This window comes from Povalibacter sp., from assembly GCF_036735925.1.
In the GTDB taxonomy this organism is placed as follows: domain Bacteria; phylum Pseudomonadota; class Gammaproteobacteria; order Steroidobacterales; family Steroidobacteraceae; genus Steroidobacter.
In genome coordinates this window covers 1-56,072 of record NZ_DAINNK010000015.1, presented here as the reverse complement: position 1 = coordinate 56,072, position 56,072 = coordinate 1, and the positions used below count along the sequence as shown (strand labels likewise).

General features: G+C 64.7%; 50 protein-coding genes. 17 read left to right on the top strand and 33 right to left on the bottom strand.

All coding sequences use genetic code 11. From position 1 onward, the window contains the following. Window positions 1-21 precede the first annotated feature (21 nt). Window positions 22-1,263 (top strand): CaiB/BaiF CoA transferase family protein, encoded by a 1,242-nt coding sequence (locus V7D81_RS07090; RefSeq protein WP_324315445.1) that lies wholly within the window; start codon window positions 22-24, stop codon window positions 1,261-1,263. Window positions 1,264-1,425: 162 nt separating this feature from the next. On the opposite strand, the gene V7D81_RS07085 is transcribed toward V7D81_RS07090, so the two are convergent. Both V7D81_RS07085 and V7D81_RS07080 read right to left on the bottom strand, forming a co-directional pair. Further along, window positions 1,426-1,671 carry a hypothetical protein gene (locus tag V7D81_RS07085; RefSeq protein WP_324315444.1) on the bottom strand — a complete coding sequence of 82 codons (246 nt, stop codon included), beginning with the start codon at window positions 1,669-1,671 and terminating at the stop codon, window positions 1,426-1,428. A gap of 96 nt (window positions 1,672-1,767) precedes the next feature. Further along, window positions 1,768-2,115, bottom strand: coding sequence for an energy transducer TonB (locus V7D81_RS07080; protein ID WP_324315443.1), 348 nt, complete (start codon window positions 2,113-2,115; stop codon window positions 1,768-1,770). Window positions 2,116-2,345: 230 nt separating this feature from the next. Between V7D81_RS07080 and V7D81_RS07075 the strand changes: the two genes are divergently transcribed. Continuing rightward, a complete protein-coding gene (locus tag V7D81_RS07075) occupies window positions 2,346-2,957 on the top strand; it encodes a TetR/AcrR family transcriptional regulator (protein ID WP_324315442.1) in 612 nt (203 codons plus the stop codon). Between the two features lie 24 nt (window positions 2,958-2,981). On the opposite strand, the gene V7D81_RS07070 is transcribed toward V7D81_RS07075, so the two are convergent. The 3 genes from V7D81_RS07070 to V7D81_RS07060 all read right to left on the bottom strand — a co-directional run bounded on the left by V7D81_RS07070 (window position 2,982) and on the right by V7D81_RS07060 (window position 9,378). Then, window positions 2,982-4,658 carry an MFS transporter gene (locus tag V7D81_RS07070; protein WP_324315441.1) on the bottom strand — a complete coding sequence of 559 codons (1,677 nt, stop codon included), beginning with the start codon at window positions 4,656-4,658 and terminating at the stop codon, window positions 2,982-2,984. A gap of 176 nt (window positions 4,659-4,834) precedes the next feature. Then, window positions 4,835-6,748, bottom strand: a complete 1,914-nt coding sequence (locus V7D81_RS07065; protein WP_324315440.1) for an ATP-binding cassette domain-containing protein — start codon at window positions 6,746-6,748, stop codon at window positions 4,835-4,837. 197 nt (window positions 6,749-6,945) lie between these two features. Beyond that, a complete protein-coding gene (locus V7D81_RS07060) occupies window positions 6,946-9,378 on the bottom strand; it encodes an EAL domain-containing protein (RefSeq protein ID WP_324315439.1) in 2,433 nt (810 codons plus the stop codon). Between the two features lie 349 nt (window positions 9,379-9,727). Here V7D81_RS07060 and V7D81_RS07055 point away from each other — a divergent pair, with 349 nt between their 5' ends. Then, the gene (locus V7D81_RS07055) at window positions 9,728-10,414 is read left to right on the top strand and encodes a M15 family metallopeptidase (protein WP_324315438.1); all 687 of its coding nucleotides are present in this window, start codon (window positions 9,728-9,730) and stop codon (window positions 10,412-10,414) included. A gap of 12 nt (window positions 10,415-10,426) precedes the next feature. On the opposite strand, the gene V7D81_RS07050 is transcribed toward V7D81_RS07055, so the two are convergent. From V7D81_RS07050 to V7D81_RS07030, 5 genes are all read right to left on the bottom strand, one after another. Beyond that, complete coding sequence (locus tag V7D81_RS07050; RefSeq protein WP_324315437.1) at window positions 10,427-11,269, bottom strand: SDR family NAD(P)-dependent oxidoreductase; 843 nt, start codon at window positions 11,267-11,269, stop codon at window positions 10,427-10,429. A 73-nt stretch (window positions 11,270-11,342) separates the two neighbouring features. Next, window positions 11,343-12,596, bottom strand: a complete 1,254-nt coding sequence (locus V7D81_RS07045) for an MgtC/SapB family protein (RefSeq protein WP_324315436.1) — start codon at window positions 12,594-12,596, stop codon at window positions 11,343-11,345. Between the two features lie 87 nt (window positions 12,597-12,683). Next, window positions 12,684-13,679 (bottom strand): hypothetical protein, encoded by a 996-nt coding sequence (locus V7D81_RS07040; protein WP_324315435.1) that lies wholly within the window; start codon window positions 13,677-13,679, stop codon window positions 12,684-12,686. Between the two features lie 317 nt (window positions 13,680-13,996). Next, window positions 13,997-15,403, bottom strand: a complete 1,407-nt coding sequence (locus V7D81_RS07035; RefSeq protein WP_324315434.1) for a M16 family metallopeptidase — start codon at window positions 15,401-15,403, stop codon at window positions 13,997-13,999. Beyond that, the gene (locus V7D81_RS07030) at window positions 15,400-16,734 is read right to left on the bottom strand and encodes a M16 family metallopeptidase (RefSeq protein WP_324315433.1); all 1,335 of its coding nucleotides are present in this window, start codon (window positions 16,732-16,734) and stop codon (window positions 15,400-15,402) included. Before V7D81_RS07030 ends, V7D81_RS07035 begins: the two co-directional genes overlap by 4 nt. A 349-nt stretch (window positions 16,735-17,083) precedes the next feature. On the opposite strand from V7D81_RS07030, the gene V7D81_RS07025 reads away from it, so the two are divergent. Then, the gene (locus V7D81_RS07025; protein WP_324315432.1) at window positions 17,084-17,479 is read left to right on the top strand and encodes a bactofilin family protein; all 396 of its coding nucleotides are present in this window, start codon (window positions 17,084-17,086) and stop codon (window positions 17,477-17,479) included. Window positions 17,480-17,625: 146 nt separating this feature from the next. Here the strand turns inward: V7D81_RS07025 and V7D81_RS07020 are convergent, their stop codons facing one another. Then, window positions 17,626-20,103: a PQQ-dependent sugar dehydrogenase gene (locus tag V7D81_RS07020; protein WP_324315431.1), complete on the bottom strand. Its 2,478-nt coding sequence runs from the start codon at window positions 20,101-20,103 to the stop codon at window positions 17,626-17,628. Between the two features lie 193 nt (window positions 20,104-20,296). On the opposite strand from V7D81_RS07020, the gene V7D81_RS07015 reads away from it, so the two are divergent. Continuing rightward, a complete protein-coding gene (locus V7D81_RS07015) occupies window positions 20,297-21,052 on the top strand; it encodes a glycerophosphodiester phosphodiesterase family protein (RefSeq protein ID WP_324315430.1) in 756 nt (251 codons plus the stop codon). Window positions 21,053-21,277: 225 nt separating this feature from the next. On the opposite strand, the gene V7D81_RS07010 is transcribed toward V7D81_RS07015, so the two are convergent. From V7D81_RS07010 to V7D81_RS07000, 3 genes are read right to left on the bottom strand one after another with little or no spacing between them, the layout of a single operon-like run. Further along, window positions 21,278-22,306: a YheT family hydrolase gene (locus V7D81_RS07010; protein ID WP_324315429.1), complete on the bottom strand. Its 1,029-nt coding sequence runs from the start codon at window positions 22,304-22,306 to the stop codon at window positions 21,278-21,280. Then, window positions 22,303-23,355, bottom strand: coding sequence for a saccharopine dehydrogenase family protein (locus V7D81_RS07005; protein ID WP_324315428.1), 1,053 nt, complete (start codon window positions 23,353-23,355; stop codon window positions 22,303-22,305). Before V7D81_RS07005 ends, V7D81_RS07010 begins: the two co-directional genes overlap by 4 nt. Next, entirely contained in the window at window positions 23,352-24,734 is a 1,383-nt protein-coding gene (locus tag V7D81_RS07000) for a response regulator (protein ID WP_324315427.1), read from the bottom strand. The genes V7D81_RS07005 and V7D81_RS07000 overlap by 4 nt, the downstream gene beginning before the upstream one ends. Window positions 24,735-24,965: 231 nt before the next feature. Here V7D81_RS07000 and fusA point away from each other — a divergent pair, with 231 nt between their 5' ends. Next, a complete protein-coding gene (gene fusA, locus V7D81_RS06995; protein WP_324315426.1) occupies window positions 24,966-27,011 on the top strand; it encodes an elongation factor G in 2,046 nt (681 codons plus the stop codon). Window positions 27,012-27,089: 78 nt separating this feature from the next. Here fusA and V7D81_RS06990 read toward each other — a convergent pair whose 3' ends face one another. The 3 genes from V7D81_RS06990 to V7D81_RS06980 form a co-directional block, all read right to left on the bottom strand. After that, a complete protein-coding gene (locus V7D81_RS06990) occupies window positions 27,090-27,911 on the bottom strand; it encodes a class I SAM-dependent methyltransferase (protein WP_324315425.1) in 822 nt (273 codons plus the stop codon). Then, window positions 27,908-28,762 carry a DUF6279 family lipoprotein gene (locus V7D81_RS06985; protein WP_324315424.1) on the bottom strand — a complete coding sequence of 285 codons (855 nt, stop codon included), beginning with the start codon at window positions 28,760-28,762 and terminating at the stop codon, window positions 27,908-27,910. Before V7D81_RS06985 ends, V7D81_RS06990 begins: the two co-directional genes overlap by 4 nt. 176 nt (window positions 28,763-28,938) lie before the next feature. Then, the gene (locus V7D81_RS06980) at window positions 28,939-31,524 is read right to left on the bottom strand and encodes a glycoside hydrolase family 3 protein (protein ID WP_324315423.1); all 2,586 of its coding nucleotides are present in this window, start codon (window positions 31,522-31,524) and stop codon (window positions 28,939-28,941) included. 112 nt (window positions 31,525-31,636) lie between these two features. Between V7D81_RS06980 and V7D81_RS06975 the strand changes: the two genes are divergently transcribed. Together V7D81_RS06975 and V7D81_RS06970 are read left to right on the top strand one after the other, a co-directional pair. Next, complete coding sequence (locus V7D81_RS06975; RefSeq protein WP_324315422.1) at window positions 31,637-33,871, top strand: hypothetical protein; 2,235 nt, start codon at window positions 31,637-31,639, stop codon at window positions 33,869-33,871. 54 nt (window positions 33,872-33,925) lie between these two features. Beyond that, window positions 33,926-34,528 (top strand): YdbL family protein, encoded by a 603-nt coding sequence (locus V7D81_RS06970; protein WP_324315421.1) that lies wholly within the window; start codon window positions 33,926-33,928, stop codon window positions 34,526-34,528. A 395-nt stretch (window positions 34,529-34,923) separates the two neighbouring features. Here V7D81_RS06970 and V7D81_RS06965 read toward each other — a convergent pair whose 3' ends face one another. Continuing rightward, window positions 34,924-36,975 (bottom strand): ATP-binding protein, encoded by a 2,052-nt coding sequence (locus V7D81_RS06965; RefSeq protein ID WP_324315420.1) that lies wholly within the window; start codon window positions 36,973-36,975, stop codon window positions 34,924-34,926. A 75-nt stretch (window positions 36,976-37,050) separates the two neighbouring features. Further along, window positions 37,051-37,740 carry a proteobacterial dedicated sortase system response regulator gene (gene pdsR / locus V7D81_RS06960; RefSeq protein WP_324315419.1) on the bottom strand — a complete coding sequence of 230 codons (690 nt, stop codon included), beginning with the start codon at window positions 37,738-37,740 and terminating at the stop codon, window positions 37,051-37,053. Window positions 37,741-37,908: 168 nt separating this feature from the next. On the opposite strand from pdsR, the gene V7D81_RS06955 reads away from it, so the two are divergent. Next, complete coding sequence (locus V7D81_RS06955) at window positions 37,909-38,106, top strand: hypothetical protein (RefSeq protein WP_324315418.1); 198 nt, start codon at window positions 37,909-37,911, stop codon at window positions 38,104-38,106. Here the strand turns inward: V7D81_RS06955 and V7D81_RS06950 are convergent. Beyond that, window positions 38,058-39,257: an acyl-CoA dehydrogenase family protein gene (locus V7D81_RS06950; RefSeq protein ID WP_349257623.1), complete on the bottom strand. Its 1,200-nt coding sequence runs from the start codon at window positions 39,255-39,257 to the stop codon at window positions 38,058-38,060. The two genes, V7D81_RS06955 and V7D81_RS06950, sit on opposite strands and share 49 nt — an antisense overlap. A 161-nt stretch (window positions 39,258-39,418) precedes the next feature. On the opposite strand from V7D81_RS06950, the gene V7D81_RS06945 reads away from it, so the two are divergent. Both V7D81_RS06945 and V7D81_RS06940 read left to right on the top strand, forming a co-directional pair. Then, window positions 39,419-39,886 carry an Mpo1 family 2-hydroxy fatty acid dioxygenase gene (locus V7D81_RS06945; RefSeq protein ID WP_324315417.1) on the top strand — a complete coding sequence of 156 codons (468 nt, stop codon included), beginning with the start codon at window positions 39,419-39,421 and terminating at the stop codon, window positions 39,884-39,886. Between the two features lie 89 nt (window positions 39,887-39,975). Continuing rightward, the gene (locus tag V7D81_RS06940) at window positions 39,976-40,662 is read left to right on the top strand and encodes an OmpA family protein (RefSeq protein WP_442958335.1); all 687 of its coding nucleotides are present in this window, start codon (window positions 39,976-39,978) and stop codon (window positions 40,660-40,662) included. 71 nt (window positions 40,663-40,733) lie between these two features. On the opposite strand, the gene rpoH is transcribed toward V7D81_RS06940, so the two are convergent. The 4 genes from rpoH to ftsY all read right to left on the bottom strand — a co-directional run bounded on the left by rpoH (window position 40,734) and on the right by ftsY (window position 44,392). Further along, window positions 40,734-41,612: an RNA polymerase sigma factor RpoH gene (gene rpoH, locus V7D81_RS06935; protein WP_324315415.1), complete on the bottom strand. Its 879-nt coding sequence runs from the start codon at window positions 41,610-41,612 to the stop codon at window positions 40,734-40,736. Between the two features lie 182 nt (window positions 41,613-41,794). Then, window positions 41,795-42,709, bottom strand: coding sequence for a permease-like cell division protein FtsX (gene ftsX, locus V7D81_RS06930; RefSeq protein WP_324315414.1), 915 nt, complete (start codon window positions 42,707-42,709; stop codon window positions 41,795-41,797). Between the two features lies 1 nt (window position 42,710). After that, the gene (ftsE, locus tag V7D81_RS06925; protein ID WP_324315413.1) at window positions 42,711-43,418 is read right to left on the bottom strand and encodes a cell division ATP-binding protein FtsE; all 708 of its coding nucleotides are present in this window, start codon (window positions 43,416-43,418) and stop codon (window positions 42,711-42,713) included. Beyond that, the gene (gene ftsY, locus V7D81_RS06920; protein ID WP_324315412.1) at window positions 43,415-44,392 is read right to left on the bottom strand and encodes a signal recognition particle-docking protein FtsY; all 978 of its coding nucleotides are present in this window, start codon (window positions 44,390-44,392) and stop codon (window positions 43,415-43,417) included. Before ftsY ends, ftsE begins: the two co-directional genes overlap by 4 nt. Before the next feature lie 90 nt (window positions 44,393-44,482). On the opposite strand from ftsY, the gene rsmD reads away from it, so the two are divergent. Together rsmD and coaD are read left to right on the top strand one after the other, a co-directional pair. Continuing rightward, window positions 44,483-45,100: a 16S rRNA (guanine(966)-N(2))-methyltransferase RsmD gene (gene rsmD, locus V7D81_RS06915; RefSeq protein WP_324315411.1), complete on the top strand. Its 618-nt coding sequence runs from the start codon at window positions 44,483-44,485 to the stop codon at window positions 45,098-45,100. After that, window positions 45,097-45,588, top strand: a complete 492-nt coding sequence (gene coaD, locus V7D81_RS06910) for a pantetheine-phosphate adenylyltransferase (protein ID WP_324315410.1) — start codon at window positions 45,097-45,099, stop codon at window positions 45,586-45,588. Before rsmD ends, coaD begins: the two co-directional genes overlap by 4 nt. A 24-nt stretch (window positions 45,589-45,612) precedes the next feature. Here coaD and mutM read toward each other — a convergent pair whose 3' ends face one another. Further along, complete coding sequence (gene mutM / locus V7D81_RS06905; RefSeq protein WP_324315409.1) at window positions 45,613-46,428, bottom strand: bifunctional DNA-formamidopyrimidine glycosylase/DNA-(apurinic or apyrimidinic site) lyase; 816 nt, start codon at window positions 46,426-46,428, stop codon at window positions 45,613-45,615. A 276-nt stretch (window positions 46,429-46,704) separates the two neighbouring features. Here mutM and V7D81_RS06900 point away from each other — a divergent pair, with 276 nt between their 5' ends. Continuing rightward, on the top strand, window positions 46,705-47,877 hold the full coding sequence (locus tag V7D81_RS06900; RefSeq protein WP_349257624.1) for a DesA family fatty acid desaturase: 1,173 nt from the start codon (window positions 46,705-46,707) through the stop codon (window positions 47,875-47,877). A gap of 203 nt (window positions 47,878-48,080) precedes the next feature. On the opposite strand, the gene rpmG is transcribed toward V7D81_RS06900, so the two are convergent. The 3 genes from rpmG to radC all read right to left on the bottom strand — a co-directional run bounded on the left by rpmG (window position 48,081) and on the right by radC (window position 49,302). Beyond that, window positions 48,081-48,236: a 50S ribosomal protein L33 gene (rpmG, locus tag V7D81_RS06895; protein ID WP_184330347.1), complete on the bottom strand. Its 156-nt coding sequence runs from the start codon at window positions 48,234-48,236 to the stop codon at window positions 48,081-48,083. A 15-nt stretch (window positions 48,237-48,251) separates the two neighbouring features. After that, entirely contained in the window at window positions 48,252-48,488 is a 237-nt protein-coding gene (rpmB, locus tag V7D81_RS06890; protein ID WP_324315407.1) for a 50S ribosomal protein L28, read from the bottom strand. Window positions 48,489-48,627: 139 nt separating this feature from the next. Beyond that, window positions 48,628-49,302, bottom strand: coding sequence for a RadC family protein (radC, locus tag V7D81_RS06885; protein ID WP_324315406.1), 675 nt, complete (start codon window positions 49,300-49,302; stop codon window positions 48,628-48,630). A gap of 185 nt (window positions 49,303-49,487) precedes the next feature. Here radC and coaBC point away from each other — a divergent pair, with 185 nt between their 5' ends. Next, the gene (gene coaBC, locus V7D81_RS06880) at window positions 49,488-50,735 is read left to right on the top strand and encodes a bifunctional phosphopantothenoylcysteine decarboxylase/phosphopantothenate--cysteine ligase CoaBC (RefSeq protein ID WP_324315405.1); all 1,248 of its coding nucleotides are present in this window, start codon (window positions 49,488-49,490) and stop codon (window positions 50,733-50,735) included. After that, window positions 50,722-51,219, top strand: coding sequence for a dUTP diphosphatase (dut, locus tag V7D81_RS06875; protein WP_324315404.1), 498 nt, complete (start codon window positions 50,722-50,724; stop codon window positions 51,217-51,219). Before coaBC ends, dut begins: the two co-directional genes overlap by 14 nt. 76 nt (window positions 51,220-51,295) lie before the next feature. On the opposite strand, the gene V7D81_RS06870 is transcribed toward dut, so the two are convergent. Together V7D81_RS06870 and pyrE are read right to left on the bottom strand one after the other, a co-directional pair. Then, complete coding sequence (locus V7D81_RS06870; RefSeq protein ID WP_324315403.1) at window positions 51,296-51,952, bottom strand: DUF4124 domain-containing protein; 657 nt, start codon at window positions 51,950-51,952, stop codon at window positions 51,296-51,298. 109 nt (window positions 51,953-52,061) lie between these two features. Beyond that, on the bottom strand, window positions 52,062-52,706 hold the full coding sequence (gene pyrE / locus V7D81_RS06865; protein WP_442958336.1) for an orotate phosphoribosyltransferase: 645 nt from the start codon (window positions 52,704-52,706) through the stop codon (window positions 52,062-52,064). Between the two features lie 93 nt (window positions 52,707-52,799). Here pyrE and V7D81_RS06860 point away from each other — a divergent pair, with 93 nt between their 5' ends. Further along, window positions 52,800-54,080 carry an AmpG family muropeptide MFS transporter gene (locus tag V7D81_RS06860; protein ID WP_324315401.1) on the top strand — a complete coding sequence of 427 codons (1,281 nt, stop codon included), beginning with the start codon at window positions 52,800-52,802 and terminating at the stop codon, window positions 54,078-54,080. 54 nt (window positions 54,081-54,134) lie between these two features. On the opposite strand, the gene V7D81_RS06855 is transcribed toward V7D81_RS06860, so the two are convergent. The 3 genes from V7D81_RS06855 to V7D81_RS06845 form a co-directional block, all read right to left on the bottom strand. Next, window positions 54,135-54,467, bottom strand: coding sequence for a DUF6763 family protein (locus V7D81_RS06855; protein ID WP_324315400.1), 333 nt, complete (start codon window positions 54,465-54,467; stop codon window positions 54,135-54,137). A 220-nt stretch (window positions 54,468-54,687) separates the two neighbouring features. Further along, window positions 54,688-55,401 carry a tRNA (guanosine(46)-N7)-methyltransferase TrmB gene (gene trmB / locus V7D81_RS06850; protein WP_324315399.1) on the bottom strand — a complete coding sequence of 238 codons (714 nt, stop codon included), beginning with the start codon at window positions 55,399-55,401 and terminating at the stop codon, window positions 54,688-54,690. A gap of 50 nt (window positions 55,402-55,451) precedes the next feature. After that, window positions 55,452-56,072 (bottom strand): LysR substrate-binding domain-containing protein (locus V7D81_RS06845; protein WP_324315398.1); only part of this gene is annotated, 621 nt, incomplete at its 5' end.

Here is a 56,072-nt window from a genome sequence, read left to right as displayed (position 1 = left end):
CGCTCCTCTACACTCGCCGGCATGAATGCATCGAACCAGCGCGGCGCGCTTTCGCATATCCGTGTCCTCGACATGAGCCGGGTGCTGGCCGGCCCGTGGGCGGGGCAGATCTTCGCCGACCTCGGCGCCGACGTGATCAAGATCGAACGGCCGGGCAGCGGCGACGACACCCGCGGCTGGGGTCCGCCCTATCTCAAGGACCGCGACGGAAACGATACGCACGAGGCCGCTTATTTCCTTGCGGCCAATCGCGGCAAGAAGTCGGTCGCGCTGGATATCGCGAAGCCCGAAGGCCAGCACCTGCTGCGCCAGCTCGCCGCGCAATCGGACGTGCTGCTCGAGAACTACAAGGCAGGCGATCTGGCGCGCTATGGCCTCGGCTATGAAGATCTCAAAGCCATCAATCCGGGGCTGATCTACTGCTCCATCACCGGCTTCGGCCAGACGGGACCGATGTGTTCGGTGGCCGGATACGACTTCATCATCCAGGGCATCGGCGGCCTGATGAGCATCACGGGCGAGCGCGACGACCTGCCGGGCGGCGGACCGCAGAAAGTCGGCGTCGCAGTCGCCGACATCACGACGGGCCTGTATTCGACGATCGCCGTGCTCGCCGCACTGGCGCATCGCACGCGCACGGGCGAGGGCCAGTACATCGACATGGCGCTGCTCGACGTGCAGGTCGCGACCATCGCCAACATGAACATGAACTACCTGATCTCGGGCAAGGTGCCGCAGCGGCAGGGCAATGCGCACGCCAACATCGTGCCGTACCAGGTCTTTGCGGCGTCCGACGGCGAACTCGTGCTGGCGGTCGGCAACGACAGTCAGTTCGCGAAATTCTGCGACGCGGCGGGCTGCCCGTTCTCGCTGGACGCGCGCTTCCGTCGCAATGCCGATCGCGTGCGCAATCGCGCCGAACTCGTGCCGCTGCTCGAAGACGTGCTGAAGCAGCGCACGGTGGCCGAATGGGTGGCGCTGCTCGAACCGCTGGGCGTGCCGGTCGGGCCGATCAACAACCTGGCACAGGTGTTCGAGCATCCGCAGGTGGTCAGTCGCGGGATGCGTATCGATCTGCCGCATCCGCTGTCGGGCTCGGTGCCGCAGGTGGCGAGTCCGATCAGGATGTCGGCAACGCCGCTGCAGTATTCGGCGGCGCCGCCGACGCTCGGTCAGCACACGCGTGAAGTGCTGCGCGAGCGGCTGGATCTGTCGGAGGAGGAGCTGGAGCGGCTGGCGGCGCGAGGAGTGGTTGGAAGCTAGCGATCTGTTTCTTCCTGTAGGTCAGGCTTCAGCCTGACTCCTTAGAGAGAGGCCGGCTGAAGCCGGCCCCACAGGCAGATCAGACAGATCAGACAGATCAGACAGATCAGACAGATCAGATCAGATCAGACAGATCAGATCAGACAGATCAGATCAGACAGATCAGATCCCCAGAATCGCCTTCGCCTTGCCCAGCGCCTCGACCGATTCCCCATGCTTGCCGGCCTTGTGCAGGGCCTCGCCTTCGGCACGGTATTTCTTGACCTCGGCCAGCTGCTCGGCCGTGAGATTGGGCTGCGCCGCCAGCGCCGCATCGATTTCCTTCATGTCCATCGGGCAGTGACCTGCCAGTGCGACGGACGTGAAGGTGGCGAGCGCGACGGCGAGGAAGACTTTCCGCAGGTTCATGGCGCTTCTCCGTGTGGTTGCCGGGATCGGCAGCGGCATCGTAGGCCGCGACGGAGCAGGAGGCGAGTGCGCCTCGCGACGCACTCGCCCTCCAGGTCAGTACTCCGGATTGCGGTAGTCGACGGCCACCCGGTGCGTCGCAGGCAGGTCCTTGCGGACGCAGTCGGAAATGTCGAAGACCCAGTCGTTCTTCACGCTCTGCTGGGCGGCACGGTCGAGCAGGCGATAGCCGCTGGAGCGTTGCAGTTCGGTGCTCGCGGCGCGGCCGCTGGCATCGATCCTGACGTCGATGTACACGATGCCTTCCTGGCCGCGGATCTGCGACCGGATGGGATAGTGGGTGGGGCTTTCGATCACATGCGGCTGGCAGGTCTCGGTCGCCGCGAAGGCGGGAAGGGACACAAGCGCGCCGGCAATGGCCAGAATTTTCAGCGGAGTGTTCATGGGGGTATCTCTCGGGAGAGGGAAAAAGGGATCCGTCGCAGGAACCGGTTGCGGGGGTCACTGCAATCCGGGCCTGCGACGGCCGACGGGGATGTTGCGTCGCGGCAACGATGCGCCTTGAACTGGCCGGGTTCAGACGCTACATTGAGAAACGCTACAGACCTGTCTGTTTTAAGAGTACGTACAGGTCTGTAGCGTTGTCAAGCCGACATTCCACAGAGAGGTAGACGATGGGCAGACCAGCCGCAGCCAAGCCGGGCGAAGAAGCGCCGGAAAGCGTCCGGGACCGCATCCTGAATACGGCCCGCGAGCTGTTCTATCGCGAAGGCGCCCGCGCCGTCGGGGTGGACATGGTCGTCGCGCAGTCCGGCGTGGCGAAGACCAGCCTCTACCGCTGGTTTCCCTCCAAGGACGCGCTGATTGCGGCGGTGCTGGAACAGGAAGCGCAGGACCGCTGGACCGGCTGGGACCGCAACATCGAACGTGCCGGCCCCACGCCGCGCGAAAAGCTGCGCGCGCAGTTTCAGGGCATCGCGCGCTTCGTGAGCAGCCCGAAATATCGCGGCTGTCCTTTCAGGAACATCACGGTCGAGTTTCCCGATTCCGAGCATCCGGCGCGCAAGATCGCCAGCGGCGTGCAGTTCGAGCTGCAGCGTCGCATCCGCGGACTGGTGGATCAGATGGAGGGTGTGCGCGATCCGGCGGAACTCACCGATCAGCTCGTGCTGCTGGTGGACGGCGCCTTCTCCGTGGCGCAGTGCATGGGCAGCGACGGTCCGCAGAAATACGTCGTCGCCGCGGCCGACGTGCTCATCGACAACCACCTGCGCCCGGCGGGCTGATCGCCCATGAGCTGATCGACCCGATCACTCCTGTGCGATGCCGTGGGTCTCGCGCAGAAAGAACGTCCCGACGATCGCCGTCATCACGCACACGATGACGGGATACCACAGCCCCGAATAGATGTTGCCCGTGTACGCGATGCACGCGAAGGCGATGCTCGGCAGGAAGCCGCCGAACCAGCCGTTGCCCAGGTGATAGGGCAGCGACATCGACGTGTAGCGGATGCGCGCAGGGAACAGTTCCACCAGCCACGCGGCGATCGGGCCGTAGGTCATCACGCCGAAGAGCGAGATCAGGAACAGCAGCGCAAACAGCATCCCGTAGTGGATCTGTGCCGGATCGGCGCTCGCCGGATAGCCGGCATCGGCGAGCGCGGCAGCGAGTTCGCCATGGAACGCCGCATTGCGCGTCCTGAACTCTTCCGTCGACAGCGATGTGCCGTCGAACGAGGCGATCGTGCGCTCGCCCACTTTGACGTAGGCGGTCGTGGCTGCATCCGCAGCTTCGTTCTCATAACCGATGCGCAGGCCGGCGAGTGCGCTCTTCGCCACATCGCAATCGCTCGTGAACAGGGCGCCGCCGACCGGATCGAACTGGAAACTGCAGCGCGCCGGATGCGCAACGACCGTGACAGGCGCCGACGCGTGTGCCGCGGCCACCGCCGGGTTCGCGTAGTGCGTCAGGCCCTTGAAGATCGGAAACAGCGTCAGCGCCGACAGCACGCAGCCGATGATCACCAGCGGCTTGCGGCCGATGCGATCGGAGATCCGTCCGCACAGCATGTAGAACGGCGCCGCCGCCGTGAGCGCCGCGGCGACCAGCAGGTTCGACGTGGACGCATCCACTTTCAGCGTCTGGGTCAGAAACAGATTCATGTAGACCAGCGATACGTAGCCGATCACCGCCTGGCCGGCCATCGCGCCGAACAATGCCTGCAGCACCAGCTTCAGATTGCTCCAGCGTCCGATCGATTCGCGCAGCGGCGCCCGCGACAGCTTGCCTTCGGTGCGCATCTCGTGGAACACCGGCGACTCGTGCAGCTGCAGACGGATGTAGACGGAAATGCCGAGCAGGATGATCGACAGCAGGAACGGCACGCGCCAGCCCCAGGTCTCGAACTCCTCGCCGAGCAGCCAGCGGCAGGCGAGGATCACGAGCAGCGACAGGATCATGCCGCAGGTGGCGGTGATCTGGATCCAGCTCGTGTAGTAGCCGCGCTGTCCCGGCGGCGCGTGTTCGGCGATGTACGTCGCGGCGCCGCCGTATTCGCCGCCGACCGCCAGGCCCTGCAGCAGCCGCAAGGAGATGAGAATGACCGGCGCGGCGATGCCGATATTCGCGTAGGTCGGCAGGATGCCGACGAGCGCCGTGGCCACGCCCATGATGACGATGGTGATGAGGAAGGTGTGCTTGCGTCCCGACAGATCGCCGAGCCGCCCGAAGATCACCGCGCCGAAAGGCCGGACGGCGAAGCCCGCAGCGAAGGCCAGCAGTGCGAAGATGAAGGCCGTCGTCTCGTTGACGCCGGAAAAGAACTGCCTGCCGATGATCGCGGCCAGCGAGCCGTAGAGGTAGAAGTCGTACCACTCGAACAGGGTGCCGAGCGACGAGGCGAAGATGACTTTGCGGTGTGCTTTATCGATGCCCGTGGACTTCGTACCCGCATTCGCGAGGCCGGCCGCCCCTGTTGTCGTATTCATTCATCGCCTCCCCCGGATCGCCGGCAGTAGAGCACAACCCGTCCGGGACGTGCGCCGATACTGACGGATCTCCACATTTGTTCATGGGCGGGAGATGAAGAACCCTCTCCCTGTGGGGCCGGCTTCAGCCGGCCTTGGCAGCAAGAGCCGGCTGAAGCCGGCCCCACAGGAAGAACTCAGGACACCGCCGCCTTCTCCAGCTTCTCCGACTCCTCCAGCCACGCCGACTCCACCTCGTCGAGCTTGCGCTTCAGGGTCTTCTGGGAGTCGAGCAGCTGCAGCAGCCGCGGCTTGTTCTTTTCCTGGTAGACATCCGCATCGGCCAGCGACGATTCGATGCCCGCCAGTTCCGCCTGCAGCTTCGTCATGTCCTTTTCCAGCCGGGCGATCTGGCCGCGCAGGCCGCTCAGACGATTGCGCTGTTCGGCTTCCTCGCGCTTGCGCTGCTTCTTCTGTTCCGCGCTGTTCCCGCCGGGGACGCGTTCTGCGATCTGCTGTTCTTCGACCTGTTCGCGCGTCGTGAACCAGCGCGCGTAGTCGTCGAGGTCGCCGTCGAAGACGCGCGCCCTGCCCTGATCCACCAGCACGAGTTCGTCGGCGACGGCGCGCAGGAGGTGACGATCGTGCGAAACCAGCACCACGGCCGCCTCGAAATCCTGCAGCGCGACGGCGAGTGCCTGGCGCATTTCCAGGTCCAGATGGTTGGTCGGTTCGTCGAGCAGCAGCAGGTTCGGACGCTGATAGCTCACCAGCGCAAGCACGAGTCGCGCCTTCTCGCCGCCGGAAAACGGACCGACGGCCTCGAAGACCCGGTCGCCGCTGAAGCCGAACTTGCCGAGGAAGCTGCGCAGTTCCTGTTCGGTCGCGCGCGCCGCTGCCGGTCCGCCGAGCCGCTTGAGATGCTGCAGCGGCGATTCACTCGCCGAGAGCTGTTCCAGCTGGTGCTGCGCGAAGTAGCCGATGCGCAGATCGCGCGCTTCGGTGCGCTTGCCCGAGCGCGCTTCGAGTTCGCCTGCCAGCAGCTTCATCATCGTCGACTTGCCAGCGCCATTGCGGCCGAGCAGCGCGACGCGGCTGCCGGGCGCGATGGTCATGCCGATGGAGCCGAGGACGGTGCGGTCGCCATAGCCGACGGACTGGTCGTCGAGCGTCAGCAGCGGCTGCGGCAGTTTGTCCGGCGGCAGGAAGGCGAATTCGAATTCCGAATCGACGTGCGCCGGCGCGATGCGTTCCATGCGCTCCAGCGCCTTGATGCGGCTCTGCGCCTGCCGCGCCTTGCTCGCCTTGGCGCGAAAGCGTTCGACGAAGCTCATCATGTGCTTGATCTCGCGCTGCTGGCGCTCGTACATCGACTGCTGCTGCGCGAGCTGTTCGGCGCGCTGTTCCTCGAACCTGGAATAGTTGCCCGTATAGATCTTCGCCGTGCCCTGTTCGATGTGGACGATGCGATCGACGGTGCGGTCGAGGAACTCGCGATCGTGCGCGATCATCAGCAGCGTGCCGGGATAGTTGCGCAGCCATTCTTCGAGCCAGATGACGGCATCGAGATCGAGATGGTTGGTCGGTTCGTCGAGCAGCAGCAGGTCGGAACGGCACATCAGCGCCTTCGCGACGTTGAGCCGTACGCGCCAGCCGCCGGAGAAGGCGCGGATGGGACGATTCTCGTCCTCCGACGAAAAGCCGAGGCCGTGCAGCAGCCGGGCGGCGCGACTGCGCGCGTCGTAGCCGCCCATCGCGGCGTAGCGCGCATGCAGTTCGCCGAGCCGGATGCCGTCGTCGGCTGCCTCGGCGCGCGCAATCGCCTGTTCGGTGGTGCGCAGTTCTTCATCGCCATCCATGACGAATTCGATGGCGCTCTGATCGGTCGCATCGAGTTCCTGCGCAACGTGCGCCAGTACCAGCTGCGACGGACGGTCGAAGCTGCCGGCATCGGGTTGCAGTTCGCCGAGCATCAGCGCCAGCAGACTCGATTTGCCGGTGCCGTTCTTGCCGACGATGCCGACTTTCTCGCCGCGATAGATGGTGAAGGAGGCTTCCTTGATCAGGAGGCGGGTGCCGCGGCGCAGGGACAGGGACGAGAAGGTGAGCATGAAAATTGAGGGGAGGTCGAATGGTGCGTCCCTTCCTCCGCGCAGCGGGGGAAGGACAGGATGGTGGATTGTAGGTCAGGCTTCAGCCTGACTCCCAGAAAGGCCGGCTTGTGACCGAAGGAAATCCCGCGGGAAAGCCGGCCCACAAGCGCTGCCCCCACCCCAACCCTCCCCCGCTTCGCGGAGGAGGGGGCGAGTCAGGCAAACAGCTTGCTGACCTTCGATCGCCCGTTGGACTGGGCCAGCAGCAGGGCGAAGAAGTCATCCGCGCTCATGGCATCGCCGAAAAGGCGACCCTGCGCATAGTGGCAACCGCGGGCACGCAGCAGGTTGAATTGTTCTTCGTTCTCGACGCCTTCGGCCACGACTTCGACTTCGAGCGCCTTGCCCATGTCGATGATGGTGCGGACGATGGTGGCGTCGTCCGGGTTGATGGCCGCGTCGCGTACGAAGGACTGATCGATCTTCAGCGTGTTGATCGGGAACTGCTGCAGCGCGCTCAGCGAGGAATAGCCGGTGCCGAAGTCGTCGATGGACAGGTGCAGGCCCATCGCATACAGCTCGTTCAGCAGCTTGATCGTGCGCGTCGGATCGGCCATCAGGGTGGTTTCGGTGATCTCCAGTTCGAAGCAGGTCGGCGAGACCTCGTGACGGCGGAACACCGAGCGGCAGCGCGTGATGAAGCTCGCCTGACGCAATTGCTTGAGCGAGAGGTTGATCGACACGCGGCCCGGATCCGGAATGCGTTCGGTCCAGCGGCGATAGTCGGAGCACACGCGGTTCAGCACCCATTCGCCGATGCCGAGGATCAGGTTGGTCTCTTCCGCCAGCGGAATGAACTGCGCCGGCGGAATGTCGCCATGACCGGGCAGGCGCCAGCGCAGCAGCGCCTCCGCGCCGACGATGCGGCCATCCTGCAGATCGATCTTCGGCTGGTAGAACATCACCAGCTCGTCGCGTTCGAGCGCGCGACGCAGCTTGCTTCGCAGCATCAGCCGTTCGACCGCCGCCGCATTCATCTCGGGCGAATAGAAGGCGAAGCTGTTGCCACCGTTCTGTTTCGAGTGATACATCGCCGCGTCGGCGTTGCGGATCAGGTCGATGACGTTCTCGGCGTCCTTCGGGCACAGCGCGATGCCGACGCTCGCCGTCAGGAACACTTCCTGTTCGTCGACGTAGTACGCCTTGCCGACTTCCGCCAGCACCATGCGCGCGAGATTCGCCGCCTGCGCGCGTTCATGCTCCGCTTCGCTGAAGCCTTCGATGAACAGGCCGAACTCGTCGCCGGCCAGGCGGCCGACCACCGCTTCGCGCGGCAGGATGCGGGTGAGACGTTCGGTGAGCACTTCGAGCGTGCGGTCGCCGGCCGCATGGCCGAACGTGTCGTTGATCTCCTTGAACCGGTCCATGTCCAGGTAGAGCAGCACGATGCCGCGATCGGTCTTGCGCGCCCGCGCAATGGCCTGCTGCAGCATGTGCTGGAACTGCATGCGGTTCGGCACCTTCGTCAGCGCGTCGTAGCGGGCGAGGTAGCGGATGCGGCGTTCGGCGCGCTTGCGTTCGGTGATGTTGCGGACGACGTAGATCGTGCCGGCGAACTGCGGATCGTCGGCGGCGATCGGTGCGCCGGAGAGCGATACGGGGATGGTCTGGCCGCTGGCGGTGGCGATGACGGTCTCGCGCGTTTCCACCGCGGACGCTTCGAGCGAAAAGTTCTCGCGCTCGTTGTCGGCGATCAACGTGATGAACGGCTTGCCGACGATGTCCTCTTCGCGATAACCGAACAGGCGCACGGCGGCGTCGTTCGCGCGCGTGATGACGCCGGCGGGCGAGGTCACCAGCACCGCATCGTTCATGCTGTTCAGGACGGTGTTGAGGTAGTCCTTGGTGATGGTGGTCTGACGCAGGTTCTGGCGCATGCGGTCGAGCGCCATTTCCAGGTCCGCCATTTCGTTGCTGCTGGTGATCGCATGCGGGCGCGTGTAGTCGCCTTCGCCGATGCGTTCGGCCGAGCGGATGAGTTCGACGATGGGACGTTCGAGCCGGCGCGCCAGCAGCCAGGCGACCACCGCCATCACGACAGTGATGAGCAACCCGGCGCCGCCGATGATCCACACCCAGTTCCTGAAGTCGCGTTCCTCGACGCTTTCGAGCTGCTCGCGCAGGCCGCGCGCGGAATCGAGCAGCCCGGGCCGGCCGACTTCGAGACGGACGATGCCGTTCGCACCGACGGGTTCTTCGATCCGGCGCCGTTCTTCGCCGACCAGGGCAACGACCCACGGTTCGCTCTTCTGTGCGGCGAAGAGCGTGCTGCCGCCGGTGTCGCTGATGGAGACCGACGTGACGATCGGCGCCGCCAGCAGCGCGTTGCCGAGGAGTTGTGTCTGCGTGCGGTCGGCGTTGCGCAGCGCGGTTTCGAGATCGGCACTGCGCGCCGTCACGAGTGCGCGGCCTTCCTGATCGAGCCGCAGCGACTCGGCAGCGAGCAGGGAACGCTCGCCGTTGGCACCGATGGAAGAGACGGATCGTCGGTATTCCAGATACTCGAGCGACAACAGAATGACTGTGATGCACAGTCCGGCTGCGATCGCGATGCTGAGTAGTCTGGCCTTCAGGCCGTGCGTTCTCAAACTCTGCTCCAGCGCCGTCCATTGTCTAGCGCGTCGAATCTACCGCGTCAGGGCGGCCCCTTCGACGCCGCGATTATTCATTGCCCTGCAGCTGACTTGAATTCGTATTTGACCCCGAAACCTGCCGTTTCGCGCATGGGCCTTTGGTCGCAATGAGCCTGCGACTAAGCTACGCAGGCGCGCACGATCGTTTCCGCTGTTTGCGTCATCATAACGATCTTTTCCGATGGACACGCCATCGCCGCTGCTGAATCGGAACGAGGCGAACCCTGAAGCGCGCGGACTTGTCGGGTTTTTTGACATACTCGTGGCGATGAATGGTTCATCAGTGTCGGAGGTTTGAACACGAATGAATGAGCTCGAACTGACAGGTCGGGCCCGCACGCACGTCGTCGAACTGCAACACCCGCGTTGCGTGCTTCACTACGAGGCCGTCGCATCGTTTCTTTCGATGCGTGACGCAGCGGCCGAGGACGGCATCGATCTGGCGGCGCGTTCGAGCTTCCGCGACTTCGATACGCAGATGCTCATCTGGAATCGCAAGTGGCTGGGCGAACGTCAGCTCTACGATCGCAACAGCCGGCCGGTCGAGCGTTCGAGTCTCGGCGACGATGCAGCGGTGGATACGATCCTGTGCTGGTCCGCGATTCCCGGCGGCAGCCGTCATCACTGGGGCAGCGACGTCGACGTGATCGACGCCGCGGCGATTCCGGAAGGCTACAAGGTCGAACTGGTGCCGGCCGAGTACGCTGCCGACGGAATTTTTTCCCGTCTGAGCGCCTGGCTCGACGCCCACATGAGCCGGTTCGGTTTCTTCCGGCCCTATCGGACGGATCGCGGCGGCGTGAGTCCCGAACCCTGGCATCTGAGTTATGCGCCGGTGTCCGTGCCGGCGCTGGAATCATTGAGCCTGTCGATGCTGCGACAGGTGATCGAGACGAGTCCGATCGAGGGCAGGCCGCAGGTGCTGGCGCGACTGCCGGAGATCTATACCCGCTTCATGCTGTCGATCGATGGGGCGGGGAGAGTGTTCTGACTTCTCTTTCCGTCATGGCTGGCGCGTGGCCCGCATCCGCTCGCGTATCGCGACGACGGTCTTGAGAAACCGCCCCGGCATCCAGCGCTTGAATCGCCACAGCCAGCGCGCCGATCGCGGCAGAACGATGTAGGTGCGGCCCGCGCCCGCCTGCGTGAGAACGTCGTGCGCGACCTGATCGACGGTGTACGTCGAATGCGTCATCGCCTGCTCTGCCTGCTGGCGTCGCTCATCGCTGCCGCGAAATGATTCCAGCAGTCCGCTTCTGAAGAAGGTCGGCATCACGACCGAGACCTGCGTACCGACGGCGCGCAGTTCGCCGCACAGGCTTTCGCTGATCGAGAGCGCAGCGGCCTTCGTGGCGTTGTACGCAATCATTCCCGGTGCCGAAGCGAACGCGGCGGCGCTCGCGACATTGATCAGCAGACCCGAGCCGTTGCGCTGCAGATGCGGAATCGCTGCGCGGCTGCCGTGCACGATGCCCATCAGGTTGATGCCGACGATCCATTGCCAGTCGGCCAGCGGCGTTTCCATCAGCGTGCCGGCGCAGGACACGCCGGCGTTGTTGATCATGAGGTCGAGCCCGTCGTTGCCGGTTGCGAACGTGTTCACCGCCACCGTGAGTTCGTCGGCATGCGTGACGTCGCCGGGATAGGCGAAGACGGAAATGCCGGACCCCGAGAGCGTGCCTTCGACTTCGGTGAGCCGCGAGAGGTTGTGATCGAACAGGCCGAGCGCCCAGCCATCGCGCGCCAGCGCCTGCGTCAATGCGAGCCCCAGCCCGCTGCCGGCGCCGGTGATGAAGGCGCGTTTGCGGGGAAAGCGCGCAGCGAGCTGGGGATACTGCAACGTCATGCGGACCCAAGTAATCGGTGTTGTGCCGGGTGCGCCGCAAGCGTAGCCGCTGCGGTCCGGCTCGACCAGCGCGTCAGAGCAGCAGCCGTTGCGCGAACAGCGTGAGCCACGCCGCCGCGACGCTCAGCAGGATGCCGGGCGTGAACTCGAAACCGAAGTTGCGACCGCCGACGGAAAAGGCGACGACGCACTTGCTGATCGTGTTCACCGAGAAGCCCGTCAGCACCGCGAGCGACGCCAGGTCCAGCGTGACGCTTTCATTCGCCGCGAGCGAGGCGGCGGACACCGCCGATGCATGCGCATCGGCCAGGCCGCTGATGGCGCTGGCCAGCAGCAGACCGCCGCCGCCGAGCCAGCGCGTCAGCAATGCCGAGACGATGAGGGCGGTGCCGATCACCAGCACGAAGACCAGCACCGTCACCGGATTGAACGGGCGACCCGACATGCTCTTGGGATGGCCGGCGTCCTGCGCGCTGCGGAAGGCGAACAGCGCGCCGTAGGCAGCGACCATCAGACCCGCGGCCAGCAGCGGCAGCGCCATGCGCAGCAGCAATGGCCGGCTCACCAGCCCGATGAGGATCGCGATCTGGATGACCGATGCCACCGACGACACGGCCGCGCCTGCGACGGCGCCGCGCCGCAATTCCGGCTGCTCCTTCGCCCGCGCGCCCATGGTTGCGGTCGTCGCGGTGCTGGAGACGAACCCGGCAAAGAAGCCGGCGATCATCAGTCCGACCTTCTCGCCGAGCGTGCGCAGCGCGATGTAACCCAGGCCGTTGATGGCCATGATCGTGACGGCGAGCGCCCACAACTGGCGCGGATTCACTACATCCCAGGGATCGATGGTCGCGTCGGGCGTCAGCGGCAGGATGATGAGCGCGGCTGCCGCCAGCAGCAGGCCGTCGCGGATCTCGATGTTGGTGAGCGTGTTGTGGATCCAGTGATGCAACCGCGTGCGTGCGGCGAGCACGATCACGATCAGCACCGCGAGTCCGGCCGTGAGCTGCGGCTGGCGCATCGCGAGGCCGCCCAGCAGGAAGGTGCTGACCTGCGCGATCTCCGTCGTCATGCCCGGGCTCTGATCGCGCGTGTGCCGGTAGCCCACGGTAACGAGCGCGGCCACGGCCAGTCCGAAGGCGACGAACGTGATTTCCTCGCCGACCAGCAGGCTCAGCGCGCCGGCCAGCGAGGTCAGCGTGAACGTGCGTACGCCGGCGGTGCTGCGTTCCTGCTTGTCGGCATGACTGCGTTCGCGCTCGATGCCGATGAGCAGTCCCGCGCCGGCGGCGACGGCAAGTCCGAGGAGCGTGTGGTCGGTGGCGAGCATCGGATGACGAGGGTCCGGCGTGGCGGAGCGCCAGAATAGGAAGTCGTCGTCGCGATTGGAATATCGACCGGGATCCGGTCGATGGAATCAGCCTTTCCAGGCCTGCTTGATGTGCCCGAGCACCAGCGAGCGGATGTTCTGCACCGGGTTCTTTTCCCAGGTGAAGCAGGGCGGATCACGTCGCAGCATCGGCCAGCTTCCCGTGCGCAGTACCTCGCTCAGATAGTCGAGGTTCGCCTGGATCGCTTCCATGTACGGATTGCGGCCGTTGAAGAGAATGCTCAGGTGCCGGTACAGGCCGGCGAACTCGCCATCGAGCCGCGTGCGGCGGACTTCTTCGACGAACCCTGGCGTCTGGCGCAGCACGTCGAGGCCCGAGCGGTATTTCACTGCCGGGTTGCCCTGCGGATCGCTGGGCATCGCGATGCCGCCGAGCACGAATTCCGGATAGAGCCGGTCGCGACATTTTTCGAGGTAGCAGCGATCCGACATCTGCGCGATGAGATCGCCGGTGCCGACGATGTGGCCGACGATGCGGTCGCGATGATCGTCGAGCCGGATCTGGTCGAACTGCACTTCGTAACCGGTGAAGTGCACGACCTTGGTCGCCACCGGCACCCACTGCGCCATGCCGATGGTCGGCAGGTAGCGGCCGATGAACTGCGCGCTGCGGCCGACGTGCGTCAGCGTGAACTCGGCGCCGTTGCGATGCGTCTGGTCGTCGGTCTGGCGGATGTAGCCGGCGTCATGGAACAGCGCGATCACCACCGCGAGGATGGCGCGCTCCGGTCCGAGCCGTTCCTCGGCGATGTGCGCGCGATCGTAGGCAACGATCAGTCGCGACACGGCGAGCGTGCCGTCGAGCGAATGCTGCAGGTCGTGATAGACGGTGTCGCAGCCGTAGTAGCCGGGGAACTGGCCGTTGAAGAGTCGCTCGAAATCGCGGAAGGCGGTGTCGATGCGATCAAACGGATAGTGCGGCCACTGCTGGCGATAAAGATCACTGACCGCGCGGCGAACGGCTTCCGCCGAACTCACCTGCACGGTGTTGGTGACATCGAAATCGCTGCGCCGGTACTGCATGTATTGAGAGGCCGCCGGCACGTTGAACAGGAACCCTGTGCGCGGCGGATTCGCAGGAGTCTAGCCGCCGGCCAAGGTTTGTCCATGTCGGATAAGTTGCCAGCGGCATCGGCAGAAACCGCCGCAAACCCTGTATTTATGCGGAAAAACTGGATCTGACGATCAGCGGCGCATGATCGGACGGCTTCTCCGGCCGTCGCGGTTCTTTATCTATGTGACACGCGTCACACAATTCCGTATGACGGCGCTGGCTTGTAGGTCAGGCTTCAGCCTGACTCCGAGTAAGAGTCAGGCTGAAGCCTGACCTACAGCCTGACCTACAGTCCGAACACCGGGTCCGACAGCTTCATCTCCGTCACCGGTCCGTACTTGCGCAACCCGTCGCGGATCGCGGCCGCCTGGCCGATGACCACCAGCGTCACGTCGTCGCTGGCAGGGAAACGTTCGCGGATCATCTTCTGCGCGTCCGCATCGCTCACGGCGCCGAGCGCGGCGGCGTAGCCGTCGATGTAGCTGCGATCGAGCGTGTAGAACTCCAGGTCGGCGAGCGCCGCGGCCCATTGATCCGCCGTCTCGTAGGCGAGCGGGAACTGACCCTGCACATAGGCCTTGCCGGAGGCGAGCAGCGCGGCATCGAGCGGTTGCGAATGCAGGCGGTCGAGCACGGCGAAGGCGAGGTCGATGGCTTCGAGGGTCGTGGCGGTCTGGGTGAACGAACTCAGCGCCCACGAACCGGGTTGCGACGGCCGGTCGAAGCGCGAACTCGCGCCGTAGGTCAGGCCGGTGCGGATGCGCAGTTCGCTGTTGAGCATGGAGGTGAAGCGGCCGCCGAACAGCGTGTTGACGACGTCGAGCGGTGCGCGCTCCGCGAACGAACGCGCGACGCCGACATTGCCGGCCCAGAAATACGACTGCACCGAATCCGGCGCGTCGACCAGCAGCACGCGACGGCCGGAAGCCCGCGGCTGCACGGGGATCGCGGCCAGCGGCGCGCCGGCCTTGTGCCAGCCACTGAACGCGCGGCTCAGCGACTGCTTCATGGCCGACGTCTTGAAATCGCCGACGACCGAGACGATCAGCCGGTCGGCACCGAACTGCTGGCGGTAGTGCTGCACGAGCGCCGCATGCGTCACTGCGGCGAGGCCTTTCTCGCTGCCCACGGCGGGCTTGCCGTAGGGATGACCGGCGAACAGCGCCGCTCTGCCGTACAGGCCGCTGAGCGTGCCGAGTTCCGAATCCTTCGCCGCGCGCAGGTATTCGATCTGCCGGTCGCGCACCGAATCGAACTGCGCCTGCGTGAGCTGCGGACGCTGCAGCACGTCGGCGAGCAGTTCGGTCATCAGTGCGTGATCGCGCGACAGGAACGAGCCGCTGACGACGATGCTTTCCGTCTGCGCCGTGGCCGACAGGACGCCACCGACCGACGCGAGCGTGCTGGCGAACTCCGTCGCATCGCGCTTGCCGGCGCCTTTCTCCAGCAGATTGGCGAGTACGCTCGACATGCCCGCCTGATCGTCGGGATCGATCGCCGCACCGCCGCGCACGGCGGCGCGGACTGCGATCAGCGGCACATCGTGCCGTTCCATCAGCAGCAGCACGGCGCCGTTGTCGAGCACGACGCGCTCGTAGGGCGGGACTTTCACGCCGCTGTCGGCTGCCTGGGCGGACAGCGTCGCAGCGACCATGGTCATCAATGCCGCGATCCAGCGATGTCGTGCGCTCATGGCGTTTCCTTTTCTTCTGCAGCCGGACGCAGTACGCCGACCGTGCGATTCGTCGGCCGCAGCAAGTCGGTCGCCAGTTTCCTGATGTCCTCGGCGGTCACCTGCTCGTACGCGCGCGGCGCGTCCGCGAGTTTCTGGTGGCCGCCCTTCATCACGGCGAAGGAACCGAGCAGATCGGCCTTGCCGTCGATCGTCGCGAGTTCGCGCCAGAAATCGGCGATGACCTGGTTGCGGGCGCGATTCAGTTCGGCGGCGGTCACGCCGTTGGCGACGATGCGCTCGATCTCCCGATCGAAAGCCTTCTCCGCCTGCGCCAGATCGCCCTGCGACGGCAGCGTCAGGAACAGCCAGACGAGTCCGGGATCGAATCCGGCATCGAGATAGCTGTCGGCCGAGATCGCGATCTTCTGATCCTCGACCAGCGACCGGCGCAATCGCGATGCATCGCCGTCGGTGAGGATTCGCAACAGCAGTTCGAGCGCTGGCACACGCGCGTCGGTGCCCGCCACGCCGTGATAGGCGAACTGCAGCAGCGGTGTCTGCGCTTCCGCGTCGATGACCACGCGGCGTTCACCCGACTGTTCCGGTTCCTTCGTGCGAATCGGCGGCGGCGGTTCCTGTCGCGGGATGCCTTCGAAGTACTTGCGCGCGAGCGCAAAGACCTGTTTCGGCTCCACGTCGCCGACCAGGATCATGGTGCAGTTGTTGGGCGCGTAGTGCGTGGCGAAAAACGTCTTCAGATCGTCGACCGTCCAGCCCTCGATGTCGGAAGGCCAGCCGATGGTCGGATTCGTGTAGGGATGCGCGACGAACGCCGTGGCCTGCACCTGTTCCATGAGCCGGCCGAAGCTGCTGTCGTCGACGCTCAGCCGTCGCTCCGAATACACCACACCGCGTTCGCTTTCGATCACCTTGGGATCGAAGGCGAGATTGCGCAGCCGGTCTGCTTCGAGATCGAACACCAGCTCCAGCGCGCTGCGCGGAAACCAGTCCTTGTAGATCGTGACGTCATTCGAGGTGGAGGCGTTGTTGCTCGCGCCGGCCGCTTCGAGCACGCGATCGAATTCGCCCGGTGCGCGCGTGCGGGTGCCGTTGAACATCATGTGTTCGAAGAAATGCGCCAGGCCCGTGATGCCGGGCACTTCGTTGCGGCTGCCGACGCGAACCCAGTTGTACAGCGCCACGTTCGGAATGTCGGGATCGGGCCAGACCAGGAGGGTCATGCCGTTCGCCAGCGTGACCGATTCGATCCTGTCCGTGCCTGCGACCTGCGCATGCACGGGCGCGAGCAACGACAGCAGCAGCGGCACGATCAGCGACAGGCGCATCATGGGAACCTCGAGCGGTGAGGGGCCCATCATAACGGCGCCAAAAAAAACGCCGCCAGCGGGGAAGACGCGTGGCGGCGTGGAATGCGAACCTGCTTGCCCTCGGGAGATGGCTCGAGGTTCTGCGCACGGACTCGAGGAGTGCAAGGCATATGCCAGCATCCGAGTCTCAAGCCAATCAGCGGGTTAGCGCCGCAACACCGGATGCCTGAGGGTGACGGAGATTGTCAGCTTCGGACGCGGTGCGAATGCTTCGTCAGCCATTGACGCCGGGCGGCGACGTTTCTGTTGCACAGAAATCGCGTCGACGTGTGAATAATTGCTTTTGCCGTAGTAGCCCAAGGAGATTTCGATGACCGATACCCCACGCCGGCGCTCCAGCGATCGCGTCTCGGGCAGTCCGACGTTCATCGGTGCGGGCACGACCATCACCGGCAATCTCGATTGCGATGGCGACCTGATCGTCGGCGGCACGGTGCTGGGCGACAGCACGGTCCGCGGCGCCATGACCCTGTCCGAAGGCGGCCGCTGGGAAGGCCGCCTGAAAGTGAAAAGCGCCGTGATCGCCGGCGAGTGGCATGGCGAAATCACGGTCGCCGAGAAACTGGAGATCCGCAAGACCGCCCGCATCCGCGGCGCCGTCGCCGCGCGCAGCATCGCCATCGCTCAAGGTGCGGTGATCGAAGGCGAGATGGCCGTGACCAGCGGACAGCCGGTGGTGCATTACGAGGAGAAGCGGAAGGAATAGCCGCAGCAAGGCCGGAATAAAGACAAGAAATGGCCGCAAAAAGGCGCAAAGAACGCAAGGGTATGAAGAGAAGAATTCTTGTCTGAGATTTTTTCTGAACTTTGTGTGCTTTGCGCCTTTTTGCGGCCATTCTCTTCTCCGAACGCTCAGCACCCCGCCAGCCCATTGATCCACTGCGTGAGCAGCGCGACGCCCGCAGTGTCGACCTGGTTCGAGCCTAGCGGCGGCATGGCATTGGCATCGCGGCGGTTGGCGCGGTTCACGATGATGGAACTGGCGGCGCTGCCCGGATCGATCAATCGTGCGGTGCTGCCGAGGCCGAGATCGCCCGCCTGCGGCGCGGCTTCGCAGGCATTCGTCTGGTTCAGCGGCGTCGTGTAGCGCAGGTCCATCGTGCTGGGCGTCGGACCGCCGCTGCGGTGGCATTGCGCGCAGTTCGTGTGCAGATACGCGCGCGCACGGTCGTTCAGCGATGCCGAGGTGTCGGACGGGTCGGGCATCCTCGGTTGCGTCGCCGGATCGGCAATCGCCGGCGTCAACGTCTGGATGTGATTCAGCGTGAACAGTTCGTTCGCCGTGCGTCCCGTCTGCGGATAGGTGAGATCGCGGTTGAGCTGCGCGGTTTCGAGGCCCAGCGAGCCGCCGGCTGCATTCGTATGGCACTGCACGCACTGGCCTTCGCTCGGATAGATCCACGACTGGCCGTTCACGGTTCGCACCGAACCGCCCTGCACCAGCGTCGCATCCGTCTGCGCATCGTTCCACGCATAGGTGTAGCCGGCCCAGGCACCGTCGGCGTGACGCATGAACAGGCGGGTCTCGACCCGTTGCGAGCCGAGCGTGAAGTTCTTCACCAGCACCGTGCCGTTGGGGAAGTCCCAGTCGCCGCTCGATTGCACCGTGATGTTCTGGCCGTCGGGCAGGCCGATCCAGCGCTGCTTGGTCGCGCCGTCCGACCAGAAGGACGCGTTGATGTCGTAGGGAATGAGTCCCGAGGCCGGTTGCTTCGGATCGGCAGCGTTCACGCAGCCGGTCGCGGCGAGCGATGTCGGTACGATGCCGCCGCCGGTCGGTGCCTGGAAAATTATCCGGTGCAGCGAGTTGTAATTGACGACGTAGAGTTCGCCGTCATTGCCTTCGCCGAAGGAAACGATGCTCAGGTTCGTGTCGGCAAGCTGTGTGGGCTGGCGCGGCGCTGCTGCGGTCGCCCGCTCCGGCAGCCACGCCCAGATGCGGCCCGATCCCGAGTCGCCGAACAGATAGCGTCCCTTCAGTGGTGTCGCCTGCGGACCGCGATAGACGTAACCGCCGGTGATCGCCGTGCCGAGGGAGTGGTCGTACTCCGTCTCCGGATCGATCAGCGCCGCGGTGTCGCAGCCGGAGGTGCCCGGGCTGTAGTCGTGTGCGCCTTCGCGACAGCGCCAGCCGTAGTTGCCGCCGCGCGCGACCTTGTTCACTTCTTCCCACGCGCCCTGACCGACGTCGCCCATCCACAGGTCGCCGGTGCCGCGGTCGAAGCTCCAGCGCCACGGATTGCGGAAGCCGAGTGCAAAGATCTCGGGACAGGTGCCTGAGCTGCGCGGGTTCGCCTCGCATGTCGCCGCGCCGGTGAACGGATTGTCGGCAGGAATGCCGTAGGTCGTGGCGCTGACGTTGCCGACATCGATGCGCAGCATTTTCCCCAGCATCGTCGTCAGCCGCTGACCGTTGCCGGTCGGTCCGTGACTCGGGCTGGGATCGCCGCCGCTGCCGCCATCGCCGAAGCCGATGTACAGATAGCCGTCGGGGCCGAAGTGGATGTCGCCGCCGTTGTGATTGTCCTCGGGCTGGTTCAGCGTCAGCAGAATCCGCTCGGTCGGCCCGAGCGCCGTGCCCGTGCTGTTCGCGAATGACGAGATACGCGACACCAGCTGGCCGCCGACGCGCAGCGTGTACGACAGAAACACCCGCGAGTCGGTCGGGAAGTCGGGATGGAACGCCATGCCCAGTAATCCCATCTCGCCGGTGGATGTCACGGTCACGCTGCCGTAGTTGCTCGCGCTCGCGGGACTCGCTCCGCTGAAGCGCTTGATCGTGCCGCCCTGTTCGACGACGTACCAGTTGGCGTTGTCGTTCGGCGCCTGCAGCAGGGCGACCGACGAACTGAACGTGAGGTTGGTGAACGGCTGGATCTGAATCGAGCCGCCCGCCGGCTTCTCCCAGGCGACGCAACTGGTATTGGAGGGACGTGCATCGAGCCCGGCCGTGCCGGTGGCCGGCGCTGCCTGGGTCGTGGCGCTTGCCGCGGCCGAGGCTGCCGATTCGTTGCCCGCCCCGTCGAATGCACGCACGACATAGCTGTACGCCGTGCTGGCGGTGAGGTTCGTGTCGGAGTACGTCGTGGCCGGGGTGTTGACGGTAGCGAGTGCCGTCGTCGCGCCATCGCGATAGAGACGATAGCCCGCGAGTCCCGAGCCGCCGGTATCGGTCGAGGCCGTCCAGCTCAGGCCGATGCTCGTGCTGCTCGCGGCCGTCGCGGTCAGCGGCGGTGGCGATGGGGCGGCGGTATCTGCGGCGGGGGGGGGAGTTGGCGGGTTGGGCGACGATCCGCCGCCGCTACCGCCGCACCCCTGTAGACCAGTCAAGAGCAGGCACGCCGCGAAGATCGTGCGCCGCTGACGGAAGCGAAGGTCTGTATCCATAAAGCCCGTTCTTGCCGATCTGGAGCACTTCAATAGCAGAGCCTGCGCCTGCTGCCATCTGTCGGTGAACGCATACGGATGGGGATCGGGTCCGCGCACGATAGACTGGGCGCGGTCCAGTCGAGTCGTGGCAGGGATGTCGGCCGTTATCCAGCACCAGTTTCCCGATCTGATCGCCCATCGGGGCAATGCCGCGGAATACCCGGAGAACACGCTGCCGGCCTTGAAGTCGGCGCTCGATCTCGGCGTACGCCACATCGCCGTCGACGTGCAGCTGTCATCGGATCGCCAGCCGCTGCTGCTGCACGATTCGACGCTGCTGCGCACCGCCGGCATCGACCGTCACGCGCTGGAAATGCATTCGGGCGAACTCGCGGAAGTAGCCGTCAACGAAGACGAGCGCTTGCGCAAACGCTTCACGGACGTCGGCATTCCGACGCTCGCGCAGGCCGCAGGCCTGCTGCAGCTGCATCCCGCGGCCACGGCCTTCGTGCAGCTCAAGCGCGCCAGCCTGCGGGCCTTCGGCCACGAACTCGTGGTGCGTCGCGTCTGCGAAATCCTCAAACCGGTGGCGCGCCAGGTCGTGATCACGTCCGCGGATTTCGCGACGGTGCATCACCTGCGCCAGGTGTCCCCGTACCGGGTCGGCTGGATTCTTTCGGAGTACTCGACCGTCTCCGCTCTCAAGTGCGAGGCACTGGCGCCCGACTATCTCTTCTGCGCGCGCGAATTGCTGACCGACAACTCCTCGCGCCTGTGGCGCGGCCCCTGGCGCTGGGCCATCACCGAAGTGAACTCACGCCGCGAAGCACTCGGCCTCGGCGCCCGCGGCGCGCGCCTGGTCCAGACCATGCTGGTGCGCGAGATGCTGCGCGAGTTCCGTCGGGGGTAAGAGGAAGAGGTTTTACACGGAGATCACGGAGGCCACGGAGCCGGAGATCAAGAGAGAAGAATTTCCACGGGGGAGAAGAAAGGGGACACGGGGAACACGGGGTCCCGGAACAGAAATTTTCTTTCCCCGTGCTCCCCGTGTTCCCTTTCTTCTCCCCCGTGGAAACTCTTCACTTCTTTTCCGACCTCCGTGGTCTCCGTGATCTCCGTGTGAAACCTCTCCCTCCTACCCGATGATGAGCGAGCCGATCTGCCGATCGGCCCAGCTCTCGGCGCTGAAGCGATCCATGAAGCCGCAGTGGCCGCCGTGCGGGATGGCATTCAGATGCAGGTTGGGATTGCGCGCCAGGTGTGCCAGGTCGGCAGCGGGAATGATCGGATCGTCGAGCGCGAACAGGATGTGGCTCGGGACGTCGAGCCGTTCCAGCACGTGATCGACGATGGCGTAGCCGGTGAGGTAGGCGTCGAGGTTGGCGAATTCGCTGTAACGCTCGACCATCACCTCGGTCATGGTGCGGATGCTGCCCTGCGCGAAGATCGGACGGAAATCGTACAGCTCGGGAAACAGCCGCTGCTTGATGCGCAGCGAGTTCTTCCACTTGTTGATGAAGTACTGGTGATAGATGAACGAGCCGTGCTCCAGCACTTCCATGGTGTTGTGAGGGCTGAGCACCGGACACACGCCGATCGCACGTTCCAGGCGAATGCCCGCGGCCGGCGCGCGTGCCGCCACGCGCAGCGCGAAGTTGCCGCCAAGCGAGAAGCCCGCGAGCGTGATGCGCCGGTCGGGGAACTGCTGCTGGAGGGTGTGCACGGCGCCGACGACTTCATCCAGCCGGCACGAATGAAAGATGTCCTGGTTCAGGTGATGCGTCGGCCCGTGATCGCGGAAGTTCAGCCGGAACACGTCGCAGCCGCGCGCGAACAGGTAACTGCCGAGCGACAACACATATAAAGAGTCGGCGCTGCCTTCCCAGCCGTGCAGCAGGACCACCAGATCGCGCGCGGGCTCGCGGCCGGCGCTGGCCTGGCTCGAGTAGTGTCCCAGCAGGCGCACGCCCGCGCCGCAATCGAGAATCTGGTCCTGCGAACACGCGAGCAGTTCGCGTGCGCGGCGCATGAGCCACGGGCGCCGCAGCCGCAGGCTCGGCAGGATGGATTGCAGATGCGCGTTCGCGAGCCAGGCGGGTGGATTGAAACCGGCAGTATCGGAAGGCGGCGCAGCGGCGAGCGGGACGGTGAGACTGTCGGTCATGCGTCGAGACGGATGGGCGAGGAACCGGGCAACGTGCTGACGAAATCGGCGCCGAGCAGCATGCCCGGCGTGGCGAAGCCGGGCGGCGGAGCCGACACCAGCGCGCGGCCGATGATAGCCAGCGACGAAGCAATCGTCAGCGCGTAGCCATTCGCAGTCACCACGCGCGCCGTGACGGTCTTGTGCGCAGCATTGCGCGCCTCGCCCCAGACGAAGGTCGGATTGCTGACGCGCTGCGCTTCGGTCGGCGGTTGCAGGCGACGGTCGATGCCGAACTTCGCCACGCTCTGCACGAGGCGCGAGCGCAGCAACCCTCGCAGCAGATGGGCGCGCCGCATCTGCGCGAGTCCCTGCGGCGTGGTCGAGGTGAACACTTCGATGTTGGGAATGCCGGTGCTGTAGAACGCGGTGCTGACGTCGCCCCACGGAATGCCGACCGCCAGCCGCTCGCCATTGCCGAAATCGATGCGCCGCTGCTGCGAACCGAGCGGCACGCTGACGATCTGGCCGTCGCGCCGGATCTTCGAACCTTCGGTGCTGGCTTCGAGCGACGTTTTCGCGGTGCCCTTGCTCATTCCCGAGCGGCTGTCGAAGCCGAGGGCGAGATGCGTCGCATCGGGCAGCGTTTCCTTCAGACGGATCGCGAGACAGTCCGTCGGCACCACGTCGAAGCCGATGCCGGGGCACAGCAGGATGCCCGAGCGCACGGCTTTTTCATGCACGCTGTGCGCCAGTTCGAAGACGGGAATCTCGCCGGTGATGTCGAAGTAGTGGACGTGCGTGGCGAGGCAGCCCTGCATCATCGAGCGCGCGGTCGCCGAGAACGGTCCGGCGCAATGCAGGACCGCCGCCGCTTTCGTCAGCGTCGACACGAGCGCCGTGTGATCGTCGAGATCGAACACGGCGCTCGGACAGTCCAGCTCGGCAGCGAGCCGGCCGATCTTTTCCTTCGAGCGTCCCGCCAGGATGGGCTTCATCCCGCGCCGCACCGCCTCGCGTGCGATCAGTTCGCCGGTGTAGCCGTTCGCGCCATAGAGCAGGAAGGTCACTCCGCCTCCGCCATGAACTCCACGCGATTGTTCTGGGCGGCGATGCGATTCCATTCGCCGGCCGTGAGCTTCGCCAGCGCTTCGCCTTCGGGATACGGCACGGCAGCGGTGCGACCGCCGTTCATCACGTCGATCGACAGGGCATTGCCGGTCTGCTGCGGGATGCTGGTCACGAGGTTCGCGAAACCCAGCGACTGGCGCTGCGCTGCCGTGAGGCTGTCGTCGAAGGGATTGCCGATGAGATCGCAACGCTTCACGGGCAGCTCGTCGGCGGCGATCGAGTAGCCTTCGATGCCGTTGCCGGTGAGACAGAACTCGCCGGCGTAGCTGGCGACGTGGACGCGGCCCTTGAAGCCGCCGGCGCGCAGCGAATCCACCATCTCGCGCAGTCGTTCGAGCCGGTTGCCGGCGAGCGGCGTTTCGCCGTAGGGCACCGCTTCGCGCTTGCTGGCGTTCGCTGACGTCGTCGCGGCCGGTGCGACCGCTGCCGCACGTGCGGCCTGCTGCAGCGCTGCGAGCTGCGCCTGTTGTTCTTCCACCACCGAAGCGAGGTGGGCGTTCGACTGCATGAGCGAACGGGTCGATTCGAGCGTCTGCAGATGCAGGAAGCCGAGCACGACGGTCGGGATCAGCGCGAGTGCGGCCGTTGCGATCAGCGGCCAGCGGCTCGGCGCCGGTTCGGCCCGTTCGGCGATGGCGGGTTCGAGCGCCGCCGGCAGATCGGCGGCGGCTGCTTCGGGTTTCGTTTCGGCGGCAATCTTGCGCGTCAGCACTTCCATGCTGGCTGCGATGTAGCGGCGCAGTTCGGCGTTGTATTCGCGCATGGCCGGCGCGATGGCATTGCGCACGGCCAGTTCGATGTCGCCGGCCTGCGTCGGCAGTTCGCGCTCGACTCGCACCGGGGGTTGCGCCCCGGTGCGCAGTGCAGCCGGTGTACGTTCCGCCGGCCGGCTGACCGGTTCCTCGGCGGGTTCGAACAGATTCGACCGGCCTTCGCGGCGCTCCGGCAGCAGATGCAGCTGGTACAGCACCCGCGAGACATCGCCCGGCTTGACGGTCTTGGGCAGCACGCCGACCGCGCCCAGCGCGCGCGCCTGGCTGACGTACAGCTCGCCTTCCTGCGAGGTGTACATCATGACCGGGATCGTCGCCGTGTCCGGATTGCTCTTGATCGCCTGGATGGCCTGGAAGCCGTCCATGCCGGGCATCAGGTGATCCATGAAGACCACGTCCGGCCGGTTCTGGCGCAGGTACTCGAGCGCCTGCTCGGCGGACTCCGCCGCGTCCACCTTGAGTTCGTAGGCTTCCAGCATCCGGCTGAGAATGACGCGGGCCGACCTCGAGTCGTCCACGATCAGGGCGCGCTTGGGTGTTGTCATTTGGAGAAGCGGATGGCGGATAGCGGATGACGGATAGCGTAAGCGGGCAGGGGGAGGAAGCTCAATCGTGAGGAAGATTTGTAGGTCAGGCTTCAGCCTGACTTCGGAAAAGGCCGGCTGAAGCTGGCCCCACAGGCGGAAGGCCTCTAGTCACTATCCGCTATCCGCCATCTGCTTCCGCAAAGCGTATCCTCGACCGGCGCGAAGACCGATTCTCGGGAGGATGGCACGATGGCTTATTCCACCGCGGACATTCGCAACATTGCCCTCGTCGGCCAGGCCGGCGCGGGCAAGACACTGCTGGCCGAGCATCTGCTGCTGCAGGCCGGAGCCATCCGCAGCCGCGGCAGTCATGAACGCGGCACGCTCGTCTGCGATTTCGATCCCCAGGAAAAACAGATCGGCCATTCGCTCGATGCCGCGCTCGTGCATTTCGACACCGGCGGCACGCACGTCAATCTCATCGACACGCCGGGCTATCCCGATTTTTCCGGTCGCGCGCTCACCGTGCTCGAAGCAGTCGAAACCGCGGTGGTGGTCGTCAGCGCGGTCAACGGCATCGAGCCGATGACGCAGCGGATGATGGACTTCGCACGCGATCGCGATCTGTGCCGGGTCATCGTCGTCAACAAGATCGACAGCCGCGATGCCGGCACCGAACTCGTGCTGGCGGCGTTGCGCGAGACCTTCGGCCGCGAATGTCTGCCGCTGAATCTGCCCTGCGACGACGGGCGCGAGGTCGTCGACTGCTTTTTCAGGCCGGGCGAGGCGACACCGGATTTCTCGTCCGTGGCGACGGCGCATACGGAGATCATCGATCAGGTGGTCGAAGTCGACGAGCAACTGATGGCGCTGTATCTGGAGCAGGGCGAGGAACTCACGCCGGAGCAGCTCCACGACCCTTTCGAACGCGCGCTGCGCGAAGGCCATCTCATCCCGGTCTGCTTCGTCTCGGCGGAAACGGGCGCCGGCATTCCGCAGCTGCTGGAAGTGATCGCGCGCCTGATGCCGAATCCGTTCGAAGGCAATCCGCCGCCGTTCCTCAAGGGCGAGGGCGATGCGGCGGAACGGGTCAAGGTCACCCCCGATGCGTCGAAACACGTGATCGCACACGTGTTCAAGATCAGCATCGATCCCTTCGTCGGGCGCATGGGCGTGTTTCGCGTGCATCAGGGCACGGTGCGCAACGGTTCGCAGCTCTACATCGGCGATTCGCGCAAGCCGTTCAAGGTGGCGCATCTGTACCGGCTGCAGGGCAAGGATCATGTCGAAGTGCCGCAGCTCGTTCCCGGCGACATCGGTGCGGTGTCGAAGATCGAGGAACTGCACTTCGACGCCGTGCTGCACGATTCGCATGACGAAGACAACTTCCATCTGAAGTCGATCGCCTTTCCGCCCGCCATGGCCGGCGTCGCGATCGAACCGGAACGGCGCGGCGAAGAACAGAAGCTGTCGGACGCGCTGCATCGGCTGGTCGCGGAAGATCCGTGCGTGCGCGTCGAACATCACGCCAGCCTGAACGAGACCGTGCTGTACGGCATGGGCGATCTGCACCTGCGCGTCATGCTCGAGCGCATGAAGGATCGCTACGGCGTCCAGTGCAAGACGCATGTGCCGAGCATTCCCTATCGCGAGACCATCACGCGTCCCGCCGACGGTCATCATCGTCACAAGAAACAGACCGGCGGCGCCGGGCAGTTCGGCGAGGTGCATCTGCGGGTCGAGCCGCTGGATCGCGGCCAGGGATTCGAGTTCGTCGATGACGTGGTCGGCGGCGCGATTCCGTCGCAATACATTCCCGCGATCGAAAAGGGCGTGCGCCAGGTTCTGGCCGAAGGCGCGATCGCCGGCTTTCCGCTGCAGGATCTGCGCGTGATCGTCTACGACGGCAAGCATCACTCCGTCGATTCCAAGGAGGTCGCCTTCGTCGCGGCTGGCCGGCGCGCGTTCCAGAATGCGTTCCGCGAAGCCAGTCCGATCGTGCTGGAGCCGGTCGTGCGCGTCGAAATCACCACGCCGAGCCATTCGACCGGCGACATCACCGCCGATCTCGCCACCCGCCGTGGCCGCATCAGCGGCAACAGTGCGCTCGGCGGCCAGCGCACGCGCATCAGCGCGCTGGTGCCGCTGGCCGAGATCAACGACTACCAGTCCCGGCTCAAGTCACTCACCGGCGGCGAAGGCAGCTTCACCATGGACCTGAGCCACTACGACCCGGTACCCGCGCGCAAGCAGCAGGATCTGACGCGGGCGTACAAGTCGGTGGAAGAAGAATAGGGGTCCTGCTGTAGGTCAGGCTTCAGCCTGACTTCTTCAGGCCGGCTGAAGCCGGCCCCACAGCAAGAAAAACCTTCCTCAGGACGGCTTCCTGAACCGATACATGAACTGATCCGTCCTGTGACGGATCGATTCGTCGAACACCGCCTTGGTGTGATCGTCCGCAGGGTTCTGGAACAGCGGATTCTCGGCGTCGAACACCAGCCCCGCCGCTTCGAAGTCACGTTTCACCACGGCCGGATCGATGCGGTGCAAGGCATCGACGGAAGCGGCGGGATCGCTGCCCGCCGTCGCCACGTGATCCATCACGACGACGACCGCGCCCGGCCTCAGCGCCGCGACGACGCGTGCCAGCGACTGCGCCGGATCGGTCGGTGTCCACGAGCCGTCTTTCGGATGCCAGTAGAGATCGTGATAGCTCTGTACGAACAGCGCGGCGTCGAGCGATGCGGGATCGAGCGTCAACGCTTCAGGAGCGCCGTCGAGTTGCGTGACGTTGGACAGCCGCTGATCTGCGTAGCGTTTGGCAGGTACGTCGCCCGAGTACTTCGCGTATTCGGGATTGTTGTAGGCGTACACGCGGCCCTCGGGGCCGACGACACCGGACAGCAGTTCGCTGTAGTAGCCGCCGCCCGCCAGATAGTCGAGCACGTGCATGCCGGGCTGCACTTGCAGGAACGCCAGCACCTCGGGCGATCTGCGCCACGCGTCTTCGGCGGCGTCGCTGGCGAAGCGGCCGGGCTTCGTCAGCAATGCCCGGATGTCCGTGCCTGACGCTGCAGCCGATGCTGCGCTGGTGGCCGGCGCTTCCGCAGGTGGAGTCGCAGCCGGTTCCTGGCGGCCGCAGGCAGCGATCCAGACGGTGAGCAGAGCCGCAATGAATGGACGTGGTGCGTTCATGATTTCCCCCGGGCGATGGTGTCGAGTTGCGCGGCCAGTTCCAGCAGTTTCGAGCGCATGTGCTGGCGCTGCCGGGAACTGAGCGTGGCATCGAGCGAGGTTATGAGGTCCAGGTAGCGCTGGCGATTGCGTTGCGACTTGTCGACGTATTCCTGCGTCCACCGGTTGTCGGCGTGGGTGAGGAGCTGTTCGATGCGCGCGGTTTTCTCGCCGGAGACGGCGTCGGTCCGCAGGATGGTTTCCAGATCGCGCTGCCAGGCGGCCTGACTGGCCAGCCATTCGTGCTGCGACGGTTCGAGCTGCGCCGCGGTGGCCGCGATGAGCGCCTTCTGCTCGTCCGAGACGCTGCCGCTCCAGCGTTTCAGGAAGCGGGTGAGCCCCTTGACCTGGTCGCGGCGCCATTCGTCCAGGTCGCCGGCTTCCTTGCCGGCGCGTTCGCGTGCCTTCTCGTCCATGTTGCCGATCAGTTCGTCGACCTGTTGCGGCGACAGCCGCTGCAGCAGCGCCGCCGCGTCCGGCGCGGTCTTGGCGACGAAGTCGGCCCAGAAACGCTCGAACTGCTTCTGGGTCTGTTCGTAACTCGCCGGCGTGCCCGGCTGCAGCACCTGCTGCGACAGCTCGCGCAGGAATCCGGCGTAGCGTTGCAGTTCGGATTGGCGATGCCAGTCGAGCGTCCGGGTCAGCCACTGCTGCAATTGCTGGCGCTGATCGGCATCAAGCGAGACCAGCGAGCCCAGATACCAGCCGGCCAGCGTGTCGAGCCGGTTGTAGACGAAGCTGCTGCTGCACGCCGTCGTCAGCAACAGGAGGACGCACAGAACGAAACTCTTCAGCGGGAGTGTCTTGCGCATCCGCGTACTGTCACGCCGCGGCAAGCGCGGCTGCAAGCCGTAACGAGCACGGACGATCTGGAAAAAAGGAAGAACGCGGGCGACTCGCGCCGACTGGGGGGAGGGCAGGGACAGGCTGCCGAATCGCCCGCGTTGCTACGGAGTCGCCAGGCCTGAAATGGCCATCGCTGTCATCTTCATGGACAGATCACCGCGTCCTGCAGTCCGGTATCCAGTCTGACGTTGGCAATGCCGAGCTGGAGCGTCCCGGCCGTCGACAGCGTCAGCGGTGCCGTGATGGCGCGCATGTCGGCGCCGCTCTGCTGGAAACAGCTCAGCAGTACGCGTGCCTGACGCCACTCGCCGCGCGGCGCCGAACGCAATCGCTCGGCGAACGGCATGCTGCCGGCGCAGCGCGCCGCGCCGCTGCCGCGACATTCCACGCCGAGCGTGACGTCGGCCGAGGGCGCAGCGTCGACGCGATAGTCGAAGACGAGCGAGAGCTGGCCATTGGCTTCGCGCTGCAGGTCGATGGGATCGCTGCGTTCGATCAGGAACGTCGCCGGACCCTGGCCGGACCAGGCGAGCAGGCGCGCATCTTCCTGTGCGGCGCGATCGATGGCGCTGACTTTCAGCACGCCGTTCGTCGTGCTTCCCGTCGCGGTCGCGAGCGTGCTGTGGGCAGCGTCGCCTTCCGCCACAGCGACGTTCCAGCCGGGGCTGGTACGGCCGGCCTGAAAATATTCGCGCGTCGAAGCGCTGTGGCTGGAACGAGGGGGCACGACCTCGGAGAGCGCCGCCAGTTCGCCATCGGATGCGTAGGTGAGGCCGAAGCCGAAAGCGAACAGCGGTGCCGCATCGCCGCGCGTCGCCGTGACCTGATCGGGTGTCAGCGGCCAGGAGAACGACAGCTTGCCCTTGAAGTCGTGAGCGACTGAGCCATCGCGTTTGGCGAAGAGCACGTCGGCGACACCGCCGCCTTCGGTGCCGGGCAGCCAGGCGGCCACGAAGGCATCGGACGCGTTCAGCAGCGGGTTGACCCACATCGGACGACCCGAAAGAAATACCGCGACGACGGGAATCTGCGCGTCGCGGAATTTTTTCAGCAGCGCCAGATCCGTCGTGTTGCCGGGCTTGTATTCGAGCGTATCGACGTCGCCCTGGAATTCCGCGTAAGGCTCTTCGCCGAAGACGACGATCGCGACATCGGGCTTGTTCCTGTAGTCGCCGTTCGGGCTCAGCGCGATCCTGCCGCCGCCTGCGGTCACGGCTTGGCGAATGCCGGAGTAGATGGACTCGCCGTTCGGGAAGTTGGCATTCGTGATGCCGGTGCCCTGCCAGGTGAGCGACCAGCCGCCGCTCTGTTTCGGGATGTTGTCGGCGCCGTCGCCGGCGACCAGCACATTCAGCGACGGCTTCAGCGGCAGTACGTGCTGCGAATTCTTGAGCAGCACCAGCGATTCGCGCACCGCCTGTCGCGCGACGGCGCGATGTTCCGGTGCGCCCAGCAGCTTGAATTCGCCGGCGAGCGGACGCGACGACGGCTTGCCGGCTTCGAACAATCCGGCGCGCAGTTTCACGCGCAGGATGCGTCGCACGGCATCGTCGAGCCGCGCCATCGGGATTTCGCCGGAACGCGCCTGCGCGAGCGTGCTGTCGTACAGCCCGCGCCAGCTGTCGGGTGCCATGAACATGTCGAGACCCGCATTGATCGAAGCCGCGCAACTCGTGTTGCTGCAGCCGTCGACCTGTCCATGGGCATTCCAGTCGCCGACCAGGATGCCGTCGAAGCCGAAGCGGCCCTTGAGCACGTCGGTCAGCAGGCCCTTGTGGCCGTGAAGCTTGCTGCCCTGCCAGAGCGAGAACGAGGCCATGACGGATTGCGCGCCCGCGTCGATCGCCGCCGTGTAGCCCGCCGCATGGATGTCGCGGAGATCTTCTTCGCTCGCGCGGTTGTCGCCCTGGTCGCGGCCTTCGAACGTTCCGCCGTCGCCGATCCAGTGTTTCGCGGTGGTGATGACGTGACGGCCTTTGAGAAAGTCAGCCGAGCCGGGCTCGCCCTGGAGCCCCAGCACCATCGCGCGCGCGTACTCGTGCACGATTTCCGGCCGCTCGGAGTACGACTCGTAAGAGCGTCCCCAGCGTACGTCCTGCACGACGGCGAGCGTCGGTGCGAACGTCCATTCCTGGCCCGAGACGCGCGTCTCGGCGGCGGTCACCTCGCCGATGCGGCGGATCAGTTCGGGATTGCGTGCGGCGCCGAGCCCGATGTTGTGCGGAAAGATCGTCGCGCCGACGATGTTGTTGTTGCCGTGGATCGCGTCCGAACCCCACACGATGGGAATGGCATGGCCGCCGTCGCGGGTGTCCATCGAAGCGAGATAGAACTCGTCGGCGGCCTTCAGCCATTCGCTGGGCGGGGCGAGATCGTTGCCGTACGGTCCGGAGTTGCCGCCGTTCAGCACCGAGCCCAGGCGATATTTGCGCACGTCGTCCGCTGTGACGCTGCCGACATCGGCCTGCACGACCTGACCGACTTTTTCTTCGACCGACAGCGATTGCAGCAGGTTTTCGAGTCGCGCCGTCAGCGCGGCATCGTCCTTCACGGGCGGCGCGAGTTGCGGCCACAGATCGGGATGAACGCGCGACATGGCAGGCGGCGGTGCGGCGGGTTCCGACGCTGCGTCGTGGACGCGCTCACAACCCGCGAGTGCGCAGGTCACGACCATCGATGCTCCGAGCAGCGTGTTGCGGCGCGCACGGCGAAGCCACAAATCCACCATCGTCGATCCCCCATCCTGACTGCTGTTTTCTGATACGCGGCATCAGAATCCCATGGTGTTGACAGCGTTGTCAATTTGGATTTTTCGGTCCCGTGCGTCGATGGAAACGCCTATGCGTTGGTTCGACGCGATTGCCGTGCGTCTGACGCAGAAATTTCGTGACTTGGCGATGTTGCGTGCGCCCGTCATCATCCTTTGGATGGGTCATCTACGTCGCGATCGCCGCTCGATGCGGATTCGACCGGCCGTCGCGCTGAGCGCCGTCGTCGCGCTGGGTGCGTTTACGCTCGTCGACGCCATCGAGAATGCGACTGTCGACGTGGAACGCATCGAAGGCGCCGGCTGGCATGCCGAAGGCGTCGCCATCCAGCTCGATCTGCCTGCAGGCGGCGTCGGGGCTTCGGCCACGGTGTCGCGCCTGTCGCTGCAATCCCCGCGGCAGACTTTCACGAACGTGCGCATTCAGTGCCCGGTCGTCGCCATCGCGACTGATTCGATCGAATGCGAGCACGCAAGGATTACGGGAACGCTGGGCGTGCTCGGCACGCAGACGTTGACCGGGCGGGTGTCCTACGCGCGAACCAGCGGCGATCTCGACCTGAACGTCGTTGGATTGAAAGTCGGTGCCGGCACGGTCGCCGTGCGCGGAGCGCTGCGGCAATCAGGCTGGCAGGCGCGGGCGCAATTCGATCAGGTCGATGTCGAACCGCTGATTTCGCTCGCGAGCCAGTGGGGCATTGCACTGCCGCAGCTCGCGGGCAGCGGTCGACTGAGCGGCGAGGTCGCTGCGTCTGGATCAGAAGAGGCACTCGAGCAGGCGAGCGTGACGGCGTCGCTCAGCGATGTCACCGCCAGCAACGAGGAGGGCAGCCTCGCCGCCGAGAATTTCTCCGTGAACCTGCAGGGAACGCTGACACGCGCACGCGACGACTGGCGATTCACTGCGGAAGTGAGTTCGGATACGGGTCAGGCGTATGCGCAACCGATCTTTCTGGATCTCGGTGCGCATCCGATCCGCGCTGCCGCGCGTGGCCTCTGGCGCAGCGATGGCGCATTCGAGATCGAACAGTTCTCTCTCGATCATCGCGGCGTCGCGCAGGGCGCAGGCAGCGCCCGTCTGCATTTCGACGCCGAGCAGCCTGTGCAGGCGCTGCATCTGCAGCTTTCCCGCCTGCAGTTCCCTGGCGCCTACGAGGCCTATTTCCAGCCGCTGCTGCTGGATACCGGCTTCAAATCGCTGACGACGTCCGGATCGATTTCGGGCGACATCGAGATTGCCGACGGAGTGCCGCAGAAAGTCGACCTGCGGTTCGAGGACGTGACGCTGGACGACGGCCAGCGCAATGTCGTGCTGCGCGAGCTGGGCGGCGAACTGCACTGGCTCGATGTGAAGTCCGTCAGTACCGACAGTGACGACGACGATGTCGCCGACGCACCAACGATCGCCGCGACCTCGCAACTGCGCTGGTCGGGCGGCACGCTGCTCAATCTCGATCTGGGGCCCAGCGAGCTGAAATTCCGGACGGAAGCGCGACAGCTGCGCCTGCTCGAGCCGACGCGCATCCCGATTCTCGATGGCGCGCTGGAACTCGAAAGTTTTCGCGTGCGCAATGCCGGACTGCCGAACGTGGCCTTCATCATCGACGCCACCATTCAACCGATCAGCGTGAGTCAGCTCTGCACTGCGTTCGGCTGGCCCGAATTCGGCGGGCGGATTTCCGGAAAGATCTCCAAGCTGCGCGTTCGCCAGAAGATGGCGACGCTCGGCACGACACTGCAGGCGCAGGTGTTCGACGGCACGGTGAAGATCAGCGATCTGCGGCTCGAACAGCCCTTCAGCGACTGGCCGCGGTTCTATTCGAACATCGCACTGGAGAACCTGGATCTTTCGCTGGTCACCAGCGCGTTCTCCTTCGGCCAGATCACCGGCCGCCTGTCGGGCGACATCAAGGGGCTCGAACTTTTCAACTGGCAGCCCGTCGCCTTCGATGCCCATCTCTACACGCCACCGCGCGATCGATCCCGGCATCGCATCAGTCAGCGCGCCGTGCAGAACATCGGCAGCATCGGCGGCGGCGGAGCCGGCGTGACTGCCGCGCTGTCGAGCGGATTCCTGCGCTTCTTCGAGGATTTCAACTACGACCGCCTCGGGATTTCCTGTCGCCTGGCGAACGATGTGTGCCAGATGGACGGCGTGGCGCCAGCGCCCAACGGGGGCTACTACCTGGTCAAGGGCAAGGGCGTGCCGCGCATCGACGTCATCGCCAACAACCGCCGGGTCGACTGGCCGCGGCTGGTGCAGCAGCTGATTGCGGTCACGCAGTCCGAAGGGCCGGTCGTGAACTAGCGGATTCATTTATGATCGCGCAGGTCCCGAAGAGAACCCTGCGAGGAATCCGACATGGCCCGATATTTCCCGCTGCAGCTGGCCGCGATCACGCTCGCGCTGTCGGCCTGCGTCACGATCAATGTGTACTTCCCCGCGGCGGCCGCGGAGAAGGCGGCCGACAAGATCATCGAGGACGTGCTGGGCGACAGCGCGTCGAGTTCCAACAAGCGCTCGTCGCTGGTCGACGGCGCAAGTCGCACGCTGCTGGCGGCGACGGCTGGCGTACTGAATTTCCTGGTCCCGACCGCGCAGGCGCAATCGCAGGCCGACCTCAACATCGCGACCCCGGCCGTGCGCCAGCTGACGCAATCGATGGAAGCGCGCTTCGCCCAGTTGAAGAAGTATCTCGACAGCGGCGCCGTCGGTTTCACCCGCGACGGGCTGGTGGAAGTGCGCGATCAGAATCTCGTCGCGCTCCCCGAACGCAATGCCGTGCGCAAACTCGTCGCGGACGAGAACGCCGACCGCGCCAACCTGTATCGCGAAATCGCCACCGCCAACGGACATCCGGAATGGGAGTCCGACATCCGCTCGACCTTCGCGACGCGCTGGGCGAGCAAGGCCGCCGCCGGCTGGTACGTACAGGACAGCAGCGGAGCGTGGAAGCAGAAGTAGCCCACGAAAGTCCGGCGCAAAAAAAAGCCCTGCATCTGCAGGGCTTTTCGTTTCTGGGTCGGCGACTCTTCGAGTTGTTTGGCTGCGCCGGCTAAATCCGGAAACGACGCTGTCGCTTCAATTTGCAATCACAGTGCCGGAATCCCGGCGCATCGTCCTGATGCTTGTTGCTATCGATCCAGTCTCCCCTTGCGGTCCATCCCCGCTTCTCTGCCGAACTGCGCCGCCTGCACGTGACCAACGGAAATCCCGCGGGACGGGCAGTTGCTTGTTCAACCAGCACGTGGTGTGCCAGTGAACGGAGTATGAGCCGCGAAACAGCTACTTAGCAAGCACTGTTGCTGAATAACAACGACATGGGACTGGAACAGTGTCAACCGGGGCGACGCCGACAGCTACATCGGGCCGGTCATGGGCAGGGTGATCTCGATTTCCACGCCGCTGCCATCCTCCAGATTCATCGCTGCGGCCCTGCCGCCGTGGAATTCGGCGATCAGGCGCACGATGTACAAGCCCAGGCCCAGATGCGGCTTGCTGGCGGGTGCGATGCGCGAACTCACCAGCGATTCGAACAGACGCCCATCCAGATGCGGCGGCAGCAGGGGGCCGTCATTGCTCATCGTCAGCCGATAGTCCGCGACGCCGGCCTGCAATCGCAGCGCGATCCGGCCGCCGGCGGGACAGAAGTCCGCGGCGTTATCCATCAGCTTGTCCAGCATCTGGGCGATGAGATCGGGCGAACCGGTCAACGAACCACGCCGCTCGGGGACCTGGGTCTCGATGGTCACGTGCGTGAACGTTGCCGAATACGCGCGGCCGATATTGCGCACCAGGTCGGCCAGATCGAACTCGGTACGTTCCGTGTGTTCGATGAGCTGCTCGACCCGCGTCGCTTCGGACATGGCGGTGAGAATGGAATGGAGCCGTCCGGCGCCGCTGCGGGCACGGTCCAGATATTCCTGCGATGACGCGGGCAGCGATTCGTCCGAGGCGAGATTGTCGAGCGACGAGCTGACGATAGTCAGCGGCGTGCGCAGTTCGTGCGACAGCTTGCTGCCGAGGGTCTGCAGATAGCTCGTGTGTTCCTTGAGGCGCGCCAGCAGGGTGCTGTAGTTGCGTGCCAGCGTGCCGAGTTCGTCGCGGGATTTCGTGTCAGGAATGCGCGGTTCGAGCCGGCCTTCCGGCGTCAGCGCCGTCGAGACGGCACGACTCAGACGCCGGATGCGCTGCGACAGGCGCGCTGCGAATGCGAGCGTGACCGCAATCGAGAACAGCGTGGCCAGCACGGTGAGATTCAGCAGACGCGTCAGCGCGTCCTCGCGGACCACGGCGAGCTGCTCGGCAGGCTGTTCGACGACGAGTGCTGCGATGGTTGCCTCGCCGTAGCGCACGGGAACGGCCGCGCGCACCAGCGACGGTTCGCCGCCCGCCGGCTCGAACCAGAGCGCTTCGTTGCGCCCGGCGCGCGCCGCATCGACGGGCGATCCCCACATGCCGTACGGCAGTCCGTAAGACAGCGCCACCGCGTCGCGCCCGAACAGGCGGCGATAGATCGATCGTGCAAAGCCGTCGTCATCCTGCTGCAGGCTCGCGTAATCGGCGCTCGCGCCAGCGTCGACAGTGCCCGCGCGCGCCAGCAGCCATCCGCGGCGATCGACGACCGAGACCCGCAGTCCGTCGGGCGCGTACTGCTGCAATCGCTCGCGCAGCGCATCCGAGCCCGTGTGCAGTTTGCCGAGAACCGGAGGCCGCGAGGTATTGCCTTCGGTGTTCAATGCGAAGACCGCGAGCTGCTGGCCGAACATGGAAAGCGGCGCGCGCAGTTCGATCGCGTAGCCGGTCGCGGTGGCGCGCCAGACGCCGCTGACATGGCCGATCTCTTCCTGCGACGCCCGCCATGGCGCGCCGACGTCGCTGGAGCGGGCGATGATCGGGCCGGGAGCCACGGCGCTCACCGACCAGGCGCGCTCGCGCCCGAATTCATCACGCGTCAGGAAGATGACGCGGCTGACGTATTGATCCGTGCGCGATTCCTGCGCCGGATCTTCGTACTGGATCGAACGATCGACGACTTCGAAATAGACATGCATGAAGCGACCGAAGACGGCGAGTCGCGGCCCCGTATCGCGCGGATTGAATCCTGCAACGGAACGCGTGGGTTCCGGCCATTCATCCGCAAAGCCATCGAGCAGTGGAGTCGTCATCAGCAGCGGCGCGAAGTAATCGCCCCGCGCGGGATCGAAGTCCTCGCGCAATTCGTCAGGAAAGCGATACAGCAGTTCCGGCTGCGAGGCGACGACGCGGCCGAGCACTTCTGCCGTGCGAATCAGCGAATCCTCCTGTCCGCGCCGCAGGGTCGACTCCATGCGCTGCGCGTACTGCCAGCCCGCCCAGGGCAGGATCAGGGTCAGCAGGCTGACGAGCAGGAGTTTGAGGCGGAGGGACATGGTGCTCAGGCTACGGGCTACAGGCGACAGGCTGTCCGAGACAGGTCGCCCGTAGCCTGTAGCCTGTAGCCCGTCTCATTCCTTCCACCGATACCCCATCCCGTACATCGTCTCCACCGCGTCGAACGATGCATCGATCGCCTGGAACTTGCGGCGGATGCGTTTGATGTGGGACGTGATCGTGTTGTCGTCGAGCACGACGTTCGCGGCGTCCATGAGCTGCTGGCGGTTCTTCACGTGGCCGGGATTCTTGGCGAGGGCGTGCACGATCCAGAATTCCGTCAGCGTCAGCCCTAGGGGTTGTTCCTGCCAGGTCGCGTGCAGGCGCGCGGTGTCGATGACGAGCGGTCCGCGCGCCACGATCTGATCGCGGTTCGACGGCTGCGTGAGCGCGTCGATGCGGCGAAACAGCGCGACGACGCGCGCGATCAGATGCGTGAGGCTCAGGTCTTTCGTGAGGTAGTCGTCGGCGCCGAGGCGCAGGCCGGACACCGCATCGAGTTCGCTGTCGCGCGCGGTGAGAAAGATGATCGGCAGTTCGGCCGACATCGTGCGCAGCTCGCGGCACAGCTCGAAACCGCCTTCGGGTTCGTCGTGCAGCCCGACGTCGATGACGGCGAGGTCGGGCAGGCGCGCGCGGAAGGCCTCGATGGCTTCCTTGCGGGTACCGTAGGTGCGCACGCTGTAGCCGTGACGCTGGAACGCGGCCGCGTAGTTGTCGCGGATGGCCGGTTCGTCTTCGACGATTGCAATCAGTTTCTTCATGAGGCGGTTCGATGGCGTTACGGACGATCACAGTGTAGCGCCGGCAGGCAAGCAGAACGCGCCCGCCATGATTGATCACAATCCGCCGCTGCCCTGCCTCTTCGCGACATTCGGCGGACTCGCGACTGCGTTGAGATGGCTCCCGGGCGGAATACCGGGAGTACGGCAATGAACGTGGATAGCTTCGAACAGTCGGCAAGGCCGGTCGGACCGCAGGCGTCCGCCGCGGCGATGCGTCGTTCCCGTCGCGAACGGTGGTGGGCGTGGGCTTCGCTGCTGGTCCTGATCGTGGCCTGGGATGCAGCGGGCCGGCTGGATCAGAAAGCGTTGATGCCCGTGAGCGCGCGGCCGACCGTGAGCTGGTGAACCGTCTCGGTGCCTTCGTACGTGATCACGCTCTCGAGGTTGAGCGCGTGACGGATGGGCACGTACTCGACGCTGATGCCGGCGCCGCCGAGCAGGTCGCGCGCATCGCGTGCGACTTCGATGGCGGCGCGGGCGTTGTGCCACTTCGCGACTGAGACCTGCGTCGGCACCATCAGGCCCTGGTCCTTGAGTCGGCCGAGTTGCAGCGAGAGCAGTTGCGAGGTCGTGATCTTGCGCGCCATCTCGGCGAGACGGATCTGCACGGCCTGCGTCGCAGCGAGCGGCTTGCCGAAGAGCATGCGCGTCTTGGTGTAATCGATCACCTGCGAAAGACACGCCTGCGCCGCGCCGGTGACGCCCCAGCTGATGCCGTAGCGAGCCTGCGTCAGGCAGGACAGCGGGCCCTTCAGGCCGACGACGCCCGGCAGCACGTTTTCCTCCGGCACCACGACGTTGTCGAAGAACAGACCGGAAGTGACGGAGGCACGCAGACTCATCTTGTGTTTGACGATGCTGGTCGAGAAACCCTTGAAGTCCTTCTCGACGAGAAAGCCGCGAATGCCCGCATCGGTCATGGCCCACACGACGGCGAGATCGGCGATGGCGCCGTTGGTGATCCACATTTTCGCGCCGTTCAGCACCCAATCCTTGCCCTGCTTTTTCGCGTACGTCTTCATGTTGGCCGGATCGGAGCCGCCGTGCGGTTCGGTGAGGCCGAAGCAGGCGATCACTTCGCCCTTCGCCATGCGCGGCAGCCAGCGCTGTTTCTGTTCTTCGCTGCCGAAGGCATAGATCGGATACATGCACAGGCTGGACTGCACGGAGACGAAGCTGCGCAGGCCGGAATCGCCGCGCTCGAGTTCCTGGCAGATGAGGCCGTATGACACGGCATTGAGGCCGGCGCAGCCGTAGCCCTGGATCGAGCTGCCGAGCAAGCCGAGTTCAGCGACGCCGGCGACGAGTTCACGCGGAAAGCGTTCGTGTTCGAAGCAGTCGCCGATGATCGGAATCACCTGGTCGTCGACGTATTTCGCGACCGAGTCCTGGACCAGGCGTTCCTCTTCCGTGAGCATCGCGCGGACGTTGTAGAGATCGACCGGATTGAGATCGGCGGCGACGGACGGTGAGGCGTTCTGAGGCTTGGCGGACATGAGGGGTTCTCCTGCGGGCGCGCATGATAACCCGGTCGATTTCCGCTCGGGATGTTGCGTTGCAAGTAAGTGTCAGTGCTGCATGGCGAGTTCCGACCTTGTCGACTCGACCGCTTCCGGCGTAGCGTGCAGACGGCGGGATTCCTGGGAGAGGAACAGGCATGCGAACGGTGAATCAATGGCTCGGCGAATACGGCGAAAGCCATCGCGATCCGACCAACAAGTTGCTGCACTGGATCTGCGTGCCGGCGATCGTCGTGAGTCTCGTGGGAATGCTCTGGTCGCTGCCGGTGCCGGGGGCATTCAGAGAGATCTCGCCGCTGCTGAATTGGGGAACGCTACTGCTGGCCGCGGGTGTGCTGTATTACTTCGCGATGTCCTGGTCGCTGGCGCTGGGAATGATTCTGTTCGTCGGCGCCGTCATTCTCGCCATCCTGGGATTGCAACAACTGCCGTGGTCGCTGTGGGTGGTTTGCCTGATTCTGTTCGCCGCGGCCTGGGTCGGACAATTCATCGGTCATCATTACGAAGGCAGAAAGCCATCCTTCTTCAAGGATGTGCAATTCCTGATGATCGGCCCGTTGTGGCTGCTCAGTTTCATCTATCGCCAGCTCGGCATCCGCTACTGAGCCGGAACCTGCGGCCGCGCATCGAGTTCAGTGGGTATTCAGTGGTGCAGCCCGAGGCTGCACTTGTGTTCGTTGGTTAGGGAGTACTTATGGAAAAATGTTTCGTGAATCGTTCGAAAATCGCATCGCTCAGCGTTGCGGTCGGACTGGTGGCCTTCGCGGCCGGCTGTACCACGGTCAATCCGTACACGCGCGAAGAGCAGACGAGCAAGGCGGCGAAAGGCGCCGGTATTGGCGCTGCGGCGGGCGCAGTCGTCGGCCTGCTGACCAAGGGCGACAAGCTCCAGAACGCGCTGATCGGTGCCGGCGTCGGTGCGATCGCGGGCGGCGGTGTCGGCTACTACATGGACGTGCAGGAAGCCAAGCTGCGCCAGAAGCTCGAAGGCACGGGTGTCAGCGTCACCCGCATGGGCGACAACATTACGCTGAACATGCCGAGCAGCATCACGTTCGCCACCAACAGCTCCGATCTGAACGCGCAGTTCTACAACGCGCTCGACGGCGTCTCGATGGTGCTGAAGGAATACGAAAAGACGGTCGTCGAAGTGGCCGGTCACACCGACAGCACGGGCAGCGATCAGTACAACCAGGCGCTGTCCGAACGCCGTGCACAGTCGGTCGCGAGGTATCTCGGCAGTCATGGCGTGGTCAGCACGCGCCTGATCACCGTCGGCGCCGGCGAGGGTCATCCGGTGGCGTCGAACGACACCGAGCAGGGTCGTGCGGCGAATCGCCGCGTCGAACTGACGATCGTCCCCGTCACCACGAAGGGCTGAGGGCACCAAAAGAAAGGGCCGGCTCATCGCTGAGCCGGCCCTTTTTTCATTGCGTCTGTCGCCCGTCGGGCTTAAGCAGGTTCGGCGATCATGCCGCGCAGCTTCTTGATCGCATTCGCTTCGATCTGACGGATGCGCTCGGCCGACACGCCGTACTGATCGGCCAGTTCATGCAGCGTCGCCTTGTTGTCCGTCATCCAGCGGCTGCGCAGGATGTTCTGGCTGCGCTCATCCAGCGTTTCCAGCGCATTCGCCAGGCGATCCGAGGTGTCGTCGTCCCACTGTTCGCGTTCCACCGCGATCGACGGATCCGATTCCGGCGACGGCAGGTACGAAGACGGCGAGTACGAGCCTTCCTCATCGTCCGTATCCGGCGCCGGATCGAACGACAGGTCGCGCGAACTCAGGCGTTGCTCCATGTCCGTCACTTCTTTCGGCGTCACGCCGAGTTCGGTGGCGATCGCCTGCGTCTCCGCACCCGACAGCCAGCCTAGGTTCTTCTTGGACTTGCGCAGGTTGAAGAACAGTTTGCGCTGCGCCTTGGTGGTGGCGATCTTCACCAGCCGCCAGTTGCGCAACACGTACTCGTGAATTTCCGCGCGGATCCAGTGCACGGCGAACGACACCAGCCGCACGCCGACGGTCGGGTCGAAACGCTTCACGGCCTTCATGAGACCGACGTTACCTTCCTGGATCAGGTCGCCGACGGGCAGGCCGTAGCCGCTGTAACCGCGGGCGATGTGAACGACGAAGCGCAGATGTGACAGCACCAGTTCACGGGCAGCATCGAGGTCGCCCTGGTTCTGGAAGCGCGTCGCGAGCGCCAGCTCTTCTTCCCGGTTCAGCACCGGGACCCGCGACACCCGCTCGACGTACGCATCCAGGCTGCCGACGGGACCGGCAAGTACCAGATCAGTGTTCGAGCGAACAAGCGCGGTAGCGGTAGTCATGTTGAAGATTCCCCCTCCTGATGTTCGGGTCCGAGTCTAGCAGTCGGGATATTGGAGTGCTAAAGCCCGGAATGGTTCGTGCCGGGTGGGGACGTTCGAGGCCATTGCAATGGCAATCAAATCATTGATTTTTATGTATTTATCGATTCATTCCAGCGCGGAATGAAGTTCATGACAGGAAGCTAGCTCGGCTCGATGTCCCGAAGGTGCCGGGAGGCAGCCACGTACGATCCCAACCAGCCCAGGACGACCCCGGCAGCGAGCAGGATCAGGGTCGGCTGCAACCCTAGGCCGGCGATCTGAAAGCCACTGCCGTAGAGCCCGGCGATCCGGTTGATCGGCTCCCGCAGCGCGCCGACCACCACGGCCGTCAGCAGCCAGGCAATGAGCGCACCGCCCACGCCGTACCAGACGCCGCTGTAGAGGAAGGGACGACGCACGAAGGCATCGCTGCCGCCGACCAGCTTGGTGACCTCGATCTCGGCCCGCCTGTTCTGGATATCCAGGCGAATGGTATTGCCGACGATGGCCATGACGCCGATGGCCAGGAAGGCAGCCGTCAGAACGACCGCGCGACGTACCGCCTCCAGGATCGCCTGCAACCGGTTCACCCACGCGGTGTCGAGCTGGACCATTTCCACCGATGGCTCACCCCGGATGTCGGCTGCCAGTTCTTCGAGATGGGTCGCCGTCGCGTACTCGCCCTTGGGATGCACGATCAGCGAGTGGGGCAGCGGATTGCTGGTCAGCGCATCGATGGCCGGCCCGAAGCCGGAATCGCGGCGGAAGTCCTTCAGCGCTTCATCGGCGGTGAGCACTTTCACGTCAGCGACATCGCGCCGCTTGCGCAGCTTGTCCGCGATGCGCTGGACCTCATCGACCGACGTCGGAATCTTCGCGTACACGGACAGATCGACGGCGCGATTCCAGTTGCCGGTCGCCGTCTGCGCGTTGGCGATCAACAGATGCAGACACGCCGGCAGCGCCAGCGCGATGCCGATGACCAGCGTCGTGAGCAGGGTCGCGAGCTTGTGCTGCGACAGCCGGCCGAGTGCACCGACCGATGTCTGCAGATGACGAGTCAGCCAGGCGCCCATGTCAGCGCTTCTCCATCAGCGTCGCCGGATCGAGCAGCTTTTCCGTGGCCGCCACGCCTTCCTGAATGCGCCCGCCCTCCAGCCGGATGCGACGCACCGGAAACTGCTCCAGCAGATACAGATCGTGGCTGGCGATCAGCACCGTGACGCCGACTTCGTTGAAGCGGCGAAAGATGCTCATCACTTCCAGCGACAGGTCGGGATCGAGATTTCCCGTCGGCTCGTCGGCGATCAGGATCGGCGGCTTGCTGACGACGGCGCGCGCGATACCCACGCGCTGCTGTTCGCCGGTCGACAGTTCGAGCGGACGGCTCTGTTCGCGCCCGAGCAAGCCCACCTGATCGAGCGACGCACGCACGCGCTTGCCGATTTCCTTCGCGCCCACGCCGGCGATGATGAGCGGCAGCGCGACGTTGTCGAAAATCGTCCGGTCGTGCAGCAGTTTGTGATCCTGGAACACCACGCCGATCTGGCGGCGATAGTGAGGAATTTTCGAGCGCGGCACCGAGTTGACGTTCTGGCCGTTCACGACCAGCTGGCCCCGGGTCGGCCGCTCGATCAGCGCAATCAGCTTGAGCAGGCTGGACTTGCCCGCGCCCGAGTGACCCGTCAGGAACGCGATCTCGCCGCTGGCCAGTTCCAGCGACAGGTCGCTCAGCGCCTCGCGTCCATTCGGATAGCGTTTAAAGACGTGGTCGAAACGGATCATTCTTGCTCTTTGCGTTTCAACAGCGAGTCCACGAAATCCTCGGGATCAAACTCGTCGAAGTCCTCGGCGCTCTCGCCGGTACCGATGAAGCGGATCGGCAGCTGCAGTTCGCTCGCGAGCGCAAACACGATACCGCCCTTGGCCGTGCCGTCGAGCTTGGTCAGCACGACACCCGTGACGCCGAGCGCTTCGTTGAACAGCCGCGCCTGCTGTAACGCATTCTGCCCCTGACTGGCATCGAGCACGAGCAGCACTTCGTGCGGCGCGCGCGGATCGACCCGGCCGATCACGCGCTTCACCTTCTTCAGTTCTTCCATCAGGTTCGACTGCGTGTGCAACCGGCCGGCGGTGTCTGCCAGCAGTACGTCGATGCCGCGCGCCTTCGCCGACTGGATGGCGTCGAAGGCCACCGCCGCAGGATCGGTGCCGGCGGCCTGTGCGATCACGGGCACCGCATTGCGCTCGCCCCAGATCTGCAGTTGTTCGACAGCCGCGGCACGAAACGTATCGCCTGCCGCAAGCATGACCTTGAGACCGTGATCCTTCATGCGCCGCGCGAGCTTGCCGATCGAAGTCGTCTTGCCCGCGCCGTTGACGCCGACCACCAGGATCGCGAACGGCTTGACCGACTGATCGATCACCAGCGGAACCGCCGCCGGCTTCACGACGGCGAGCAATGAGGCGCGCAACGCTTTCAGCAGGGCGTCGAGATCTCCCAGTTCCTTGCGCGCGACCTGCTTGCGCAGACCCGAAAGAATCCTTTCCGTGGTTTCAACACCGACATCTGCCGTGATGAGCCGCGTCTCCAGTTCATCGAGCACGTTGTCATCGATGCGTCCGCCGGGGATGAGATTGGCGAGATCGTAAGTCAGCCACGAATCGCCGCGATTGAGGCGGGCGCGCAGGCGCTGGAACAGTCCGGGCTTGTGCTTGTCGGTGCCGTTCTCGGAAGTCTTCGATTTGAAACCAAACATCTGCGGAAAGAATCGCCGATCGGGTGGGGCAGCGGATTCTAGCAGTACCGCCCGGACGTTCAGACCGCGTCGGGTATGCTTTGCGCCGCCATGAGCCGCCCCCCTGGAAAATCCGCTCGCACGAAGACCGGCAAGCCGCTGCCGAACCGGTTGAGGATCATCGGCGGGCGCTGGCGCAGCGTGCCGATCACCTTCCCAGCCATCGAGGCGGTGCGCCCGTCCCCCGATCGCGTACGCGAAACGCTCTTCAACTGGCTGCAGCCGGTGATCGTCGGTTCGCGCTGCCTCGATCTGTTTGCGGGCAGCGGCGCATTGGGGCTCGAAGCCTTGTCGCGCGGCGCGTCCAGTGTCGACTTCGTCGACAGCGAGCCCGCGATCGGGCGGCATATTGCGGCGACGCTCGAAAAGCTGTGTGCCACGGGCGGCACTGCGCATGTGTCAGATGCGCTGCGCTTTCTGGACCGCAGTCCGCAGCCATTCGACATCGTCTTTCTCGACCCGCCATACGCGTCCGATCTCCTTGCGGCAGTCTGCAACAAGCTTGCTGCCGGCTGGCTCGCGCCGGACGCTTATATCTATCTCGAATGTCCCGCCGATCGCGGCCTGCCGGCGCTGCCGGCCAACTGGTCAGTGCATCGCACGAAGCAGGCGGGACAAGTGGGCTATCATCTGCTGCGCGCACACTCTGCTGAAAAAGGTGACTCATGACCGGCGCCATGTATCCGGGCACGTTCGATCCCATTACCAATGGTCATTACGATCTGGTGCGGCGTGCCGCCGATATTTTCGAGCGCGTGGTCGTGGCCATCGCGGCGAATCCCGGCAAGGCGCCGCTGTTTCCGCTGGAGGAACGCGTCAGTCTGGCGCGGACGGTGCTCGCTGACATTCCCAACGTCGAAGTCACCGGCTACGCCGGCCTCACGGTGGACTTCGCGCGCCAACACGGCTTGCGAGTCGTGGTTCGTGGCCTGCGTGCCGTCTCCGACTTCGAGTTCGAATTCCAGCTCGCGACCATGAGCCGGCATCTGACGGACAAGGTCGACTATGTCTTCCTGACGCCGACCGAGCAGTTCAATTTCATTTCTTCCACGCTGGTGCGCGAGATCGCGAGCCTCGGCGGCAATGTTGCGAAATTCGTTCACCCCGCCGTCGAGGCGGCGCTGAAGGAGGCGTGGGCGAAAAGGAAGAAGGGATAGCCGGCATCCGCGTCGACTGGCCCGCTAGTTCTGACACGTTGGGCAGTAGTAAGTCGAGCGCTGCCCCTGCACGATCTGCCGGATCGGCGTCCTGCACACCCGGCACGGTTCTCCGCCGCGTTCGTAGACGAACAGCTTCTGACGGAAGTAACCCGGCATGCCTTCCGGGTTCACGTAATCGCGCAGGGTCGTGCCGCCTTCGCGGATCGCGGCCCGCAGTACCTTGCGAATCGCTTTCACCAGGCGGGGAAACTCGTCGCTGCGCACGCGCGCGGCACTGCGTTGCGGCCGGATGCCGGCATGAAACAGGGCTTCGCTCGCATAGATGTTGCCGACGCCCACCACCCGTTGACTGTTCATCAGCAGCTGCTTGATCGCGACCTTGCGTCCGCTGGCGACGCGCGCCAGATACGCAGCGTCGAAATCGTCCGAGAGCGGCTCCGGCGCCAGCAGGCGCAGCAACGGGTGCGTCAGCGGATCGTCCTCGGTCCATAGCAGGCTGCCGAAGCGGCGCGGATCGTTGTAGCGCAGGCACTGGCCGGTCTCGAGCACGATGTCGACGTGATCGTGCGGCAGCACCGGCGTGCCGGCCGGCATCACCCGCAGACTGCCCGACATCCCCAGGTGCAGGATCATCGAGCCGCGCTCCAGATCGAACAGCAGATACTTCGCGCGCCGACGCAGTTGCTGCACGCGTTGGCCCGCCGCCAGCGCCGGCAGCTCATCCGGTATGCGCCAGCGCAGGCGCGGCTCGCGCACGACGATCCGGTCGATCACTCGCGCCGTCACCGCGGGCTCGATGCCGCGGCGCGTCGTTTCCACTTCGGGTAGTTCGGGCATGGTCCATCTTTCTGTAGGTCAGGCTTTAGCCTGACATTCTCAGGCCGGCTGAAGCCGGCCCCACAGGCAAAGCGAATCCCGGCATGGTCGGCGCTTGAAGCCGGTGAGATCGCCGTCACAGTATGGAATGAGCGTCCGGGCGGTTGCCCGACCTTCTGTGCGGTGCAGGGATTCGCTCATTTGTGGGGTCAGGGGGCCTCCGTTATAGTCCGCGCCTCCTACGTCTTATGTCCCGCGAATCCATCTTCGCGTCCTTGTCAGGGGTACACAGTGAACCTGGATTTTCTCTACGGAATTCTGAATCTTAGCTTCTGGGAATACGTCCTCGTGACCTTCGTGATGATCCAGGTCACGTTCATGGGCGTCACGTTGTACCTGCATCGCGATGCCACCCATCGCAGCCTCGATCTGCACCCCGCGCTGCGGCATTTTTTCCGCTTCTGGCTGTGGATGAGTTCGGGCATCGTCACCCGCGAATGGGTGGCTGTGCATCGCAAGCATCACGCGAAGTGCGAGACGAAGGACGATCCGCACAGCCCCGTCATCCATGGCCTCAAGAAGGTGCTGCTCGAAGGCGCCGAGCTGTACCAGGCCGAAGCACGCAATCCGGAAACCACGGACAAGTTCGGTCGCGGCACGCCCGATGACTGGATGGAACGCAACGTCTATCTGAAGCACCGCAACTGGGGCATCGTGCTGATGGTCGTCATCGACCTGCTCCTGTTCGGCGTGCCGGGCATCATCATCCTTGCTGCGCAGATGCTGGCGAATCCGCTGATGGCGGCGGGCGTCATCAACGGCATCGGCCACTACTACGGCTATCGCAATTTCGAGTGCCCGGATGCGGCGCGCAACGTGATGCCGTGGGGCTTCCTCGTCGCCGGCGAGGAGCTGCACAACAATCATCATGCCTTCCCGAGCTCGGCGAAGTTCTCGATCCATCGCTGGGAATTCGACATCGGCTGGCTCTACATCCGCGTGTTCCAGACGCTGGGCCTGGCGAAGGTGATCCGCGTCGCGCCCGAGCCGGCGCGCGTCGAACCGCGCAGCCACATCGATCTGGAAACCGTGCGCGCCGTGATCGTCAACCGCATGCACGTGCTGCGCGAATACACCCGCAACGTCACGGTGCCGGTGTTCCGCGAGCAGCTCGCCGCCGCAAGCGGTCAGCTGACGCGCCGCGTGAAGAAGCTGCTGGTGCGCGAGCCGGTGCTGCTCGACCAGGCAGCGCAGTCCAAGCTCAAGGAAGTGCTGGCGAACAATCATGCGCTGCAGACGGTGCACGAGTTCCGCGAACGCCTGCGTGTGCTGTGGAACGGCTCGAACATGAGCAACGAATCGCTGCTGGCGCATCTGAAGGAATGGATCGCGCAGGCCGAAGCCAGCCGCATCAAGGTGCTGCAGGATTTCGCCGCGAGCCTGCGTGGCTACGCGATGCAGCCGGCCTGACGTTCGGGTCGACTCGAGGGCTCGATAGAGAACCCGCCTCAAGGCGGGTTTTCTTTGTCCTCTTCCTGTAGGTCAGGCTTTAGCCTGACACCGAAGAGGCCGGCTGAAGCCGGCCCCACAGGGGAGAAGGAAATCCCGAAAAAAAAAGCCCGCCAGAGGCGGGCTTTTTCTCGATCTCGGTGCCGCCGTTTCCGGCCGGACACTTACTTGATCTTGGCTTCCTTGTAAGCGACGTGCTTACGCGCCTTCGGATCGAATTTCTTCACTTCCATCTTGTCCGGGTGCAGGCGCTTGTTCTTGGTCGTGGTGTAGAAGTGACCGGTGCCCGCAGTCGACAGCAGTTTGACTTTTTCGCGCATGGTGCTTCGCTCCGCTTAGATCGTCACGCCCTGGGCGCGCAGTTCAGCAACCACCACTTCGATGCCCTTCTTCTCGACCGTGCGCAGGCCCTTGGTCGACAGGCGCAGGCTGACGAAACGGCGTTCGGTTTCCAGCCAGAAACGCTGCGTGTGCAGGTTGGGCAGGAAGCGGCGACGACGCTTGTTGTTGGCGTGCGAAACGCGGTTACCCGTCATCGGCTTCTTGCCGGTGATTTCACAGACTCTCGACATGGCGATTCCTCGGGTGGCTCGCCGCTCGAGGGACTCGAGAGCGGGCCGGGGAAAAATGAGTCGCGCTTTATACCAGCGGACCGGCGGCCGGGCAAGGACGAAGGCCGGGAAGTTCACGGCCCGCTCATGCAGAAGGGGCCTACAGAAGCCCCCGTTCGGCAAAGGATTCGCAGACCCCGTCGGCGATGATCAGGTGATCCAGCACCCGGATGTCGACCAGCGCCAGAGCCTGCTTCAGGCGGCGCGTGATGAGTTCGTCGGCCTGACTGGGTTCGGCCACCCCGGACGGATGGTTGTGCGCCAGGATCACCGCAGCGGCGTTCCTCGCCAGGGCTTCCTTGACCACCTCCCGGGGATGAACGCTGGCGCCGTCGATGGTGCCGCGGAACAGTTCCTCGAAGGCGATGACCCGGTTGCGGTTGTCGAGGTAGACGCAGCAGAACACCTCGTGCGGCAGGTCGCGCAGGCGCATCCGCATGAATTCCTTTGTGGCGCGCGGATTTGCGAGCGCCGAGCCGGTCAGCATGAGTTGCTGATAGTGGCGCCGGGTCAGTTCCAGAGCCGCCTGCAGCGCGACATACCGGGCCGGGCCGAGGCCGCGGGCGGCGCAGACCTTTTCCCGATCCGCAGTCAGCAGCGACCGCAGCGAGCCGAATTCCGTCAGCAGGTCCCGCGCGACATCGATGGCGCTGCGACCGCGCGTGCCGGTGCGGATCAGGATGGCCAGCAGCTCCGCTTCGCTCAGCGCCTGCGACCCCAGTTCGAGCAGTTTCTCGCGCGGCCGCTCCCCGGCTGGCCAGTCCCGAATCGACATTCCCTGATTCTCCGTCCGGCGATTCCGGATCCCGGCAACGCGCCATTCTGACCGCCGGCAATGCGCTGAAATTGCGCCATTCCCGGGCGTTCGGCCCGAAATGCACGTGCAACATGCCGCCGCGGAATGCAGGTATGCCGCAGGTGGTTTGCGGCTGTTCGCGGGCCGCGCCCATAATCCTGCCCATGACCGCAGCCCGAAAAATTCTGCTTGGCGTGACTGGCGGCATCGCTGCCTACAAGAGTCCCGACCTCGTGCGTCGCCTCATCGACCGCGGCGCCGAAGTGCAGGTCGTGATGACACGCGGCGCGCAGGAATTCGTCACTCCATTGACGTTTCAGGCCGTCTCCGGCCGGCCGGTGCGGACCGATCTCTGGGACGAAGCCGCCGAAGGCGCGATGGGTCACATCGAACTGGCGCGCTGGGCCGATGACATCGTCATCGCGCCGGCCACGGCGGATGTTCTCGCCAAACTCGCGCACGGTTTCGCCGAGGATCTGCTGACGACGCTGTGTCTTGCCTCGACCGCATCCATCACCGTCGCGCCGGCGATGAATCGCCAGATGTGGGCGAATCCGGCCACGCAGGCGAACGTGAAGCTGTTGCAGAGTCGTGGCGTCCGCGTTCTCGGACCGGCGAGCGGCGAGCAGGCCTGCGGCGAAGTCGGCGCCGGCCGGATGCTCGAACCGGTGCAGATCGCCGAAGAGATTTTCGCGGCGCTGCCGGTCGACGGGGGCCTCAAAGGTCTCAAGGTCGTGATCACTGCGGGGCCGACGCGCGAGGCGATCGATCCGGTGCGCTTCATCAGCAATCGCAGCTCCGGCAAGATGGGATTCGCCGTGGCCGAAGCGGCACGCCAGGCCGGCGCGAAAGTCGTGCTGGTCAGCGGACCCGTGCAGATCGCAGCACCGCCCGGTGTCGAGAAAATCCCGGTCGAGACTGCCGATCAGATGCTCGCGGCCGTGCAGTCGCAGGTGAAGGACGCCGATATTTTCATCGCTGCCGCCGCTGTTTCGGACTATCGCTGCAGCGAAGTGGCCTGCCAGAAGATCAAGAAGACCAGCGACAACATGACGCTCGCGTTGTCGCGCGCGCCCGATGTGCTCGCAACGATCGGGCGCAGCGAGTCGCCGCCGTTCCTCGTCGGCTTCGCGGCCGAGACGGAGAACGTCGAGGCGAATGCGCTCACCAAGCTGAACTCGAAGAACCTCGACATGATCGCCGCCAACAAGGTCGGCGAAGGTCTGGCTTTCGACAAGGACGACAATGCGCTCACCGTGTACTGGCGCGGCGGCAAGCAGGAACTGTCGCTGACCAGCAAGGCCGCGCTCGCGCGACAGCTCGTCGCCGTGATCGCGGAGCGCTATCGCAGCCGCGTCACTACCACCACAACAACGACTTCCAATCGACCCGCCATTCATGCCACTCGCTGACGGGGCCGCCGCCCCAGCCGCCACATCGCGGCACCGACTTCAGGTCAAGGTTCTCGATCCACGCATCGGCCGCGACTATCCGCTGCCGCAGTACGCCACCAGCGGCTCCGCCGGTGTCGATCTGCGCGCCTGCATCGATGCGCCGCTGGAACTGAAACCCGGCGATACGCAGCTCATTCCGTCGGGCATCGCCATTCATCTCGAAGATGCGGGTTTCGCCGCCATCGTGTTGCCGCGCTCGGGTCTCGGTCACAAGCACGGCATCGTGCTGGGCAACCTGGTCGGGTTGATCGACTCGGACTACCAGGGCCAGATTTTCGTTTCAGTCTGGAATCGCGGACAGACCACGTTCACGATCCAGCCCGGTGAGCGCATCGCGCAGCTTGTCGTGGTGCCGGTGGTGCAGGTGGAATTCGATGTCGTGAATGAGTTTGCGGCGTCGGAGCGCGGAGCGGGCGGGTTCGGGAGTTCGGGAAGAGGCTAGTTTTTCTGCCTGTGGGGCCGGCTTCAGCCGGCCTTCCTCTCCGCAGATGGCCGGCTGAAGCCGGCCCCACATCGCATCACTTGATCCCTTTCAGTTCCTTGAAGCGGGCGATGTCTGCGCTGAAGCTCGCCTTGATCCCGTCCTGCTCCCTGCGCGTCTTCGCCAGCGTTTCCTGGTACACGCGCATGCCGTTCACGGTGTTCACCATCTCCTCGGCCAGGTGATCCGGCAGCGGCGGCGCATTCGGCTTGTCGTTGTACGGCTTGAAGCGCGCAATCTGCTGTTCGAGGCGCTTCTGGCGATCGCGCAGGTTGGTGATGCTCTGTTCGGTGACCCGGTACTGGGAATCCAGCAGCTCCAGGCGCTGGTCGCGCAGGCGTTCGATGTCTTCGACCGTCAGATACGTTTCGATCAGCATCCGGTCGCGCAGCTGGCGTTGCTCGCGCTGCTTTCTGACGCCGGTTTCGCTGAGTTCGCGTTGTTCGCGGCTGGCGCGCGAGGCACTGCCTTCGATGACGCGGATCACCATGCCGTTGCTGTTGAGCACTTCGGTATCGAGCCCTTCGCACTGCGGCGGTTTCGAGTCGCCATAGTGGGTCTGACCCGAAGCATCCCGGCAGCGGTAGAAGGCTTCGTGGCTGGAAGACGACGCTGCCGCCATCGCAGTGCCGCCATAGGCGAGCGCTGCAAGCAGGGCGGCTGTGTGAGTCGTCGTGAATCGCACCGTTTCCATCCTCAAGAATCGCGGCAGGTCGAATGCTGGGCCTGATTCCGCTCGCGCGAGGCCGGTACTATAGGACCGGCGCACCGCGGCAGGTCAATCGTCCCGGGGTTCGGGGCCTTCAGGCCGCGACGCCGTACTCATTTCTATAACGCTGCAGGGCCGCCAGCTGCTGCTCGTCCCCCTTGGCCTGCAGGTGAGAAATCAGATCGGTGAGCTTGAGGATGCTGGTGACCGGCAGCCCCAGCACCTGCTCGACTTCCTGCACCGCCGAGCGTTCGGTCTGACCGCGCTCCTGGCGATCGAGAGCAATCACGACCCCCGAAGGTGTCGCCCCGGCCGCCCGGATCAGATCGACCGACTCGCGGATCGCCGTGCCCGCGGTCATCACGTCGTCGATGATCAGCACGCGTCCGCGCAGCGGCGCGCCGACGATGTTGCCGCCTTCGCCGTGATCTTTCGCTTCCTTGCGGTTGAAGCTCCAGGGCACGTCGCGGTTGTGCCAGTCCGCCAGCGCCACGGCCGCGGCCGATACCAGCGGGATACCTTTATATGCAGGTCCGAACAGCACATCGAACTGCAGGTTCGCCTGCTGGATGGTCTCGGCGTAGAACCGTCCGAGCGCCGCGAGTGCGCGTCCGGAGTTGAACAGCCCCGCATTGAAGAAGTAGGGACTCGTCCGGCCGGACTTGAGCTTGAATTCGCCGAAGCGCAGCACGCCGAGTTCGAGGCAGAGATCGATGAAGGAGGAGGACATGGGCAGCAGTCGAGGTTTGGCGGAGGGCGGATAGTATCGGACCGGGCGCGACTTCTATACTCCCCGCATGCACCTCATCTACTGCAATCGCTCGCACTGCGCATGAGCGAAGCCACTGCCGCGGCCCCGGCTGAGAAGGCTCCCGAAGACAAACCCCGGCTGCGCGATGTACTGGCGAGTCCCAAGATGCTTGCCATCATGGTGCTCGGTGCGTCCTCGGGATTTCCGAACCAGATTACCGAGAGCGCGCTGCAGGCATGGCTCAAGGACAGCGGTGCGACGAACACGACCATCGGCATCCTGTCCTACGTCGCATTGCCATACCTGTTCAAGTTCGTGTGGGCGCCTTTTCTCGATCGCTATCCCATCCCGCTGCTGGGTCGACGACGCGGCTGGATCCTGATCGCGCAGTTTGCGATCGCGGCCTGCATCGGACTGTTCGCGCTCCAGAACCCGCATGTATCTCTCATGCCGATTGCAATGTGCGCGGTGGCGATCGTCTTCTTTTCGGCGACTCAGGACATCGCGTTCGATGCATACCGCACCGATGTTGCGAAGCCTGCGGAGCGTGGGCTTGCCGCCGCCGCCAACAATCTGGGCTATCGGACCGCGGCCTGGGTTGCAGCGGCGTTTGCGCTCATCTGCGCCCAGTATTTCGGCTGGCGGCTGGCATTTCTGATTCTCGCGGGCGTCATGGCCGCGTTCGCCATCGCGACGTGGCGTGCGCCGGAGCCCGAATATCGTCAGGCACCGCCCAGAACATTGCGCGAATCCGTCGTCGAGCCGCTGCGCGAACTGCTGAGTACGCCGGGTTCCGTCGTGCTGATCCTGCTCATCGTGATGTTCAAGATCGGTGATGCGTTTGCGCTGCGACTGTTTACGCCGTTCATGATGGACGTCGGCTTCAGCAAGGCCGAGATCGCATTGGTGCTGAAAGCCTTGTTCACGGCGAGCGCGATCGTCGGCGCGATCCTCGGCGGTATCTGGATGGTGAAGCTGGGATTGCTGCGATCCATGCTGATTTTCGGCGTGCTGCAGGCGCTGTCGAATCTTCTGTACTGGCTGCTCGCGGTCACCGGCAAAAGCTATCCGGTGATGGTGGCCGCCGTGTGTGTCGACAACGTCGCGGGTTCGATGGGGAACATCGCCTCAGTCGCGCTGATCATGGCGTTGTGCGATGTGCGCTTCAGCGCATTCCAGTATGCGCTGTTGTCATCTTTCGCCTTGTTGCCGCGCTACACGCTGGGCGGTCCGGCCGGCTGGATCGCCGATCACAATGGCTGGCCGGCGTACTACGTGATCAGCTTTCTGATCGCGCTGCCGGGACTCGTGATGGTCTGGGTCATGCGCGAACGGGTCGACGCGCTCGATCGCGAGCAGTGAAGACGTGGATTCCCGCCTGCGGCGGAATGACGAATCAGCAGTGAGCGCGGCTTTCTACAGATCCCGCGGACTCGGCCACTCCGAATAACCCGACGTTTCGGCACGATCCAGGCTGGTCAGTGGATCAGCCCACGTGCCGGTCGACGTCGTCTCGCGTTCGTTCTCGTAGTCTTCGGGTTCGATGTCGACCGAACCGCTCCAGTCTTCGGGCGCCTTCGCTTCTTCGAACTGCTGTTCGTGCCAGGATTCGAGATCGAATTCTTCCACAGTGCCGTCGAAGTGTTGCACTTCGACCGTGCCGTCATCGCGGTCGATGGCTACGACCTCGAAGGTGGCGCCGTCCATCCGGCGATACCAATCCCCAACAACCGGACTCGGCGACGTCATGACTTCCTCCGTAACAAGGTCCGTTCGGGCGGATTCGCAGTCCCTTGCAGGCAAGGTTTTTCTGCGCGCATGTGTCGGCAGCGATGCTGTCGGCGAGATCTGTTTTATGCCTGTGTGCCTGCGGATTCAAGAGGCATTTTTTCTGCAGAGCATCAAAGGATGGCGGCGAATGTCGCGCGAGTGCGTGAGTGCGACTGCTTTGTAACTCGCGTGACCTTCGTCACTTCCTTCGATACTCCATATCCCACACGCCGTGCCCCAGTCGATGGCCGCGTTTCTCGAAGCGCGTGAGCGGGCGCATGGCAGGTCGATCGATGAATCCCTTGTCGCCTGCGACATTGACGAAATCCGGAGACGCGTCGAGCACTTCGCGCATCTGCATTGCGTAGTGCTCCCAGTCGGTAGCCAGTCGCAACAGACCGTCCTGCTTCAACTTGCTGGCGAGCAGCGCAACGAACGGCGGTTGAATGAGGCGTCGCTTGTGATGACGTTTCTTGTGCCAGGGATCGGGGAAGAAGATGTGCACGAACGAGATCGACGCATCGGGAAGCCGCTGCAGCACTTCGACGGCGTCATGACTCATCACGCGCAGATTCGTGAGCGATGCCGCTCGAGCGCCGAGCATCAGGTGGCCGACGCCGGGACGATGCACTTCGATGCCGAGACAATCCACGCCGGGATTTGCTTGCGCGAAATCGAGCAGCGCCTCGCCGTTGCCGAAACCGATTTCGATTGCGCGCGGTGCGTCGCGCCCGAAAGCCTGCGGCAAATCGATCGGAGCGTCAGCGAACTCGATACCGAAGATGGGCCACAGCTCCGTCATTGCCCGCTGCTGAGCAGCCGTCGCGCGTCCCATGCGCAGCACGTAACTGCGAACCGTGCGGCGTTGCGGTTGATCGGGAGGAGGATCGGTGTCGGCGGGATCGCTGGTCATGTCGCGTATGCAGGTCGGCGGGCGCGCGATGATAGCGACGCGGCGCTGCTTCAGCCAGATTCGCGCAGATGATCGAGCAGCACCCGCGCCGCGGGATGCAGTTCGGCGCCGGAACGCGTGCACAGGAACAACTGTCGCGCCGCCCAATCGTCGCTCAGCGGAATGGCCGTCAGCGACAGTGATTTCGTGTACGGCGTACTGGTGGCGCGCGGCACGATGCTGACACCGAGTCCCGCCGCGGCCATCGCGCAGGCGGCGTCGAAGCTCGTGACATGCATGCGCGAGTTCAGCGTGAGCCCGGCCTCGATGGCCATGCGCGTGAGCAGGTGATGAAGCGCACTGTCGGCATGCAGGCCGATGAACGGCAGCTCGGCGACTTCCGAAAACTTCAGCGTGCTGCGCTTTGCCAGCGGATGCACCGGTTGCAGCACGACAACGAGATCGTCGCGCCGGAAAGGAACGGCCGTCAGACCATCCACGGCCGGTTGCTCGCTGATGATGCCCAGGTCCGCCGAGTTGTCCGCAACCGCGGCTGCAATGGCGGAACTCACGTGCTCTTCCAGATGCACGTGAATGTCGGGATGCTTCGCCGCGAACGACGCGAGCGCAGCGGGCAGGAACTCGACCATCGCGGAGATATTGGCGAAGACCCGCACATAGCCGCGCGCGCC

Coding starts and splice junctions, on each gene's coding strand:
- V7D81_RS07090 (WP_324315445.1), top strand. CDS start 22: ATGAATGCATCGAACCAGCGCGGCGCGCTTTCGCATATCCGTGTCCTC.
- V7D81_RS07085 (WP_324315444.1), bottom strand. CDS start 1,671: ATGAACCTGCGGAAAGTCTTCCTCGCCGTCGCGCTCGCCACCTTCACG.
- V7D81_RS07080 (WP_324315443.1), bottom strand. CDS start 2,115: ATGAACACTCCGCTGAAAATTCTGGCCATTGCCGGCGCGCTTGTGTCC.
- V7D81_RS07075 (WP_324315442.1), top strand. CDS start 2,346: ATGGGCAGACCAGCCGCAGCCAAGCCGGGCGAAGAAGCGCCGGAAAGC.
- V7D81_RS07070 (WP_324315441.1), bottom strand. CDS start 4,658: ATGAATACGACAACAGGGGCGGCCGGCCTCGCGAATGCGGGTACGAAG.
- V7D81_RS07065 (WP_324315440.1), bottom strand. CDS start 6,748: ATGCTCACCTTCTCGTCCCTGTCCCTGCGCCGCGGCACCCGCCTCCTG.
- V7D81_RS07055 (WP_324315438.1), top strand. CDS start 9,728: ATGAATGAGCTCGAACTGACAGGTCGGGCCCGCACGCACGTCGTCGAA.
- V7D81_RS07050 (WP_324315437.1), bottom strand. CDS start 11,269: ATGACGTTGCAGTATCCCCAGCTCGCTGCGCGCTTTCCCCGCAAACGC.
- V7D81_RS07045 (WP_324315436.1), bottom strand. CDS start 12,596: ATGCTCGCCACCGACCACACGCTCCTCGGACTTGCCGTCGCCGCCGGC.
- V7D81_RS07040 (WP_324315435.1), bottom strand. CDS start 13,679: ATGCAGTACCGGCGCAGCGATTTCGATGTCACCAACACCGTGCAGGTG.
- V7D81_RS07035 (WP_324315434.1), bottom strand. CDS start 15,403: ATGAGCGCACGACATCGCTGGATCGCGGCATTGATGACCATGGTCGCT.
- V7D81_RS07030 (WP_324315433.1), bottom strand. CDS start 16,734: ATGATGCGCCTGTCGCTGATCGTGCCGCTGCTGCTGTCGTTGCTCGCG.
- V7D81_RS07025 (WP_324315432.1), top strand. CDS start 17,084: ATGACCGATACCCCACGCCGGCGCTCCAGCGATCGCGTCTCGGGCAGT.
- V7D81_RS07015 (WP_324315430.1), top strand. CDS start 20,297: ATGTCGGCCGTTATCCAGCACCAGTTTCCCGATCTGATCGCCCATCGG.
- V7D81_RS07010 (WP_324315429.1), bottom strand. CDS start 22,306: ATGACCGACAGTCTCACCGTCCCGCTCGCCGCTGCGCCGCCTTCCGAT.
- V7D81_RS07000 (WP_324315427.1), bottom strand. CDS start 24,734: ATGACAACACCCAAGCGCGCCCTGATCGTGGACGACTCGAGGTCGGCC.
- fusA (WP_324315426.1), top strand. CDS start 24,966: ATGGCTTATTCCACCGCGGACATTCGCAACATTGCCCTCGTCGGCCAG.
- V7D81_RS06990 (WP_324315425.1), bottom strand. CDS start 27,911: ATGAACGCACCACGTCCATTCATTGCGGCTCTGCTCACCGTCTGGATC.
- V7D81_RS06985 (WP_324315424.1), bottom strand. CDS start 28,762: ATGCGCAAGACACTCCCGCTGAAGAGTTTCGTTCTGTGCGTCCTCCTG.
- V7D81_RS06980 (WP_324315423.1), bottom strand. CDS start 31,524: ATGGTGGATTTGTGGCTTCGCCGTGCGCGCCGCAACACGCTGCTCGGA.
- V7D81_RS06975 (WP_324315422.1), top strand. CDS start 31,637: ATGCGTTGGTTCGACGCGATTGCCGTGCGTCTGACGCAGAAATTTCGT.
- V7D81_RS06970 (WP_324315421.1), top strand. CDS start 33,926: ATGGCCCGATATTTCCCGCTGCAGCTGGCCGCGATCACGCTCGCGCTG.
- V7D81_RS06965 (WP_324315420.1), bottom strand. CDS start 36,975: ATGTCCCTCCGCCTCAAACTCCTGCTCGTCAGCCTGCTGACCCTGATC.
- pdsR (WP_324315419.1), bottom strand. CDS start 37,740: ATGAAGAAACTGATTGCAATCGTCGAAGACGAACCGGCCATCCGCGAC.
- V7D81_RS06955 (WP_324315418.1), top strand. CDS start 37,909: ATGAACGTGGATAGCTTCGAACAGTCGGCAAGGCCGGTCGGACCGCAG.
- V7D81_RS06950 (WP_349257623.1), bottom strand. CDS start 39,257: ATGTCCGCCAAGCCTCAGAACGCCTCACCGTCCGTCGCCGCCGATCTC.
- V7D81_RS06945 (WP_324315417.1), top strand. CDS start 39,419: ATGCGAACGGTGAATCAATGGCTCGGCGAATACGGCGAAAGCCATCGC.
- V7D81_RS06940 (WP_442958335.1), top strand. CDS start 39,976: ATGGAAAAATGTTTCGTGAATCGTTCGAAAATCGCATCGCTCAGCGTT.
- rpoH (WP_324315415.1), bottom strand. CDS start 41,612: ATGACTACCGCTACCGCGCTTGTTCGCTCGAACACTGATCTGGTACTT.
- ftsX (WP_324315414.1), bottom strand. CDS start 42,709: ATGGGCGCCTGGCTGACTCGTCATCTGCAGACATCGGTCGGTGCACTC.
- ftsE (WP_324315413.1), bottom strand. CDS start 43,418: ATGATCCGTTTCGACCACGTCTTTAAACGCTATCCGAATGGACGCGAG.
- ftsY (WP_324315412.1), bottom strand. CDS start 44,392: ATGTTTGGTTTCAAATCGAAGACTTCCGAGAACGGCACCGACAAGCAC.
- rsmD (WP_324315411.1), top strand. CDS start 44,483: ATGAGCCGCCCCCCTGGAAAATCCGCTCGCACGAAGACCGGCAAGCCG.
- coaD (WP_324315410.1), top strand. CDS start 45,097: ATGACCGGCGCCATGTATCCGGGCACGTTCGATCCCATTACCAATGGT.
- mutM (WP_324315409.1), bottom strand. CDS start 46,428: ATGCCCGAACTACCCGAAGTGGAAACGACGCGCCGCGGCATCGAGCCC.
- rpmG (WP_184330347.1), bottom strand. CDS start 48,236: ATGCGCGAAAAAGTCAAACTGCTGTCGACTGCGGGCACCGGTCACTTC.
- rpmB (WP_324315407.1), bottom strand. CDS start 48,488: ATGTCGAGAGTCTGTGAAATCACCGGCAAGAAGCCGATGACGGGTAAC.
- radC (WP_324315406.1), bottom strand. CDS start 49,302: ATGTCGATTCGGGACTGGCCAGCCGGGGAGCGGCCGCGCGAGAAACTG.
- coaBC (WP_324315405.1), top strand. CDS start 49,488: ATGACCGCAGCCCGAAAAATTCTGCTTGGCGTGACTGGCGGCATCGCT.
- dut (WP_324315404.1), top strand. CDS start 50,722: ATGCCACTCGCTGACGGGGCCGCCGCCCCAGCCGCCACATCGCGGCAC.
- V7D81_RS06870 (WP_324315403.1), bottom strand. CDS start 51,952: ATGGAAACGGTGCGATTCACGACGACTCACACAGCCGCCCTGCTTGCA.
- V7D81_RS06860 (WP_324315401.1), top strand. CDS start 52,800: ATGAGCGAAGCCACTGCCGCGGCCCCGGCTGAGAAGGCTCCCGAAGAC.
- V7D81_RS06855 (WP_324315400.1), bottom strand. CDS start 54,467: ATGACGTCGCCGAGTCCGGTTGTTGGGGATTGGTATCGCCGGATGGAC.
- trmB (WP_324315399.1), bottom strand. CDS start 55,401: ATGACCAGCGATCCCGCCGACACCGATCCTCCTCCCGATCAACCGCAA.